Annotated in this window: 42 protein-coding genes (2 of these 42 cut by a window edge); 30 read left to right on the top strand and 12 right to left on the bottom strand. The window is 66.3% G+C overall.

Going from position 1 to position 57671, the window contains the following annotated elements:
* On the bottom strand, positions 1 to 385 hold the 5' portion of the coding sequence (locus AC1DKQ_RS00490) for a DUF4166 domain-containing protein (RefSeq protein ID WP_476917928.1). Its footprint begins 323 nt before the window's first position; 385 of the gene's 708 nt are visible here — the first part of the coding sequence; its start codon is at positions 383 to 385; its stop codon lies off the left edge, out of view.
* A 179-nt stretch (positions 386 to 564) separates the two neighbouring features.
* Here AC1DKQ_RS00490 and mtrA point away from each other — a divergent pair, with 179 nt between their 5' ends.
* The 7 genes from mtrA to secA all read left to right on the top strand — a co-directional run bounded on the left by mtrA (position 565) and on the right by secA (position 11192).
* Positions 565 to 1239: an MtrAB system response regulator MtrA gene (gene mtrA, locus AC1DKQ_RS00485; RefSeq protein WP_277522792.1), complete on the top strand. Its 675-nt coding sequence runs from the start codon at positions 565 to 567 to the stop codon at positions 1237 to 1239.
* A gap of 280 nt (positions 1240 to 1519) precedes the next feature.
* Positions 1520 to 3337: an MtrAB system histidine kinase MtrB gene (gene mtrB, locus AC1DKQ_RS00480; RefSeq protein ID WP_476918167.1), complete on the top strand. Its 1818-nt coding sequence runs from the start codon at positions 1520 to 1522 to the stop codon at positions 3335 to 3337.
* Complete coding sequence (locus AC1DKQ_RS00475) at positions 3334 to 5052, top strand: LpqB family beta-propeller domain-containing protein (protein WP_476917927.1); 1719 nt, start codon at positions 3334 to 3336, stop codon at positions 5050 to 5052. Before mtrB ends, AC1DKQ_RS00475 begins: the two co-directional genes overlap by 4 nt.
* A 186-nt stretch (positions 5053 to 5238) precedes the next feature.
* Positions 5239 to 6219, top strand: a complete 981-nt coding sequence (locus AC1DKQ_RS00470) for a ComF family protein (protein ID WP_476917926.1) — start codon at positions 5239 to 5241, stop codon at positions 6217 to 6219.
* Between the two features lie 155 nt (positions 6220 to 6374).
* Positions 6375 to 7100 (top strand): ribosome hibernation-promoting factor, HPF/YfiA family, encoded by a 726-nt coding sequence (gene hpf, locus AC1DKQ_RS00465; protein ID WP_476882827.1) that lies wholly within the window; start codon positions 6375 to 6377, stop codon positions 7098 to 7100.
* Positions 7101 to 7133: 33 nt separating this feature from the next.
* On the top strand, positions 7134 to 8369 hold the full coding sequence (locus AC1DKQ_RS00460) for a winged helix-turn-helix domain-containing protein (RefSeq protein ID WP_476917925.1): 1236 nt from the start codon (positions 7134 to 7136) through the stop codon (positions 8367 to 8369).
* A gap of 84 nt (positions 8370 to 8453) precedes the next feature.
* Positions 8454 to 11192, top strand: a complete 2739-nt coding sequence (secA, locus tag AC1DKQ_RS00455; protein WP_476917924.1) for a preprotein translocase subunit SecA — start codon at positions 8454 to 8456, stop codon at positions 11190 to 11192.
* A gap of 175 nt (positions 11193 to 11367) precedes the next feature.
* Here secA and AC1DKQ_RS00450 read toward each other — a convergent pair whose 3' ends face one another.
* The gene (locus AC1DKQ_RS00450; RefSeq protein ID WP_476882830.1) at positions 11368 to 11850 is read right to left on the bottom strand and encodes an Rv3235 family protein; all 483 of its coding nucleotides are present in this window, start codon (positions 11848 to 11850) and stop codon (positions 11368 to 11370) included.
* A gap of 162 nt (positions 11851 to 12012) precedes the next feature.
* Complete coding sequence (locus AC1DKQ_RS00445; RefSeq protein WP_476917923.1) at positions 12013 to 12738, bottom strand: LysM peptidoglycan-binding domain-containing protein; 726 nt, start codon at positions 12736 to 12738, stop codon at positions 12013 to 12015.
* Positions 12739 to 13019: 281 nt separating this feature from the next.
* Here AC1DKQ_RS00445 and AC1DKQ_RS00440 point away from each other — a divergent pair, with 281 nt between their 5' ends.
* Entirely contained in the window at positions 13020 to 13589 is a 570-nt protein-coding gene (locus AC1DKQ_RS00440) for a hypothetical protein (RefSeq protein WP_476917922.1), read from the top strand.
* A 14-nt stretch (positions 13590 to 13603) separates the two neighbouring features.
* Here the strand turns inward: AC1DKQ_RS00440 and AC1DKQ_RS00435 are convergent, their stop codons facing one another.
* Complete coding sequence (locus AC1DKQ_RS00435) at positions 13604 to 13825, bottom strand: helix-turn-helix domain-containing protein (protein WP_277522814.1); 222 nt, start codon at positions 13823 to 13825, stop codon at positions 13604 to 13606.
* 152 nt (positions 13826 to 13977) lie between these two features.
* Here AC1DKQ_RS00435 and AC1DKQ_RS00430 point away from each other — a divergent pair, with 152 nt between their 5' ends.
* From AC1DKQ_RS00430 to AC1DKQ_RS00415, 4 genes are read left to right on the top strand one after another with little or no spacing between them, the layout of a single operon-like run.
* Positions 13978 to 14622, top strand: a complete 645-nt coding sequence (locus tag AC1DKQ_RS00430) for a CpaB family protein (RefSeq protein WP_476917921.1) — start codon at positions 13978 to 13980, stop codon at positions 14620 to 14622.
* Positions 14619 to 15944: a CpaE/TadZ family protein gene (locus AC1DKQ_RS00425; protein WP_476917920.1), complete on the top strand. Its 1326-nt coding sequence runs from the start codon at positions 14619 to 14621 to the stop codon at positions 15942 to 15944. Before AC1DKQ_RS00430 ends, AC1DKQ_RS00425 begins: the two co-directional genes overlap by 4 nt.
* A 57-nt stretch (positions 15945 to 16001) precedes the next feature.
* Positions 16002 to 20876, top strand: coding sequence for an NAD-glutamate dehydrogenase (locus tag AC1DKQ_RS00420; RefSeq protein WP_476917919.1), 4875 nt, complete (start codon positions 16002 to 16004; stop codon positions 20874 to 20876).
* Positions 20877 to 20912: 36 nt separating this feature from the next.
* Entirely contained in the window at positions 20913 to 22382 is a 1470-nt protein-coding gene (locus AC1DKQ_RS00415) for a sensor histidine kinase (RefSeq protein ID WP_476882836.1), read from the top strand.
* 116 nt (positions 22383 to 22498) lie between these two features.
* Here the strand turns inward: AC1DKQ_RS00415 and AC1DKQ_RS00410 are convergent, their stop codons facing one another.
* Positions 22499 to 22747, bottom strand: a complete 249-nt coding sequence (locus AC1DKQ_RS00410; RefSeq protein WP_003804966.1) for a WhiB family transcriptional regulator — start codon at positions 22745 to 22747, stop codon at positions 22499 to 22501.
* A gap of 392 nt (positions 22748 to 23139) precedes the next feature.
* On the opposite strand from AC1DKQ_RS00410, the gene AC1DKQ_RS00405 reads away from it, so the two are divergent.
* Positions 23140 to 23535: a hypothetical protein gene (locus AC1DKQ_RS00405; RefSeq protein ID WP_476882837.1), complete on the top strand. Its 396-nt coding sequence runs from the start codon at positions 23140 to 23142 to the stop codon at positions 23533 to 23535.
* Here AC1DKQ_RS00405 and AC1DKQ_RS00400 read toward each other — a convergent pair.
* Positions 23503 to 27918, bottom strand: a complete 4416-nt coding sequence (locus AC1DKQ_RS00400) for an FtsK/SpoIIIE domain-containing protein (RefSeq protein WP_476917918.1) — start codon at positions 27916 to 27918, stop codon at positions 23503 to 23505. The genes AC1DKQ_RS00405 and AC1DKQ_RS00400 overlap by 33 nt on opposite strands.
* Positions 27919 to 28180: 262 nt before the next feature.
* On the opposite strand from AC1DKQ_RS00400, the gene glf reads away from it, so the two are divergent.
* The 11 genes from glf (at position 28181) to AC1DKQ_RS00345 (ending at position 40462) form a co-directional block, all read left to right on the top strand.
* Positions 28181 to 29368 carry a UDP-galactopyranose mutase gene (gene glf, locus AC1DKQ_RS00395; RefSeq protein ID WP_476882839.1) on the top strand — a complete coding sequence of 396 codons (1188 nt, stop codon included), beginning with the start codon at positions 28181 to 28183 and terminating at the stop codon, positions 29366 to 29368.
* Positions 29365 to 31362 carry a glycosyltransferase gene (locus AC1DKQ_RS00390; RefSeq protein WP_476917917.1) on the top strand — a complete coding sequence of 666 codons (1998 nt, stop codon included), beginning with the start codon at positions 29365 to 29367 and terminating at the stop codon, positions 31360 to 31362. The genes glf and AC1DKQ_RS00390 overlap by 4 nt, the downstream gene beginning before the upstream one ends.
* A 1-nt stretch (position 31363) precedes the next feature.
* Positions 31364 to 32245: an ABC transporter permease gene (locus AC1DKQ_RS00385; RefSeq protein ID WP_476882841.1), complete on the top strand. Its 882-nt coding sequence runs from the start codon at positions 31364 to 31366 to the stop codon at positions 32243 to 32245.
* Positions 32246 to 32971 (top strand): ABC transporter ATP-binding protein, encoded by a 726-nt coding sequence (locus tag AC1DKQ_RS00380; protein WP_277522924.1) that lies wholly within the window; start codon positions 32246 to 32248, stop codon positions 32969 to 32971. It abuts the gene before it with no gap.
* A gap of 100 nt (positions 32972 to 33071) precedes the next feature.
* On the top strand, positions 33072 to 34361 hold the full coding sequence (locus AC1DKQ_RS00375; protein WP_476882842.1) for a nucleotide sugar dehydrogenase: 1290 nt from the start codon (positions 33072 to 33074) through the stop codon (positions 34359 to 34361).
* A 48-nt stretch (positions 34362 to 34409) separates the two neighbouring features.
* Positions 34410 to 35006 (top strand): acyltransferase, encoded by a 597-nt coding sequence (locus AC1DKQ_RS00370; protein WP_377985485.1) that lies wholly within the window; start codon positions 34410 to 34412, stop codon positions 35004 to 35006.
* Positions 35003 to 36094 (top strand): DegT/DnrJ/EryC1/StrS family aminotransferase, encoded by a 1092-nt coding sequence (locus tag AC1DKQ_RS00365; protein ID WP_476882843.1) that lies wholly within the window; start codon positions 35003 to 35005, stop codon positions 36092 to 36094. Before AC1DKQ_RS00370 ends, AC1DKQ_RS00365 begins: the two co-directional genes overlap by 4 nt.
* Before the next feature lies 1 nt (position 36095).
* On the top strand, positions 36096 to 37091 hold the full coding sequence (locus AC1DKQ_RS00360; protein WP_476882844.1) for a Gfo/Idh/MocA family oxidoreductase: 996 nt from the start codon (positions 36096 to 36098) through the stop codon (positions 37089 to 37091).
* Positions 37088 to 38251, top strand: a complete 1164-nt coding sequence (locus tag AC1DKQ_RS00355; RefSeq protein ID WP_476882845.1) for a glycosyltransferase family 4 protein — start codon at positions 37088 to 37090, stop codon at positions 38249 to 38251. The genes AC1DKQ_RS00360 and AC1DKQ_RS00355 overlap by 4 nt, the downstream gene beginning before the upstream one ends.
* Complete coding sequence (locus AC1DKQ_RS00350) at positions 38248 to 39369, top strand: glycosyltransferase family 4 protein (RefSeq protein WP_476917916.1); 1122 nt, start codon at positions 38248 to 38250, stop codon at positions 39367 to 39369. The genes AC1DKQ_RS00355 and AC1DKQ_RS00350 overlap by 4 nt, the downstream gene beginning before the upstream one ends.
* Positions 39362 to 40462 carry a glycosyltransferase family 2 protein gene (locus tag AC1DKQ_RS00345; protein ID WP_476917915.1) on the top strand — a complete coding sequence of 367 codons (1101 nt, stop codon included), beginning with the start codon at positions 39362 to 39364 and terminating at the stop codon, positions 40460 to 40462. Before AC1DKQ_RS00350 ends, AC1DKQ_RS00345 begins: the two co-directional genes overlap by 8 nt.
* 115 nt (positions 40463 to 40577) lie before the next feature.
* On the opposite strand, the gene wecB is transcribed toward AC1DKQ_RS00345, so the two are convergent.
* The 3 genes from wecB to AC1DKQ_RS00330 all read right to left on the bottom strand — a co-directional run bounded on the left by wecB (position 40578) and on the right by AC1DKQ_RS00330 (position 44996).
* A complete protein-coding gene (gene wecB / locus AC1DKQ_RS00340; RefSeq protein WP_476917914.1) occupies positions 40578 to 41654 on the bottom strand; it encodes a non-hydrolyzing UDP-N-acetylglucosamine 2-epimerase in 1077 nt (358 codons plus the stop codon).
* A gap of 80 nt (positions 41655 to 41734) precedes the next feature.
* Positions 41735 to 43741 (bottom strand): DUF6541 family protein, encoded by a 2007-nt coding sequence (locus AC1DKQ_RS00335; protein ID WP_476917913.1) that lies wholly within the window; start codon positions 43739 to 43741, stop codon positions 41735 to 41737.
* A gap of 109 nt (positions 43742 to 43850) precedes the next feature.
* Positions 43851 to 44996 (bottom strand): glycosyltransferase, encoded by a 1146-nt coding sequence (locus tag AC1DKQ_RS00330; protein WP_476882850.1) that lies wholly within the window; start codon positions 44994 to 44996, stop codon positions 43851 to 43853.
* Positions 44997 to 45137: 141 nt separating this feature from the next.
* Between AC1DKQ_RS00330 and AC1DKQ_RS00325 the strand changes: the two genes are divergently transcribed.
* Positions 45138 to 46136 (top strand): glycosyltransferase, encoded by a 999-nt coding sequence (locus AC1DKQ_RS00325; protein WP_476882851.1) that lies wholly within the window; start codon positions 45138 to 45140, stop codon positions 46134 to 46136.
* Positions 46137 to 46224: 88 nt separating this feature from the next.
* Here AC1DKQ_RS00325 and AC1DKQ_RS00320 read toward each other — a convergent pair whose 3' ends face one another.
* The gene (locus AC1DKQ_RS00320) at positions 46225 to 48063 is read right to left on the bottom strand and encodes an ABC transporter ATP-binding protein (RefSeq protein ID WP_476917912.1); all 1839 of its coding nucleotides are present in this window, start codon (positions 48061 to 48063) and stop codon (positions 46225 to 46227) included.
* A 161-nt stretch (positions 48064 to 48224) separates the two neighbouring features.
* Here AC1DKQ_RS00320 and AC1DKQ_RS00315 point away from each other — a divergent pair, with 161 nt between their 5' ends.
* The 4 genes from AC1DKQ_RS00315 to AC1DKQ_RS00300 all read left to right on the top strand — a co-directional run bounded on the left by AC1DKQ_RS00315 (position 48225) and on the right by AC1DKQ_RS00300 (position 51581).
* Entirely contained in the window at positions 48225 to 48863 is a 639-nt protein-coding gene (locus AC1DKQ_RS00315; RefSeq protein ID WP_476917911.1) for a glycosyltransferase family 2 protein, read from the top strand.
* Positions 48864 to 48867: 4 nt separating this feature from the next.
* Complete coding sequence (locus tag AC1DKQ_RS00310; RefSeq protein ID WP_476917910.1) at positions 48868 to 49266, top strand: DUF2304 family protein; 399 nt, start codon at positions 48868 to 48870, stop codon at positions 49264 to 49266.
* Complete coding sequence (locus AC1DKQ_RS00305) at positions 49263 to 50354, top strand: acyltransferase (RefSeq protein ID WP_476917909.1); 1092 nt, start codon at positions 49263 to 49265, stop codon at positions 50352 to 50354. The genes AC1DKQ_RS00310 and AC1DKQ_RS00305 overlap by 4 nt, the downstream gene beginning before the upstream one ends.
* Before the next feature lie 81 nt (positions 50355 to 50435).
* Positions 50436 to 51581 carry a glycosyltransferase family protein gene (locus AC1DKQ_RS00300; RefSeq protein WP_476917908.1) on the top strand — a complete coding sequence of 382 codons (1146 nt, stop codon included), beginning with the start codon at positions 50436 to 50438 and terminating at the stop codon, positions 51579 to 51581.
* A 107-nt stretch (positions 51582 to 51688) separates the two neighbouring features.
* On the opposite strand, the gene AC1DKQ_RS00295 is transcribed toward AC1DKQ_RS00300, so the two are convergent.
* Both AC1DKQ_RS00295 and AC1DKQ_RS00290 read right to left on the bottom strand, forming a co-directional pair.
* Positions 51689 to 54313 carry a GH25 family lysozyme gene (locus tag AC1DKQ_RS00295; protein ID WP_476917907.1) on the bottom strand — a complete coding sequence of 875 codons (2625 nt, stop codon included), beginning with the start codon at positions 54311 to 54313 and terminating at the stop codon, positions 51689 to 51691.
* Between the two features lie 248 nt (positions 54314 to 54561).
* Complete coding sequence (locus AC1DKQ_RS00290; protein ID WP_476917906.1) at positions 54562 to 57024, bottom strand: GH25 family lysozyme; 2463 nt, start codon at positions 57022 to 57024, stop codon at positions 54562 to 54564.
* Between the two features lie 277 nt (positions 57025 to 57301).
* Here AC1DKQ_RS00290 and galE point away from each other — a divergent pair, with 277 nt between their 5' ends.
* On the top strand, positions 57302 to 57671 hold the 5' portion of the coding sequence (galE, locus tag AC1DKQ_RS00285) for a UDP-glucose 4-epimerase GalE (protein ID WP_476917905.1). The gene runs 674 nt beyond the window's last position; only the first 370 of its 1044 coding nucleotides appear in the window; its start codon is at positions 57302 to 57304; its stop codon lies off the right edge, out of view.

Genomic DNA, 57671 nt, shown 5'->3' with positions numbered 1-57671 from the left:
GCCGGAACCTGCCCACGTAGTCCACCAGCCCCTGCCTGCTCCCGGAGTCGTCAAAACTGGTGGTGTCGTGGAACAGCCGGGTGGTTCCGGGGAAGAAGATTTCCCGTCGGGCCGTCAGGCTTGACCTGCCGAACGGGTCCAGGTGGGCGTGGTTCTCGATCCGGAAGCGGATGCCCTCACCGTATTCGGGGAAGAAGGCCTGCTCGCCGGTGGTGAGCCGGAGCAGGGGACGCAGCCACGCCTGCCTGCAGCCGACGACGTCGAAGACCCCCTCGCCGACGCCGTAGTGGCCGGACCCCGGTGCCAAGGCGAAGTATTCTTGAAGCTCCGGCTGCAACCGGTCAAAGTCGCGGCCCAGGGCACGCTCGTAGATGGGGATGTTCACGGGTTCCTCCTGCGGTCCGGGCCGGTTCACGGGGCCTGTCCACAGCATGCAGGACAACGCGGCAATTGTCACAGCGTCCTGTGCATCGGCGGGGCTCAGACGGCGGTGGCAGGCCCGTCTGCGCCATGCCGGGGGCCGCCCGATACGACAAAGCCAATTCAATGGGGGAATATATAACTATGAAGGCACGCATTCTGGTAGTGGACGATGACGAGGCGCTCGCCGAGATGATCGGTATTGTGCTGCGCAATGATGGCTTCGAACCCGTCTTCTGCGCGGACGGCGGACAGGCGCTGGACGTCTTCCGCGCCTCCAAACCGGACCTCGTCCTGCTCGACCTCATGCTTCCGGGAATGGACGGCATTGAAGTCTGCCGCCAGGTCCGTGCCGAGTCTGACGTCCCCATCGTGATGCTCACCGCCAAGTCGGATACTTCCGACGTCGTCCGTGGTCTCGAGTCCGGGGCCGATGATTATGTGCCCAAGCCGTTCAAGCCCGCCGAGCTCGTCGCCCGGGTCCGGGCCCGGCTCCGTCCGGGTGACCAGAAAGCCCCGGAGACCCTGCGGATCGCGGACGTCACGATCGATGTGGCCGGCCACCTGGTCAGCCGGGGCAACGACCGGATCTCCTTGACGCCGCTGGAGTTCGACCTCCTGGTCGCACTGGCCCGCAAGCCGTGGCAGGTGTTCACGCGCGAACTGCTCCTGGAGCAGGTCTGGGGCTACCGGCACGCCGCCGACACGCGGCTGGTAAATGTCCATGTCCAGCGGCTGAGGTCCAAGATCGAACGTGACCCCGAAGCCCCCGAAGTTGTATTGACGGTCCGTGGTGTCGGCTATAAAGCAGGTTCCTGAGCCTGCGGACCGCGGCGTCCGGCAGGCCATAGCCACGGACACCGCGCCTGAGACGGTGCCGGACACCGCGCCTGAGACGGTGCCGGACACGGCGCCGGCAGAGTCATCCGCGGCGTCAACCGCAAAGTCAACGGCAGAGCCCGCCGCGCCGCGCGGGTCCGGACAGCCGCCAGCCGGCGGCGCGCCGGGCCTTTGGCGCGGATACGCCTTCCGGACCAGATTGTGGGCAAAACGCGCGAGGATCGTCGGCGTCCGGGTGGCGCGGCTGGTCCGCACCGGCATGCATCGTCTCCTGCCCGGCATCCGGTACCTGCTCCGGGCGGTGCACCGGAAGTGGCGGCGTTCGCTGCAGTTCCGGACCGTCCTGACCACGCTGCTTCTGGCCATCGGTTCGTTCGCGGTGGTCGGCGCTTACCTGTCCAACCAGATCGCCAACAACCTGTTCCAGGAACGGCTTGCCCAGGCCGAATCGGAGACGCGCTACAACGTCAAGCAGGTCCAGGACACGTTCGACGGCGCCCAAGTCACCGACCAGTCCAGCGTCATCACCCTGGTCTACGACACCCTGAACGCGGTCGAAGGCCGCGGATCCGTGATCCAGCGGCGCTACGTCTTCGAGGCTATGCCGGAGCAGACCAAGCCGCGCAACCGTTGGGTTGAATCCCGGGCCTCGGACCAACTCACCATCGGCGTCATCCCCCCGGATCTGCGCAAGGCCGTGCAGAACTCGGGCAAGGACCAGTACTGGGCGTCCACGCAGTTCCCCGTGGGGACCGAGGACCGGCCCGGCATCGCCGTCGGCAACAAGGTGACCTTCAACGGCACCGTCTACGAGCTCTACCTCATCTATGACCTCAACACGGCGCAGAAGACCCTGGACGAGATCCAGAATGTCCTGCTGGCCGGCGGTGCCCTGCTGGTGCTCATGATCGGCGGCGTCGCCTGGTATGTGACCCGCAACGTGGTCAGCCCGGTCAGCCACGCCGCCGTCGTCTCGGAGAAGCTCGCGGCCGGCCAGCTGCAGGAGCGCATGGTGGTCAAAGGCGAGGACGAGGTCGCCCGGCTTGGTGCCTCGTTCAACCACATGGCCGCAAGCCTGCAGGAACAAATCACCCAGCTGGCCACGCTCTCGCAAATGCAGCAGCGGTTCGTCTCGGATGTGTCCCACGAGCTCCGCACCCCGCTCACCACCGTGCGCATGGCCGCTGAAGTCCTCTATGACGCCCGCGAGGACTTCGATCCCATCAACAAGCGGTCCGCGGAGCTGCTCTACAACCAGGTGGAACGCTTCCAGTCGCTTCTGGCCGACCTGCTGGAAATCTCCCGCTTTGACGCCGGCGCAGCCACGCTCGACGCCGAACCCACGGACATTGTGCAGCTCGTCGCACACGTCATTGATGGAGTGGCGCCCGTCGCCGCCGAATACGGGTCCGCCGTCACCCTCAACGCCCCGGCCGGCAGCGTCATTGTCGACATGGACGACCGCAGGATCGACCGAATCCTGCGCAACCTGATCCTGAACGCCCTCGAACACGGCGAGGGCCGGCCGGTGAACGTCTCAGTGGCCGCCAGCGACACCGCGGTGGCCGTAGCCGTGCGGGATCACGGCATCGGCATGACACCGGCTGAGGCGGCGCGCGTCTTCGACCGGTTCTGGCGCGCCGATCCAGCCCGTGCCCGTACCACCGGCGGCAGCGGACTGGGACTGTCCATCGCCGCCGAAGACACCAAGCTCCACGACGGCTGGCTGCAGGCCTGGGGGAACAAGGGCCACGGGTCCAACTTCCTCCTGACCCTTCCGCTGCGCCGGGACGAGGCGATCACCAAGTCCCCGCTCCAGCTTGAGCCGGTCAACGTCGGGCTCCCCGTGGCAGGCAGCCAGCGGACCGTGGTGCTGCTGGACCCGCCGCGGACCGGGGAAGCGCCGGCGGGTGCATCCGGGGCCCGCAGGACCATGGCCGACGGTTTCACGGACGGCTTCACTGAGGACTTAACAGAGGGCTTTACTGGCGACGGCGGCAATGGCGCCGTCGGCGGGGCAACCGCGACGGACGGCCCGGCGGGCCACCGGGAAACCGGGATGGAGGGCAGGGCATGAGTGGGGTTTCGGGCAAGTTCACCCGGGTGGGGGCAGCGCTGCTGGCACTCCTCCTGCTACTGCTGACCTCCTGCGCCCAGATTCCGCGCTCGGGGCCGGTGGGCAAGAGCACCGACGAGAGCGCGGGAAACCCCAACGCCCCGGTCTTCTTCCCGGCCGCACCGCGTCCCGGAGCTGGACCCGAAGCGGTGATCGAGGACTTCTACCTGGCTGGCAGCGGCTACGAGGACGACTACGCCGTGGCCCGGCAGTACCTCACCCAGGCCTCATCGGTGACGTGGAAGCCGGACCAGCGGGCGCTCGTCTTCCGGAAGGCCGCAGTGGTGGCCACCGGCGTCGAAAACGTCTTCAACTACCAGCTCGACGTCGCCTACTCGGTGGACGCCGACGGCGTGGCCACGCAGCTTCCGGAGGGCACTACCGAAAACATCCCCGTCACCCTGACCCAGGTGGACGGCGAGTGGCGAATCTCCGATCTTCCGGACGGCACGGCCATTCCGGAAGAGACGTTCAAGGTCATCTACGGCGCGTACCCGATCTACTTCTACGACCCCACTTTCACGTACGCCGTCCCCGATGTCCGGTGGTTCATCCGGAAGAAGACCGTCAAGGCCATGACGAGCGCCCTCCTGGGCGGCCCCGCCCCCTACCTCAAGGGCGCCGTCGTCAGCGCGTTCCCCTCGGGCATCAAGCTGGCCCGCGAGTCCGTGCCCGTGGTCTCGGGAGCCGCCCAGGTGGATCTCACCGCCAAGGACCTGGTGGACGCCTCCAACGAGGACCGGCTCAGGATGCAGACGCAGCTGGCCCTGACGTTCCGCAGCCAGCCGGATGTCATCAATGTCGAGCTCCGGGCCAATCAGGATCTGGTGCGCGTCGAGGACAACGGCACGGTCCTGCCTCCCGTCCGGGACGAGAGCGTCCCCGCCTACCAGATCGCCGTCAGCAACCATGACCTGGTCCGGTACGAGAACAACAGGCTGTCGCCCCTGCCGGACATCCGGTCCGTGGCGGCCCTGTCACCGCGGGCACCGGCGGAGTCGACCGAATCGCAGGCCGCCGCGTTCCTCAACGCCGCCCGCACCACGATGTACTCGATCGTTCCGGGCCAGCCCGCCAGGGCACTGACCACGCGGGCTACGCTGTCCCGGCCCTCGTTCGGCCGCTACGACTGGGTCTGGACCGCCGGGCCGGGTGCCAGCGGCGCCACCGAGGTGTTGGCCTACCGGCCGGTCGGTGTGGCCGAGAAAGCCAGCGTACCCACCGTGACCCTGTCGCCGGCCTGGCTCGCCGGCCGGACCGTCAAGGAGTTCCGGATTTCCCGGGACGGCACGCGTGCCCTTGTCATTTCGGAGCAGAAAGGCAACAGCAAGGTCCAGATCACCGGGATCATCCGGAACGCGGACGGCACCCCGAGGGACCTCACCCCGCCCCTGACCCTCCTGACTCCGCGGAATCCGGACCAAGGGGTCTGGGTGGATGACACCACGGTGGCGGTCATGAAGGCTTCCGCCAGCGATGCCGTTACACCCGAGTTGTTGTCCCTGGGCTCGGCGCAGCCGCAGCAGCTGGCCCCGTGGCCCGGGCTGACGGCCCTCAGCGCAGGCAACGGGACATCCGAGATCTACGGCCAGTCCGCCGAAGGAATCTTCCAGCGGCTGGGCAACGGGTGGTCACCGCAGCTCAAGGGCCCCACAGACCCGTCCTTCCCGGGCTGACCCACGGGCCTTCGGGCGACGGCTGTGGGTCGGTTTCGGCGGCCGCTATCCGTCAGCGCCGGACCGTCCGGGCCGGTGAGGGTGCGGCCGGTGAGCGTGCCGGAGGTGAGCTTTCCACATGGCGGCTTGTCCACATAGCCGCCCATGGGACTGCCACCGGGGGCGCCCCCGGTCCAGGATCGAAGAATGAACAGCCACACGGATCAGGACGCCGGCCCGGCGCGGCCGGCCGCGGATCCGGACCTTGCGCCGGCCGCAGCGTCAGCGGCGCGGCACCGCGGCAGCTACGCGCGGCCTCTGGCGAGACTGTGCGAGCTGACGGCCGAGTCCGCGGCTGAGGTGCTCGCCCTGGCCATTCCGGTGGACTGCGCCTGTTGCGGGGCCGAGGACTTGGCTCTCTGCGGCGCTTGCGCCCGGAAGCTCCGCCTGCTGACGCTGAGGCCGTTCCGTGCGGAGGCCCAGGCACCTGCCCTGATGGACATGGACGGGTCCGTGCTGTTGCCCGTAGTGGCCGCCGGGGCATACCGGGCCGAACTGGCGCAGTGCCTGCTATCCTTCAAAAGCCATGGGCAGGCCCGGCTGGGCGCCGAGCTTGCGCGGGCCCTGGTGCGAGCCCTCCACGCCGCGGCCGGCCCGGCGCAGGGACTAGTCCTCGTCCCCGTTCCCACGAGCGCCGCCGCGTTCCGCAAGCGGGGTTTCAGTCCCGTCCACCTCCTGCTCCGTCGGCTCGCCCGCGGCGATGCGCTCCCAGGGTTCACCATTGCGGACGCTTTGCGGAAAACTGTGCCGTCCGCGCGGCGCCGCATGCCCCCGGCGTTGCCCCTGTTGGACCGGTTGCGGGCCGGTCCGCAAGGGGACCACTACCTGTCCGGCGGCCAGAAGGGACTGGGCCGGGGTGCCCGCGCCAGGCGTGTCCGCGGATCCATGCGGGCCAGGTCCGGCCCGTGGGCTGTTCGAGTCGAAGGACGTCCCTGCATCATCATCGACGACGTGCTGACCACCGGTGCCACCCTGGCGGAGGCGGCCCGCGCGCTTCGGGCCGCAGGGGCGCTTGTCGGTGGCGCCGTGGTGGTGGCCGCGACACGCCCGCCGGCCACCTCCGACGTCGACGCCGCCAGCCCCGCTGTGGCACGGGGGAACGCCGGAACCCAAAAAAATAAACCGTAAAAGGATGAATAACAGGTGTCTATGAACTAACGTCGAAGATGGGTACCAAGAACAGATGTACCTGTCGATAGCGGCTCGGAAAGGGGCTCGACTGTCAGTCAGATCGGCCCCGGGAAGTACCGCCGTCGTGTCACCGAAGTCATTTGGAGGGCACCATGGAGTTCATGATCAGCGGACGCAACTTGACGGTCTCAGACCGGTTCCGCGAGTATGCCGACGACAAGATCTCAAAGATCGCGTCGTTGGGAGACAAGGTCCAGAGGGTAGACGCGAAGGTCACCAAAGAGACCAAAGCCCGCCAGACCGCCGAATCGCTCACGGTTGAGTTGACAGTCCTGGGGCGCGGTCCCGTAATCCGCGCAGAAGCGAGTGCCGCCGACAAGTTCGCTGCGTTCGATCTCGCTTACAACAAGCTTCTTGAACGCCTGCGCAGGGCTAGGGACCGCAGAAAGGTCCATCACGGTCGGCACACCCCGAAGTCCGTGACCGAGGCGACGGCAGCCTTGGAGCCGGCCAGCCCCAGCGAACCTCTTTACGTGGAGGCGGCGCAGCAGCAGGAGACCCAAGTGTCGGCGGCAGCCAAGTCGCCGTACGATGTCGAGAACGATATTCCGGCCGGCGATTCGCCTGTGCTGATCCGCCGGAAGGTTTTCCCCGCGGCACAGCTCACGCTCGATGACGCCGTCGACAACATGGAACTTGTGGGTCACGACTTCTACCTTTTCGTTGACAAGGAGACCAAGGCGCCGTCGGTCGTGTACCGCCGTGAAGGCTGGACCTACGGGGTCATCTCCCTTGACCAGACGTGCGAGCCCGGACATTCGAGTCTGGAAGAGAAAATCCTGGCCTACCGTTCAGAGGATGAGCCCGCCAGCGCATAAGCTGGTGCAGACTTTTCCGACGAAGGGACTAACGTGCAAGCATCGCTGAGCCTGGCACAGGCACGGCGGATCGCGTTGGCAGCCCAGGGATTGGACAAGGAACGGCCCGCCGGACCCGTGAGCGCACGGGCGGTGGGCCGTACCTTTGCCCGGCTGCACCTGGTTCAGATCGACTCTGTCAATGTGGTCTCCCGCAGCCACTTCCTGCCGTTCTTCTCGCGGCTCGGCAACTACGACCGGGCAATCCTCCAACGCATGGCGGGTACCCACCCGCGCCGGATGATGGAGTACTGGGCCCACGAAGCCTGCTTCATCCGGCCGGACCACTTCTACGACCTCGTGCAGTGGCAGAGCCGCAAATGGGTGGGCGCGCACGGCATGGACCCCGAACTGCGCAACGGGGTGGCGGCCAAGGTGCTGGAAACCCTGGCCGCCGGGAAACCGATGACCGCCGCCGAACTGACAGCCCGGCTCGGCCACGTGGAAGATCAGCAGCGGGAGAACTGGGGCTGGAACTGGAACGCCGTCAAAAGGGTGCTGGAACATCTCTTCGAGGAGGGACTTGTCACGGCATCCTCGCGGACCGAATCCTTCGAACGGCGTTACACCCTCACTTCCAAGGTGCTCCCCGGACCGGCCGCGGAAGCGCCGGCACCCGAAGCGGACGCGGCCGCCGCGATGGATCGGCTGATCGACGCCGCCGCCCAGGCCCACGGCATTGGGACCGTGCGGTGCTTCGCGGACTACTTCCGGACACCGCAGAAAGCTGCCGCGGTGTCAGTCCAGAACCTGGTGGACAGCGGCCGGCTGGAACCGGTCACGGTGGCCGGCTGGGACCGGCCCGTGTACCGTCACACGGAGGCGAAACTTCCGCGCTCAGCCAGCGGCCGGGCAATCCTGAGCCCTTTCGACTCCATGGTGTTCGAACGCCGGCGGCTCGAGGAACTCTTCGGGTTCCATTACCGGATCGAGATCTACACGCCAGAGCCGAAGCGGAGGTACGGCTACTACGTCCTGCCGTTCCTGCTCCGCGACGCGATTGTTGCCCGCGTGGACCTCAAGGCGGACCGGGCCGGCGGCCGGCTCCTGGCAAGGGCCGCCCATGCGGAAGCCGGCGCCCCGGGGGACACCGCCGTTGAACTCGCCGCGGAACTCCAGCTCATGGCAGAGTGGCTGGGACTGGACGGGGTAGTTGTCTCGCCAACGGGGAACCTCGCGCCGGCGCTCGCCGAAGCCGTGGCTGCCCGGCAATTTCACTATCCGCTGTGAGGGAACAGGCGCCACCGGCCCTGCGTCTCTCCCGTAGACTAAACAGGCCAGAATTCGGCAGCTTGAGACTGGGAGCAACTTCACGTGGCAACACTTATCGAAAAACTTCTCCGCACGGGTGACAAAAAAACCCTGAGGCAACTGCGGAACTATGCCGATTCCATTAATGCCCTGGAGAGCTCCTTCCAGACCTTCACGGATGCCGAGCTCCGTGAAGAAACTGACCGTCTGCGCGCCCGCCACCAGGACGGCGAGAAACTGGACGATCTGCTGCCGGAGGCCTTTGCGGCCGTCCGCGAAGCCTCCTCCCGGACCCTGGGCATGCGCCACTTCGACGTCCAGCTCATGGGCGGCGCAGCCCTGCACCTGGGCAACATCGCCGAGATGAAGACCGGTGAAGGCAAGACCCTGGTGGCCACCGCTCCGGCCTACCTCAATGCCCTGGCCGGCAAGGGCGTCCATGTGGTCACAGTGAACGACTACCTCGCCGAGTACCAGTCTGACCTGATGGGCCGCGTTTACCGCTTTCTCGGCCTGAGCAGCGGCTGCATCCTGTCAAACCAAGACCCGGCCCTGCGCCGCGAGCAGTACGCGGCGGACATCACCTACGGAACCAACAATGAGTTCGGTTTCGATTACCTGCGCGACAACATGGCGTGGGACAGCTCGGAACTCGTCCAGCGCGGCCACCACTTCGCCATCGTCGACGAAGTGGACTCGATCCTCATCGACGAGGCCCGCACCCCGCTCATCATCTCCGGTCCGGCCCAGGGGGACACCAACCGCTGGTACAGCGAATTCGCCAAGGTGGTCACGCGCCTGCAGCCGGAGACCGACTATGAGGTCGATGAGAAGAAGCGCACCGTCGGCGTCCTCGAGGCCGGCATTGAAAAGGTCGAGGACTACCTCGGCATCCACAACCTTTACGAGTCCGCCAACACCCCGCTGATCGGCTTCCTGAACAACGCCATCAAGGCCAAGGAATTGTTCAAGCGGGACAAGGACTACGTCATCCTCGACGGCGAGGCGCTGATCGTCGATGAGCACACCGGCCGCATCCTCGCCGGGCGCCGCTACAACGAGGGCATGCACCAGGCCATCGAAGCCAAGGAAGGCGTCGAGATCAAGGCCGAGAACCAGACGCTCGCCACCGTCACGCTACAGAACTACTTCCGCATGTATGACAAGCTCGCGGGCATGACCGGCACGGCCGAGACCGAGGCCGCGGAGTTCATGAGCACTTACAAGCTTGGCGTCGTGGCCATCCCCACCAACCGCGACATGCAGCGGCTCGACCAGGCCGACCTCGTCTATAAGAATGAGACCGTCAAGTTCGAGGCCGTCGTCAAGGACATAGCCGAACGTCACGAAAAGGGCCAGCCCGTCCTCGTCGGCACCACCAGCGTCGAGAAGAGCGAATACCTCTCCCGGCTGCTGGCCAAGGAAGGCGTCCGGCACGAGGTCCTGAACGCCAAGAACCATGCCCGGGAAGCATCGATCGTGGCCCAGGCCGGCCGCAAGGGCGCCGTCACCGTCGCGACCAATATGGCCGGCCGCGGTACCGACATCATGCTCGGCGGCAACGCAGAGTTCACCGCCGTCGCCGAACTGGCCAAGCGGGGCTTGGACCCGGAAGAAAACTCCGAGGAGTACGAGGCCGCCTGGCCCGAGGCGTTCGAGTCTGCCAAGCAGGCGGTCAAGGACGAGCACGAGGAAGTCCTCAACCTGGGCGGCCTCTACGTGCTCGGCACCGAGCGGCACGAGTCGCGGCGCATCGACAACCAGCTGCGCGGCCGTTCCGGTCGCCAGGGTGACCCCGGCGAGTCCCGGTTCTACCTCTCGCTCACCGATGACCTGATGCGCCTGTTCAACTCCGGCGCGGCTGAACGGCTCATGAACAGCTCGGTGCCGGACGACGTGGCACTCGAATCCAAGCTCGTCTCGCGGGCCATCGCCTCGGCCCAGGGCCAGGTGGAAGGCCGCAATGCCGAGCAGCGCAAGAACGTGTTGAAGTACGACGACGTCCTGAACCGCCAGCGCGAGGCAATCTACGGTGACCGGCGCCGCATCCTCGAAGGCGATGACCTCCACGAGAAGGTCCAGTACTTCCTGGAAGACACCATCAACGCCTTCATCGACGTGGCCACGGCCGAGGGCACCGGCGACGACTGGGACTTCAACCTCCTGTGGTCCAACCTCAAGACCCTGTACCCGGTGAGCTTCTCGCCGCGCGATGTCATTGACGAGGCCGGCGGCAAGTCCCGGGTGACGGTCGACTTCCTGAGGGAAGAGATCCTCTCCGACGCCCGGCTGGTCTATCAGGCCAGGGAGCAGGCGATTGGCTCGGAAAGCATGCGCGAGCTTGAGCGCCGAGTGGTCCTGTCCGTGATCGGGCGGAAGTGGCAGGAACACCTCTACGAGATGGACTACCTCAAGGAGGGCATCGGGCTGCGTGCCATGGCCCAGCGCGACCCCCTGGTGGAGTACCAGCGCGAGGGCTTCATCATGTTCCAGGCCATGATGGAGGCCATCCGCGAGGAGAGCGTCGGCTTCCTCTTCAACCTGGACGTGGAAGTGACACCGGCCGAGGACGTTGTGGTGGCCGACGCCGCGGGCCAGCACACGGAACACCACGAGCCGCAGATCCATGCTGCCGGTCTCGAAGCCCCGGAGAAGCCTGCACAGCTGCAGTACACCGCCCCCGGCGAGGACGGCGCTGCCGAGACCCGGATCGAGGCGAAGGGCTCCGGCCGTTCGGGGAACCCGGCCAAGGCTGCGGCGCAGGACATTGGCCGCCGCGCGGCGAAGAAGAAGCGGCGCTAGGCACCACGCCAACGTACGGGAGGACCGGAGCAACCGCTCCGGTCCTCCCGTGTTTGCGCCTCCTTTCAATAACAGGCTGGCTTTCCCTGACAGGCCTCCTTTCCCTGACAGGCCGGGCGCGGTTTTCTGCCCCTTCCTGCCTGTCTCTGCTCGTTTCCCCCTGAGGCCCCGCGGTTCAGCCGATCTCCAGCACCGTGACGCGCCAGGCCGCTGTGCCGCGCTCCAACCGCAGCGCGACCGCGCGGACCCGTGATTCCTCCACCACGACCGCGCTGGCCTCGTAGACGTCATCCGAAACGCGGCAGGCCCGGACAGACCGGACCGACGGGTTGCGGTGCAGCCGCCCCGCCGTTGGCGAGCTGCCGGACGCAACCCGGCGGGTCAGTGCGGCACGGTGCTGCAGTGCAGCCAGGCAACGAGGGTCCAGGCGGCGGGAGAGCTGCTGTGCGGGCCGCGTGCCGGCCAACACTTCGATGGCGGCTTGCACTATGCTGCGGGAAATCGCACAAATCTCGCGGGCTTCGTCAACAACGCGCAGTGGCGGCGGGACCGCGGCGGCCTTCGTGGCCGGTGTTGCCGTGCCGGACACAACCCGGAGGGCGGGGGAGCGCGGGGCTGGGGTTGCCGCGGCTGAGCGGATCCCGGTGACTGCATTCATGACGGTTCCTTTGCTGATGGCTGATGACTGATGGCTGGTTTGCGGGGGTGCTGGCGGGGCTGGTGCTGGCTGACTTCCCGTTGGCTGAACTTCCGACGGGCCCTGGCCGTGGTTCTGCCCTGTCCGTGATTCTGGCCTGGACCCTGGTGTGGCGGGGGTCCGCTAGGTTGGCGGCGGGAGGATGAGGACCTGGCCGGGCCGCAGGAAGTGCGGGTTGGCTCCGATGGTGTCGCGGTTCCCCGCATACAGCCTGGGCCACTCTCTGGCGATGTCGGCGTCGGACGCGAACGGCCCCAGCGTCGCCGCGGCGATGCTCCACAGCGAATCACCGGACCGGACCGTGACCTCCTGGCGGGCGCCTGGCGCGTCCTGAGCGCGTGCCTGGCGTGCGGCCAGTGGTCCGGCATCCACGACCGGGCTCACGGGCTTCCAGCGCGGATCTACCGCGGAACCGGTGGCCGGATCCTCCGGCCCTGGCGCCGGGGCCTGCCCGGGCGGCGGTGTCCACGATGCCGACACCGCTGCCTGGCCAGACCGGCCCGCACCGTGCCCGTCGGGCACAGTCGCCGCGGAGGCCAGCGGCGCTGTCAGCAGCTGCATGCCCACGGCGGCGAGAACCAGCCGGCGCATGAACGCCGGACTGAACCGGCCTGTGGAGGCCGCCGCGCGGGTCCTGCCAAGACGGTCAAGCAGCGCTGCCGCGACGGCGATGGCGAGGGACATCACCCACCAGGTGATGACGATCAGTCCTGCGGTATTTGCCACGATCCCCAGCTGGTCCTCGAAGGAAAGTGACTGCCGGCGCGCCGAGCCTGACTGCCAGCGCTGGACGAGGAAACCACCCGTGGTGGCGAGGAAGATCCCCAGCAGCAGGATGGCAGTGGCCATGGCTGCATCGGTCCGAACCGTCAGCCTGGGCGTCGGCAATGTCGAGGGCTGGGTCCTGGGTTGCTGTGCCGCTGTCCGGTCCATTGCTCATTCCTCCGTTTCGCGCGCAATGCTGTTTGATACTGTTTGATGTCATTTGATGACGTTTAAGCCTGTTGAATGAAGTCTGTGTCCACGGGCCCGGTTTGTCTAGATGCAATCCGGGCCTGTGGATAGGCGTCCCCCCAAAGAGCCGCCGTCTGCGGATTGACCCGTCCGGGAGGCGCGCTTACGCTGGCGCCATGCGGTGGGACGCCCTGTTTGATGACATGGAGACGCAGCTGGCTGCGCGCCAGCAGCTGGATTTTGAGGCAGAAATAGCGGAGCGTGCACTGGTGGATTCTGCGGGCATAGAGCTCGCGGACAGGCTCCGCGGCTCCCTCGGGCTCAGCATCCGCGTGCACCTGGCCTCAGGGTCGGCGTTCGAGGGGGTGCTGAGCCACGCGGGCAGCGAAGCCCTTGTCCTTGATGAACCCCAACACCAGGTCCTGATTCCCTATGCCGCGGCCGCTCAGTATGTGGGTCTTTCGCGGGTGGCGGTCTCCGAACCGTCAACCGTCCGCCGGCGGCTGGGATTGGGCAGTGCACTGCGGGGACTGGCCAGGAACCGGGCGCGGGTGTTGATACTTCTCTCGCACGGGAGGGCAGAGACCGCGCTCCACGGCGTCATTGACACTGTCGGCCGGGATTTCCTGGATCTGCTCATGGCGGCTGAAGGCGAGGAGTGGCGTCCAGCCAGCGCGCGGCAAGTAGTGTCAATTCCTTTTCGCGCCCTTGCTGGCATCAGATCCGTTGGTGCCGCGGGAGGTTAGTCAGAACGCCCAGATCAACGTTCGGCAGACTTCGACTTGGCCTCTTCGATCATGCGGCTGGCCTCGGCGTAGCGTTCCTGGATGTACTGCTCAAGCATCTTCTCCTCGACCCGCCACTGGCCGCGCCCGCCCACCTGGATCGCCTTGAGCTCGCCGCTGCGAACCAGTGCGTAGGCTGCCGGAGAGTTGATCTGGAGCTGCTCGGCAACGTCAGCGAGAGTCAGGAATCGAGGCATGAAGTCCATTTTGCCACCGTTGATGCCGACTGGGGCGGTTATCCACAGTTTGCACCTGTTTGGCCCTGGATCTTCCACCTGGGCGGCCCGGGCGCAACAATAGGGGTGCCCGGCATACCGGGAAGGACGGCGACGACAGGGGGAGCGGACGCATGAGTGGAAGCGCGGCAGCCGAAGGGGCCCGTTTGAAAAAGCCGTCCTGGAAAGACCCCCGGCTCCTCGTCGGAATCCTGCTTGTCCTGGCATCCGTGGTGGGGGTGGTCTCGCTGGTCGGTGCCGCGGACCAGACCACCGAAGCGTACGCGGCGCGCGAGCCGATCGCCGTCGGCGAGACGCTGACCGTCGAGAAGCTGCACCGGGTCAAGGTACGTCTCGGCGAGGTGGAACAGCACTACCTGACCCCGGAGGCCGGCTTGGACGCCGGCCTGGTGGCCGTGCAGAGAATCGGCAAGGACCAATTGGTGCCGCGCGAGAGTGTCGGCCAGTTCGATGGGCTGGACCGCAGGCCCGTAGCCGTAACTGTCGAGGAAACCCTTCCCGCTCAAGCCGTGGCGGGCTCCCGCGTGGACGTTTGGGTGGCCTTGCCGGATACCCGCAACGGCTTCAGCGAACCGACGCTGCTCCTCTCCGGCGCCGAAATTGCCCAGATCACCCCGGGCAGCACTGCCCTTGGATCCTCACGGTCGATGGTGGTCATGGTGCTCGTCCCTGATGCCCAGATGCCGAAGCTGTTGGGAGCCCAGGCCAACAAGGCAAAGATCGCGGTCGTGTGGAACCCGGGGGGTGCCGCACGATGAGCATTCCCGTGGTGACGGTGGGGGACTCCCACGATGACCTGGTGGGCGGCCTGGAGCGGTTGCACGGACCTGTGTCCGTTGTCCGGCGGTGCGGCGAGCTGGCGGAACTGCTGGCCGCCTGCCAGAGCGGGCTGGCCCGCGCCGCTGTCATCGCGGCTGGTAGCGAGGAGCTGACGGCCTCGCTGGTGGACCGCCTGTCCGCCGTCGGCGTCGTTGTCATCGCCCTGACTGACAATCCGGAGGAAACGGCCCGTCTGCGGACCATTGGCGTGGCAGCAGAAGCCCGGGCTGTCGATGCCGCCGCCCTTGCGGCGCGGATTTCCGCAGCCGTAGCGCAGCTCAGTGGCGCCGGACACCGGCCGCGGCTCGCAAGGTCCGACGACGCCTCCTCCGTGGCTGGCACGGCCGGTGGCGACGCCCCCCGGCCTTCCGGGGCGCCACCAGTCACCCTGGGCAATGCCGCGAGGGGCCGGATCATTGCGGTCTGGGGCCCGGCTGGCGCGCCGGGCCGGACCCTGGTGGCCGCCAACATCGCGGGGGAGCTGGCCGCTGAAGGGCAATCGGTGCTGCTGGTCGACGCCGACAGTTACGGTGCCAGCGTGGCCGCCCTCCTGGGTCTGCTCGACGAGGCTGCCGGGCTGGCCCAGGCCTGTCGGCTGGCAGACCAGGGACTTCTCGACGCCGAGGCCCTACTCAGGATCGCCACGACGGTGGCGACCAAGGCAGGGACGTTTCGCGTGCTTACCGGGATCACGCGGGCGGACCGCTGGACGGAACTGCGTGCCGCGGCGCTCACGCTGGTGCTGGAGCGGGCGCGGGAGATCGCAGATGTCACTGTGGTGGACACCGGCTTCTGCCTCGAAGCCGATGACGAGCTTGGCTTTGACAGCGGCGCGCCGCGCCGCAACGCCGCGACCCTGAGAAGCCTGGAGCTGGCCGACACGGTCTTTGCCGTCGGGGCGGCCGACTCCATCGGCGTGCCGAGGCTGGTCCGCGGCCTGGCCGAGCTCCAGACGGCCGTCCCGCAGGCAGCGCCCCAAGTGGTCATGAACAAAGTCAGGACCTCCGCGGTGGGGCGGTCGCCCGAACGTCAGCTCCGGGCTGCGTGGGAGCGGTACGGCCCCTCGGTGCCGTTGACGGCGTTCCTGCCGTCGGACCCCGCGGCCAGCGACGCCGCCCTGCTGGCTGGGGCGCTTTTGCTCGAATCCGCGCCGGACTCTGAGCTGCGGCGTGCGATCGCCGCTTTGGTTTGTGCACCTGCCCAGCGAAACAAGAAATCCTTTGTATTTTCTTCCACAGCAGAGCGCCGGGCAAAGAGCTAGGGTCAACATAAGGGCCGCAATGAGGCGGCTGTGAACTTCTTTTATGGAGGCGTTTCGATGTCGTCTGGGTCCAGCGTGGAGGATCAGCCCGTTTCGATCGGGAGTAGCGAAAGCTACCTCGGGGATTACTACGAGCACCTCGCGGAGGAGGATCTCCGGGCCTACCCCAAGGAAGTCCTGACGGCCAGGGCGGATACGCACCGCCAGATCGCGGCGATGCGGCAGCCTGGCACCGCGAACGTCGCCCTCCGTGACGAGGCCGATTGCAGCGTCCTGTACATCGTCACCGATGACATGCCCTTCCTCGTGGACTCCGTCAACGCCGAACTGGTCCGCCAGAATGCACCCATCCACCTCGTACTGCACCCGCTGTTCGTGGTGACCCGCAACCGCGAGACCGGCGACTTGGTCAAGGTGGCGCGTGTACCCTCCCACCTGGGCATCTCCAGCGGCGACACGGCGGCCATGCCGAACCTCTCCCACCTGATCGCCGAGGGCGACAACGCCTCGCACATGGAATCCTGGATCGCCGTCGAAATCGACCTCGTCGACGAGAGCAAGCGCGCCGAGCTGGTCAAGGGAATCACCCGCGTGCTCGGCGACGTCCGCGCCGCCGTCGAAGACTGGCCGAAGATGCGCACGAAGGCCCTTGAGATCTCCGCGGACTTGGACCGGGTGGCCAACCGGGCGCAGATTGCCGAGCTGCGCCAGGCCCAGGACCTGCTCCGCTGGCTCGATGACGGCAACTTCACTTTCCTCGGCTACCGCGAATACGACCTCGTGAACGTATCCGGTGAGGATGTGCTGGAACTGCGCGAGGAAAGCGGCCTCGGCCTTCTCCGCGCCGGCGCGGACAGCCGCCAGGTCCAGCACCTCACCGAGGCCGGCAGGAAGAAGGCACGCGAGAAGCGCGCCCTGGTGATCACCAAGGCGAACTCGCGCTCCACCGTGCACCGCCCGGCGTACCTGGACTACATCGGCGTCAAGAGCTTCGACGCGGCCGGCAACGTCAACGGGGAGCGCCGCTTCATCGGCCTTTTCGCCACGACCGCCTACGCCGGCTCCGTCCGTGATATCCCCGTGGTCCGGGAAAAAGTGGCCGCTGTCCTCCACGACGCCGGTTTCCCGCCGGACTCGCACTCGGGCAAGGACCTGTTGGGCATCCTCGAGACCTACCCCCGCGATGAGATGTTCCAGATCGAAATCCCGGACCTCGCCGCCATCGCCACCGGCATCCAGCGGCTGCAGGAACGCCGCCGGACGAGGCTCTTCCTCCGCCCCGACATTTACGGCCGGTTCATGTCCGCCGTCGTCTACTTGCCGCGCGACCGCTACACCACCAACGTCCGCCTCCGCATTGAGCAGGAACTGCGGGAGACCTTCGACGCCGTGTCCATCGACTACGAGGCGCGCATGACGGAGTCCGCCCTGGCCCGCCTCTTCTTCCGGATCCGGCTGCCCAAGGACGCCGACGTCAGTAACGTCAACAGCGACGAGCTGGAGAAGCGCCTGGTCCGGGCCGCCCGCTCGTGGGGCGAAGGCATTTCTGAAGTTCTGCGCGCCCGCGGCAACGGCGGGGGCGCGGGCCTCAGGGAGAACGGCGCCAAGGAACTGGCAGCCGTCTGGGCGGAAGCGTTCCCCGCCAGCTACCGCGTGGACTATGAGATCGAAGACGCGCTGCAGGACATCGACCGCTTCGAAAAGTACGGAGCCGCGGCCGAACGGGCCGGCGAAGGGGTCAAGGAGCAGCCAGGCGTTCACGTCTACCTCCCCGAAGGCGCCGGCGCCACGCTGGAAGAGGACGCCCGCGTCAAGCTCTACATGCTGGAGCCGAAGAGCCTAAGCCAGATCCTGCCGTACTTCCATAACCTCGGCCTCGAGGTCCTGGACGAGCGCCCGTTCGAGATTGAGACCGCGGATCAGCGGGACTTCTTCCTCTACGACCTCGGCCTCAAGTACCCCGCCGGCGTGGATCCCCAGGCCACCGGCCAGCTGCTCGGCGAGTCCTTCGGCGCTGCCGTGACCGGCGCCGTCGAGTCCGACAGCTTCGACCGGCTGGTGCTGCGGGAGGGCATGCACTGGCGCCAGGTGGTCGTGCTGCGCGCTTACGCCAAGTACATGCGGCAAATGGGCAACACCAACTCCTTCGGATTCCTGGCGGACACCCTGCTGGCGAACCCGGAGGTCACGCGGGGACTCAGCGCCCTGTTCACGGCACGCTTTGACCCGACACTCAGCGACGCGGAGCGCGCGCTCAGGGAAGTCGAGGTCCTCGCCGGACTGGATGCAGCGATCGAGCAGGTCGCGACCCTCGACGCCGACCGGCTGCTGCGCACGTTCAAGAACCTGATCGAGGCCACGCTCCGGACAAACTTCTACCAGAACAAGCCCCACCTGAGCTTCAAGCTGGATCCGTCCCGCATCGCGGGCCTGCCGTTCCCGCGGCCCATGTTCGAAATCTGGGTCTACTCGCCCCGGGTCGAGGGCGTGCACCTCCGCTTCGGCAAGGTGGCCCGCGGCGGCCTGCGCTGGTCGGACCGGCGCGAGGACTTCCGCACCGAAATCCTGGGCCTCGTCAAGGCCCAGACCGTCAAGAACGCCGTCATCGTCCCAACGGGCGCCAAGGGCGGCTTCTACGCCAAGCAGCTCCCGGACCCCGCAGCAGACCGCAGCGCCTGGATGGCCGAGGGCGTCGAGAGCTACAAGACGTTCATCCGCGGACTCCTGGACATCACGGACAACCTGATCGTGACGGCCGATGGCGAAACCGTCCGGCCGCCGGCCGACGTCGTGCGCCACGACGACGACGACTCCTACCTGGTGGTCGCGGCCGACAAGGGCACGGCGTCCTTCTCCGACATCGCCAACGGGCTGGCGGGCGAATACGGCTTCTGGCTCGGCGACGCCTTCGCCTCCGGCGGCTCCGTCGGCTATGACCACAAGGCCATGGGCATCACCGCCCGCGGTGCCTGGGAATCGGTCAAGCGCCACTTCAGCGAGCTGGACCTCGACACCCAGGCCGAGCCCTTCACCGTGGTGGGCGTCGGTGACATGTCCGGTGACGTGTTCGGCAACGGCATGCTGCTCTCCAAGCACATCCGCCTGCTGGCGGCCTTCGATCACCGGCACATCTTCCTCGACCCCACCCCGGACGAGTCAACGTCCTACGCCGAGCGCCAGCGGCTCTTCGAACTGCCCCGGTCCTCCTGGGACGATTACAACAAGTCGCTCATCAGCGAAGGCGGCGGCGTCTTTGCCCGGCAGGCCAAGTCGATCCCCGTGTCCGCACAGGTCCGCGCAGCGCTCGGCCTCCCCGAGGGCACCACGGAACTGAGCCCGCCGGACCTCCTGCGCGCCATCCTCCTCGCCCCGGCGGACCTGCTCTACAACGGCGGCATCGGGACCTACGTCAAGGCCAGCACCGAAACGAATGCCGAGGTTGGCGACAAGGCCAACGACGCCATCCGCGTGGACGGCCGCGAACTGCGGGTCAAGGTGGTCGGCGAAGGCGGAAACCTGGGGATGACCCAGCGCGGACGCATCGAGGCCGCGCTGCAGGGCGTCATCCTCAACACGGATGCGATCGACAACTCGGCCGGTGTGGACTGCTCGGACCACGAGGTCAACATCAAGATCTTCGTGGACCGGATGGTCGCGGCCGGCAAGCTTGAGCCCGCCGAGCGGGCGGACTTCCTGGCCTCGATGACTGACGAGGTCGGCCGGCTGGTGCTCGAGGACAACATCGACCAGAACATCCTGCTCCTCAACGACCGGATGCGGGTCTCCGAATGGAGCCCCAGCTACGAACGGCTCATGGACTGGCTGGAAAAGTCGGCGGACCTCAAGCGGGACCTCGAGGCCCTGCCCACCACGGCCACGCTGCAGGAGCGGCTGGAACAGGGCCAGGGGCTGACCTCCCCGGAGCTTTCGGTCCTGGCCGCCTACGCCAAGATCGAACTTGCCAGCGCGCTGCGCGACAGCGACCTCGCCGATGACCCGTGGTTCCGCACGACGCTGCGGAAGTACTTCCCGGAGCAGCTGCGGGAGAGGTTCGACGCCGAACTGGACACCCACCCGCTGCGCCGCGAGATCATCGCGACCGTGGTTGCCAACGACATGATCAACCTCGGCGGCATCACCTTCGCGTTCCGCGCCATTGAGGAAACCTCGGCCACGGAAGCGGCCCTCGCCAAGGCGTTCGTGGCGCTCCGGGAGGTCTACGAGCTGGACATCATGGTCAAGGAACTCAACGAACTGCCGGCGTCGTTCCCGACCGAACACTGGAGCACCGTCCACCTGGACATCCGGCGGCTGCTGGACCGCGCCGTCCGGTGGCTCCTGGGCCAGGGCTCCGCGTCCCGTCCCATCGCCGAGGTCGTGGCCGAATTCAAGCCGCTCATGGATCCCATGCGGGCCCGGCTGCTGGACTACCTCCGGGGCGACGACCGCGCCCGGGTGGCCGAATGGCTGGAGAAGGCGCGCAGCTGGGACCTTCCGGAAGACCTGGCACACCGCTGGGCGGAACTGTTCGAGAGCTTCGTGCTCCTGGATATCGCCAAGATCGTCCACGGCAGCAAGGAGTCCGTGGCCGATATCGCCCACGTCTACTACACGGTCTTCAACCGCTTCCATGCAGATTCCCTCCTCGAACGCATCACCAAGCTGCCGAGGGCGGACCGCTGGCAGGCGCTGGCCCGCGCAGCACTGCGCGATGACCTCTACTCCACCGTCTCGGATATGACGACGGCGGTGCTGGAGACCACTCCGGCCGGGACTCCGGCTGAAGAGCGGCTGGCGGCCTGGGAGGACCAGAACGCGGAGCAGTTGGGCCGGGCGAAGTCCATGTTTGACGAGGTCAATGCGCTCGAGGCCGATGACATGGCTTCCCTGTCGGTAGCATTGAGGCTCTTGAGGTCAATCGTCCGACGCTAAGGGGCTGCCGTCCCTGGTGTCGCAAATGGAGGTGCTGTGGCAATCTTTACGGACCCAATCAGGGAACATGCTGATTTTGGCCCGGGGGACGCCGAATGGCTGCACCTCCTGGTCGGCGACTGGCAGATGGTCGCCGACCTCGCGTTCGCCGACCTCGCCCTGTGGTTTCCGCATCCTGAGTTCGGCTACGTGGCACTCGCCCACGTCCGCCCCTCCACCACCCATACGGTGTTCCATGCCGACTTCGTGGGGGAGGGGATCAGGTCGGACCTGCAGCCGCTGGTCGATAAGGCGTGGGAGAGCCGCGCGATCGAGCGCTCCAACGAGACCAACTGGAGCAGCGATATGGCGCTGCGGGTTGAGGCGGTCCCGATGGTCCGCAACGGCCGCACCCTGGCGATCGTGACGTCCCACATGGACCTTTCCAGTTCACGGATGCCCTCCCGGCTCGAGCTCACTTACCGGCAATGCGCCTACGATTTGCTGCGCATGGGAACACTGGGCCTGTGGCCGGACTTCGCGTCGCCCACAGGCTCACGCCGCGGCGCTCCGCGTGTGGGTGACGGCCTGATCAGGCTCGACGCCGAGGGGATCGTTCAGTACGCCAGCCCCAACGGGGTCTCCGCGTTCCGCCGCCTCGGCGACGGCGAGTCCCTCGAGGGACGGTCCCTCGCCGAGGTGACGGCGGGACTTTTGCGGGACCGGCGCATGGTCGATGAAACATTGCCGCTCGTCGTCACGGGCCGCATGCCGTGGCGCAGTGAAATCGAGTCACGCGGCGTCAGTCTGTCGCTGCGAGCGATCCCGCTGCGCGACGAGCAACAGCGGTTCGGTGCCTTGGTCCTGTGCCGGGACGTCTCGGAGCTGCGTCGCCGGGAGATGGAGCTGGTCAGCAAAGACGCCACCATCCGCGAGATCCATCACCGTGTGAAGAACAACCTGCAGACCGTCGCGGCCCTTTTGCGGATGCAGTCTCGGCGCATGGTCAGCGACGAGGCCAAGCAGGGGCTCGAGCAGGCCATGCGGCGGGTGGCGACCATTGCGCTGGTGCACGAGACGCTCTCGCAGGGCCTGACCCAGAGCGTTGACTTTGACGAACTCATCGGCCGCCAGTTCCGCCTTTCGGCCGAGGTCGCCTCACCCTCACAGCAGGTCAAGACCCAGCGGTCGGGCCTCTTCGGGGACCTGCCGAGCGATTTCGCCACCCCGCTGGCCCTCGTCATCAACGAACTGGTCACCAACGCCGTCGAGCACGGGCTGGAGGGGCGGACCGGTACTGTCTGGCTGCTCGCCGACCGCTCGGAGACCGAGGACGGGGATGAACTTCTCACCGTGACGGTGGAGGACGACGGCGTCGGGTTGCCGGACACGCCCTATGTCGAGGGTCTTGGCCTGCAGATTGTCCGCACACTGGTCACCAGTGAACTGGGCGGCACCATTCGCTGGCAGGCCAGGGACGGCGGGGGAACCGCCGTCCAGATTGTCCTAAGCCTCTCGACCCGCTGACGATGCGCCGGGAGGCTTAAAAGGGCAATGGCCGCGGACCTGAGGGTCCGCGGCCATTGCTGCAGGGTCGTGAGGTGGCTGCCGGCACTGTAGCTGCCGGTGCCTGGGCAGCAGAATCAGGAAGCGCGCCGTGCCCGTGCAGCGCGGCGCTTCAAGGCGCGGCGCTCGTCCTCGCTCATGCCGCCCCACACCCCGGCGTCCTGGCCGGACTCCAAAGCCCATTGCAGGCAGGTGTCCACAACGGGACAGCGGCGGCAAACACTTTTCGCTTCCTCGATCTGCAGGAGGGCAGGGCCCGTGTTTCCAACGGGGAAGAACAGCTCCGGGTCCTTGTCAAGGCAGGCTGCGCGGTTACGCCAATCCATGCTGATCAGTCACTCCATTCCTGGGAACTCGTTAAATGCCTTTGTGAATTTATTCACTAGAGGCTTCATAAGAAAAGGGCCCATTGGGGCCCCCTCGGTCATCTGGATTAAGCGTGTCATGTTAACGCTGTGTAAACAAGGGGTAATAGAGGGCGAGATGCCCAGAGACCGTGAGCGATGCATCACATTCAGTGGCGGCGTCCTCACATCTAGACGACTATGTCCGGTAGTGTGCCAGTGTGTCAAGGCCCCCTGTGAACCCTGAAGAACCCAATGAAAACCCCAGTAAAAACTCCAGTGAAAACCCCGCTGAAAATCCCCGCGCGAATGACGGCGGGCGTCCCGGCGAAAACTCGCTCCGGAATGCGGACGGAGCCGCGGCCGGAAGCCCTGTGAGGCCAAAGGGGATTATTGTCATCGCAGTCGTTGTCGCGCTGGAGGCCGCAGCGCTGCTCGTGGCTGCCGGCTGGTACGGGACGCAGCTCCTGACCGGAGCGCCGGTGCTCTCCTTCTGGGGCGCCGTCTTCACGCTTTGCCTGTTGCTGGCGTTCTCCGCATGGCTCTTTGCCGTGGCCCGCTTCCTGCTCCGGGGGTTCCGCTGGCCGCGGGCCGGTGCCCTGGTGGCCCAGCTCTTCGTGCTGACCATTGGCTTCCCGACCCTGACCGGTGGCTATCCGCTGGCCGGCCTGGCCATGCTGATCCCCGCCGTAACGGCGATCGTGCTCTTATTCGACAAGCGGGTCATAGCGTTCGCCTCACGGGCAGCCGGAGCCCCGCCCGCCCTGTAAAGGGCCGTCCCGGGCGGGATGCTGCGCGGGCAAGTTCCGGACCCGACCGCCGGCAGCCCGGACCGGAGGGGTCGGGGCGGCAGGGCCCACTTGAACAAGAGAGCAGGGCGCCGCCAGCTGGACCGGCCTCGCACGGCCTTCGGAAATGACGACGGCGCGCCCCGGCGGAGGACTGTGCTCCGCTTCGAACCGGACACCGAACGGCTCGCCGTCCATGAGTCCCCGCGGGCAAATCAGGACCGCACGCCCCTGGCTGCGCGCGATGGCAGCCAGATCCACCCGTAGCCCAAAGGCCGGCCCAAATCCCGCGGTGAGGATCACCCTCCAGCCACGACTGTGCAGGGCCGCCAGGGCGCTGTTGGCTTCGGGGGCGAGCAGGTCAGCGTCGTCTGCGAGCGCTATCGCTGTCCGGTCCAGCGTGCCCGCGAGCGCGCTGGCGTGCAGCCCGGACCAGTACTCGCCGGGATCGGTTCCCGGCCGCGGCGAGAGCCAGGCAACGGTTGGGTTCAGTTCCGGGAGCGCAGCCAAAAGCGTGCTCTTGCCGGAACCGGGGCCGCCGAGGACCGCGAGGACGCCGCCGGCCGGAAGCCGGATCCCGTGCGGCCGGAGTTCGTCTCCGCCGACGCCGAGAAGCAGGGCGGCCGCCGGGACCGGGAGGTACTCGGCGGTCGGCATGCCTGCGGGCACGGGCGCGGGCAGGGGAGCGGGCGGCGGAATCCTTTGCCCCGTCCCGGGGTTGCCGCATTGAGCCAGCACCTGGTCCACGGTCACGAATGCAGGCAGCGCTTCCACCCGGAAGGGCCTCATCGAGACGGCTTCGCCTGCGGGATCCCGCCCGCCCGCGGCCGGCGGTTCGAACAGCTGGGCCGCGTGCCCGGTGGCCACCAACGGGGCGGGGACAAAGGCGCCGAACACGGCCACGCGCCCGGCCACCGGCTCCAACGCCGGAAGCCGTGGCCACGCCAGCCGGCCCTCGTCGGTGGACCCTGCCGGAAAGAAGATGCGGTTGGGCAGGGCGGCGAAAAACCTCGCGGTCACGAGCTCACGTTCGCCAGAGACGATGACCGTAATCCCTGCCCGGGAACCGTCCCGCACAATGTCCTGGACCAGGTCTTCAGCCCAGGCCAGCGGCCCGGAACGGAAGGCCGAAACCCAGGCGCCCCAGCCGCTGAGCACCAGGACCCGGGGCTTCGGCCCGGCCGCGGGCCCGCTCAGCCGCGATGTGGCTTCTTCGGCGATCCGGCGCAGCACCCTGGCGGCCCGGCGCACTTCATCCAGGCCCGCCACCGTGCCGACGCGGGGCGCCGCCGCGGCGGCGCTGAACACGCCGGCGGCGTCGAGTATGTACAGGTGCGACTCCTCCGTGAGCGTCAGGAGCTGATCGACAGCCAGTACCAAGGCGGCCTCGCGGGCGCCGGCCTCGGCGCCGACGAGGCCCAGATGCCCGTGTCCGGCAGGACTCCAGCCCAGCTCCGAGACGCGTTGGAGTTCGGGCAGATCCACCCTGCCCAGCCGGACCGTGTCCCGGTCCGCATGCCCGGAATCCGGATAGGGCAGCAGCTCCTGCAGGGGATCTGCCACCGGCCGGCGTGGCGGCCGGCCGCCGCCGTCCTGCCACAGGCCCACGGTGGCCCCGATGAGCTGGGCTGCCCCCTGTGCCGGAGTCAGGGCGGCGCCGCCGTCGTGAGCCCCACGGTTGGGGGAACCATCGGCCCGGACACCGGGTACTGCAGGACCCCGCGTCAGAGAGTCCGTGAAGGTGCGCACTGTGACCGCTCCAACACCTGTCTGCGCAGGGGTCCGGGGCGTTAGGGCGGCCGTCTGGAACTCTTCCGGGGCCTGGGCCCCGCGGATCAGGAACGCCCGCCCCGGACGTTCGATGGGGATGGCGGCCGCGAGCCCGGAGCCCATGATGTCGAACGATTCCGGACCGGACTGGACGCGGAGGGCGATGCAGGTGGTGACGTTGGCCCTGATATCGGCGTTCAGGGCTCCCTGCGGGCGCTGCGTGGCCATGATGAGATGAATCCCCAGTGACCGGCCGATGGCGGCAATCCTCATGAGTTCGGAGAGTGCGCCGGGCACTTCGTCCACCAGGATCCTGAACTCGTCAACGACGATGACCAGATAGGGGACAGGCGGTCTGGCCGTCGCCGACGACTCGTAGGCCGCGAGGTCAGGCGCATCGACCCGGGCGAGCAGTTCCTCCCTCCGCCGGACCTCGGCCCGCAACGAAACAAGCGTGCGCTCCACCTGGGCGGCGCCCAGATCCGTGAGCATGCCGACGCAGTGCGGGAGTCCGGTCAGTGGGCCCAGGCCCGAGCCGCCCTTGAAGTCTATGAACAGCAGGGTGACCCGGTCCGGCGGATGGCTGGCCGCGAGGCCGGCGGCAAGAGTCCGCAAAAACTCCGACTTCCCGGAGCCGGTGGTCCCTGCGACCAGGAAGTGCGGGCCGTCGGCCTTCAAATCGATCCGCAGGGTCCCCGTGCGCCCCGTCCCGACTGGCGTACCCAGTCCGGCCTCCGCGCCGGTCCGTGACCAGCGCCGGGAGATGTCCGCCGCCGCTAGGGAAAGGACGTCGGCCAGGCTGCAGTGCTGGGGGATCGCCGGCGGGGGATTCGCCGCCATGGGCCGTGCGGCATTGAAGCCCCGGCAAAAACGGTCAAAGACCACCGCCGGGACCAGATCCGGGACGAAGTCCATCGGCGGGACCCCGGGTGTGATGAGGGTGCTGCACCGGCCGAGGACAATGCGGGGATGGTCTGCGGGACCCTGTGCCTGCGTGCACTCGATCACCCTCCACCCGCATGCCGTGGCCAGGGACCTGATCGCCGGCCCTGCACCGGCGGTGTCCGGCGCGGGCGCGGCCCCTGGCTGCCCGGGAGTGCTCCAAAGGATAAGGACTCCGCGGTCGAATCGCTCCCCCTGACCGCTCGGGCCGTCCGGACTGCCCGTCGACCCGCCCGGAGCGCCGGAATTACCCGGACCGCCGGAACTGCCCGTCGACCCGCCCGGAGCGCCCGGCTCGCTGGAATCACCCGGACCAGCGGAGCTGCCGGGACCGGCAGCCAACAGGGCCTCGGTGGTGGCGCTATTGGCGGACAGTGTGACCCCGGGCAGGAAGCGCGCTGAGAACGGGACTGTGTCCGCCGGGCCATGCAGCAGCAGGCGGGTGCTGCCGCCAAGGGGATAGGACGCCAGCTGAAGGATGAACGAGCGCACCAGTCCGGCCACGGCCGGCGCCGGGCCGTGGATAGTCACCACCGCCGGCGCCGGGTCCAAGGTCAGCGGGACCTGGCCGAGCGGCGGTGGCCGGAAGCCGGAGTCGGGTGGTTCCAGCCGGATATTCGCCCTCTGATCCGCCAGCCCGAGCCGCAGGCAGATCTCCGTTGGCTCCGCGTGGGGTGCACCGGCGGCCGGGCATGCCCTGGCCGCGCAACCGATGGCCAGGTCCGCCGCGGAAGGAGCGGCCCGCCGGCGTCGTTCCCTGTCCTGCCGGGCGGCCTCCGCCACAGCGGCTTTAAGCTCGCGGCGCTGCCGACGGCCTGTTAAGTACGGGACGATAACGGACACTCCAGAGACTGCCGTGAAGGCCAGGAACATCCACATTCCGGTGAGAAGCGCCAGGCCGACGCCGGCCAGCAGCGGCAGCACCGCGGCCAGTGCCACGGCGGCCCGGTGGCTGGGGGCGGCCGTGCCGCGGACGACCAGCGGCGCGGCGACGCTGGAGCCTGCAAGCGCCGTCACCGAGTCCGCGGCACCGTTGGCCACCGGCAGCCCAAGCCGGAGCGAGATGGTGGAGTCGCCGCAGCGGATCGAGGACGCCGTGGTCACCGGGAGCATTCGCACATTCCGGCCGTCGACGCTGGTTCCGTTCGCACTGCCGAGGTCCACGATGGTGACGTCCGAGTCCGAAACGTCCAGGCGCGCGTGCTCCCGGGAAAGTGCGGCATCCGGGATCACGATCTCGGTACCGCTGCGTCCGATCCGGAACTGCCCCCTCCGCAGCGCGACAAGCGTGCCCGCGCCAGGACCGCTGTCCACTGCGAGCAGCAGCGTGGCAGTTTCCGGGCCGCCGGTCACGGCACTCTCAACCAATACGGCACCCTCAACCAATACGGCACCCTCAACCAATACGGCACCCTGCACCAGGGGAGGCTCGCCCACGGTCATGGCGGCGAGCGGTACTCCCCGGACGGACAGCCCACCGGTCCCGTAGCGCCGGGCGACGGCGGCCTCCAAGTCCGCGCCCGGGCAGGGTTCGGGGACCTCGACGGCGAGCTCAATGAGCTGCCCCGCCGGCGTCGGTCCTGATCTGGGGGCACCCTGCACCAGCGTGCTGGTTGCGAGAGTGCCGGGTACCAAAGTGCAGTGGAAAATCATCCGGGGCATCCTTTCCTGCGTGGCGGCCCGGTTCCACGTTAGGGGCGCATCTGCCCGGCTGCCCCCGGGAAACCGGGCCATGTGGAAAACGCTTCGGAGCGGCGTGGAAACCCCCGCCACGTAAGGCTTCCGGGCCGGTGCCGGGGGCGGCTTCGGACGGTGGGACTGGCCGCGATTCGCCGATACCAGCCGCGTCTCAGGTAGGCTAGACCAGCAGACAATGCACAACATTGCGCTGCCCGCATTCGAACCAGGAGAGTTTGTGACCGCTGACCTCGTCATCGTAGGGTCGGGCTTTTTCGGCCTGACAATCGCAGAACAGGCCGCCACTGAGCTGGGCTTGAAGGTAGTCGTCATCGACCGCCGGCACCACATTGGCGGCAACGCCTACAGCGAAAAGGAAGAGCAGACCGGCATTGAGGTGCACCGCTACGGTGCCCACCTCTTCCACACGTCAAACGACCGGGTGTGGGAGTACGTGAACCGCTTCACGACGTTCACGAACTACGTCCACAAGGTCTACGGCGTCCACAAGGGCGAGGTCTACTCCCTGCCCATCAACCTGGCCACAATCAACCAGTTCTTCCGGGCCAACCTCACCCCCGGGCAGGCACAGGAGCTGATCAAGGACCAGGCCGGCGAACTGGCCGGCACCGATCCGCAGAACCTGAACGACAAGGGCATCCAGCTGATCGGCCGCCCGCTCTACGAGGCGTTCATCAAGCACTACACCGGCAAGCAGTGGCAGACGGATCCGAAGGACCTGCCCGCGAGCATCATCTCCCGCCTTCCGGTGCGCTACAACTACGACAACCGGTACTTCAACGACAAGTACGAGGGCCTTCCGACCAACGGCTACACCGCGTGGATCGAAAAGATGGCCGAGCACCCCAACATCGAGGTCCGGCTCAACACGGACTTCTTCGACGAGTCGCATGAGTACAGCAAGGACAAGGTCGTCAGCAACATCCCGGTGGTGTACACCGGACCCGTCGACCGCTACTTCGACTACGCCGAAGGAGATCTGTCCTGGCGCACCATCGACTTCGAAGAAGAGGTGCTCGACGTCGGGGACTTCCAGGGCACGTCAGTGGTGAACTACAACGACGAAGACGTCGCGTACACCCGCATTATCGAGCCGCGCCACTTCCACCCGGAACGCGACTACCAGACGGAGAAAACCGTCATCATGCGCGAGTTCTCCCGCGCCGCGGAGAAGGGCGACGAGCCCTACTACCCGATCAACACGCCCACGGACCGCGATCGGCTCCTCAAATACCGCGACCTGGCCGCAGCCGAGCAGGATGTCCTCTTCGGCGGCCGTCTCGGCACGTACAAGTACCTGGACATGCACATGGCGATCGGCTCGGCCCTGACCATGTTCGAGAACAAGATCCGCCCGCACTTCGAAGGCGGCGCCAAGATTGAAAGCGGGGGAGTGGACGCATGAGCGCCGCAACCGATACCCAGGTAGAGTCCGCCCAGCAGTGGGACACCCTGCAGCGGGTCATCCTGCCCAACGCCAGCCAGATGGACACGGTCCCCCTGTACATGGACATGGGCACAGCGACCGGCATTCAGCTCCCCACGGTCGGTGACCGCGGAGGCAAAAAGACCAAGCCGCAGACGATCAGCAGCGCCGCCAAGGAAGCCCACGTTGAGGACTTCCTGTCGCGAAGCTCCACCAAGGTCAGGTCCGGGGAACGCGTTTCCTTCGGCAGCTATTTCAACGCCTTCCCGGCCAGCTACTGGCGCCGCTGGACGACTGTAGAGTCTGTCCGGCTTCAGGTGCGCACCGAGGGCGCAGGATCCGTCATCGTCTACAAGTCGAACGCCCGCGGGTCCCTGCAGCGCGTCGACACCCGGCGTGTCGAGGGTTCGGCGGAGAACACCTTCGAGCTGTCCCTGGCGCCCTTCGGCGACGGCGGCTGGTACTGGTTCGATCTCGTGGCAGGCTCCGAACCGCTGGTGATGGTCGACGCCGAGTGGCAGGGCGTCGCGACTGACAAGACGCCCGGTTCGGTCACCTTGCAGATCACGACACTGAACAAGACCGACTTCTGCCTCAACAATCTCCGGCTTCTGGCGGAGAACCCGGATGCCCTAAAGCATGTCCAGGAGATCCTGCTGGTCGACCAGGGCACACAAAAGGTCGAGGACGCAGAGGGCTTCGCCGACGTCAAGGCTTCCCTTGGCGGCAAGCTACGGATCATCAACCAGTCGAACCTCGGCGGATCCGGCGGCTTTGCCCGCGGCATGTTCGAAGCCGTCGAAAACGGCAGTGACTACGTCCTGCTAATGGACGACGACATCGTAGTTGAGCCTGAAAGCATCATCCGCCTGCTCACCTTTGCTGACCGCTGCAAGACGCCGACGATCGTCGGCGGCCACATGTTCGACCTCTACAACCGGACGGTCCTCCACACGTTCGGCGAGGTAGTCAACCCTTACCGCTTCCAGCCATCCTTGCCGAGTGACGAAATGGTCCTCGGACACGATTTCCTGTCCTCGAACCTGCGCCAGACCTCCTGGCTGCACCGCCGCTGCGACGTGGACTACAACGGCTGGTGGATGTGCCTGATCCCCACTTCGGCGATTCGGGAAATCGGCCTCTCGCTGCCCCTCTTCATCAAGTGGGACGATTCGGAATACGGACTGCGCGCTAAGGCGCACGGCATCCCGACAGTCTCCCTGCCTGGTTCGGCAGTGTGGCACGTGTCCTGGATCGACAAGGATGACCTCGTCGGCTGGCAGGCTTACTTCCACGCACGCAACCGGATCGTGGCGGCACTGCTCCACAGCCCCTACGAATACGGCGGCCGCGTTGTGCGCGAATCACAGTACGCGGACATCAAGCACCTCGTGTCAATGCAGTACGCGACCGCCCACGGCCGCGGCTGGGCGCTCGAAGACGTTCTCAAGGGGCCGTCAGGCCTGCCGGAGCTGCTGCCGTCGAAGCTGCCCGAAATCCGGAAGATGATGGCCGGCTACTCCGACTCGATTTTCCGCACGAATCCGGACGAGTTCCCGACACCCAAGATGGACAAGCCGCCGCGCCGTGGACACGGTGTGTCCCAGCCGTCCAGGATCACCCTCCTGCCTTGGGCGGCTAAGACAGTCGCACGGCAGCTTTTCCGCCCCGTGGGCCACACGAGCGCGGAACGTCCGCAAACCAGCATTGCGCACCAGGACAACCGTTGGTGGCGGATCGCGCAGTTCGACAGCGCCATCGTCTCCAACGCCGAGGGAACCGGCGCCTCCTGGTACAAGCGGGACCCCAAGCGCGTGCGGGAAATGCTCACCGAGAGCACTCGCCTGCACGCCGCCCTGCTCAAGGACTGGCACTCGCTCAGCAGGCAATACAAGGCAGCGATGCCGGAGCTCACATCCCTGGATTCCTGGAAGAAAATCTTCGAAGAGCACACCCAGAGTGAAGTGAAATAGCGTGACAACCACGATTTCCGGGGAATTGACCCGCCCGGGTCTCGGCGGTGGATTTCGGGATCTTCGCCAGTCCAGTTTTTTGCTTAAGCTTTTGGTTCGCAAGGAACTGAAGGTCCGCTACCGCGGCTCCGTCCTGGGCCTCCTCTGGTCCTATGTGAAGCCCGGTGTGCAGTTCATCGTGTTCTATGTGGCCTTGGGCGTCTTTCTCGGCCTGGAACGCAGCGCACGAAACCCGGACGGCCTCTCGAACTACGCCGTATATCTCTTCTCCGGAATCGTGCTGATCAACTTCTTCTCCGAAGCCCTCGGGAACGCCGCACGGTCGATCGTAAATAACGGCAACCTGATCAAGAAGATCTATCTTCCCCGGGAGCTGTTTCCGGTGGCGTCGGTCTGGGTGTCGGCGGTCCATTTCTTCCCCCAGCTCGTTGTCCTCGTGATCGGTTGCATCTTTGCAGGGTGGCATCCGGACATGTTCCAACTGCTGGCCGCGATCGGCGGATTCGCCATTGTGGGCTTCCTCGCCACCGGGCTCGGGCTCCTTTTCGGCGCCGCCAACGTATATTTCCGTGATTCGGAAAACCTCGTTGACATGTTGTTGATGGTGGCCACCTGGGCATCGCCGGTCATGTACTCGTGGACGATGGTGCAATCCAAGCTGGGTCCGGGACTCTTCGCCCTCTACCAGGCCAACCCGATCACGGTGGGCGTCGAGTTGTTCCACTACGCATTCTGGTACCCCACAACGGACGGCTCTGCCGCGATGCCGCCGAACCTGTTCAGCCTGTGGCTGCCAATCGGCCTCGCCATTTCGCTCGTGGTCCTGGCACTGGGCCAGCTAACTTTCCGGCGGCTTGAGGGCCGCTTCGCTCAGGAGCTGTAAATGGCAAACGCGATCGAAGTTTCCAATATCAGCAAGGAGTTCGTGCTCCGCCACACCCGTTCCATCAAGGAGGCCGTGGTGTGGCTGGTCAAGGGCCGCAAAGGCGACCTTTCCAAGAAGTTCCACGCCCTGAAAGACGTCTCCCTGATGGTGGAGACGGGGGAGACCGTGGCCCTCCTGGGCCTCAACGGGTCCGGCAAATCCACCCTGTTGAAGCACATCTCCGGCGTCATGCTCCCGGATTCCGGCAGTGTGTACACGCGCGGCCGGGTGGCTGGCCTGATCGAGGTCGGAGCGGGCTTTCATCCTGACCTGTCCGGCCGCGACAACGTGTACCTCAATGGGGCCATCCTGGGGATGACCGAGAAGCAGATCAACGAGCGGTTCGACGCGATCGTGGAATTCTCCGAGATTGGCGAATTCATCGACACGGAGGTCAAGTTCTATTCATCCGGCATGTACCTGCGCCTGGCTTTCTCCGTAGCGGTTCACACCGACCCCGAGGTCTTCCTGATCGACGAAATCCTCGCCGTCGGAGATGAACCGTTCCAGCGCAAGTGCATCGCCAAGATCCAGGAACTGGCGGAAAAGGGCAAGACGCTCGTCGTCGTCAGCCACGACCTGGACCTGGTCTCCCGGATCTGTGCCCGCGGGGTCCTGCTGGAGCACGGAAATGTATTGTTCGATGGGCCGATCAGCGATGCGGTGAGCAGGCTCCGCAGCTAGTCGGCAGACCTCGCTGCCGCCGTCGCGGCGCGGCAGCCGCTAGTGTGGAGGCAGGTCCTTCGGCCCTGCCATCAGGCATGAGAGAAAAGGCACGAGAATCGTGAAGATTGCTGTAATTGCGTTGGGTAAGATCGGCCTGCCCTTGGCCGTCCAGTTTGCATCCAAGGGTCATGAGGTCGTCGGCGTCGACGTCAACCGACAGGTTGTCGACCTCATCAACGCCGGTACGGAGCCATTCCCTGGCGAAGCCCGGCTGCAGGAACAACTGTCTGAGCTGGTGCCGGCAGGCAAGCTGCGGGCGACCACCGAATACGCGGATGCGGTCCCCGAAGCGGACGTTGTAGTCCTCGTCGTGCCGCTCTTTGTCGACGCGGACGCGAATCCCGACTTCGGCTGGATGGACGCGGCGACCGCCGAACTGGCCAAGCACCTGACGCCCGGCACCTTGGTGTCCTACGAAACCACCCTGCCGGTCGGCACCACCCGGACCCGGTGGAAGCCGGCCCTGGAATCGGCCTCGGGCCTGGTCGAGGGGCAGGACTTCCACCTGGTGTTCTCCCCGGAGCGCGTGCTCACCGGCCGCGTGTTTGAGGACCTGCGCAAGTACCCCAAGCTGGTGGGCGGCCTGTCCGAAGAAGGGGCAGCCAAAGCCGTCGAGTTCTATCAGGCCGTGCTCGATTTCGATGAGCGCACGGATCTGGTGCGTCCGAATGGCGTCTGGGACCTGGGGTCCGCCGAGGCATCGGAGATGGCGAAACTGGCGGAAACCACCTACCGCGACGTCAACATTGGCCTCGCCAACCAGTTTGCCCGCTATGCCGCCACGGCCGGGATCGACATCTACCAGGTCATTGAGGCCGCCAACTCCCAGCCCTACAGCCACATCCACACACCGGGAATCGCCGTCGGCGGACACTGCATCCCCGTGTACCCGCGGCTGTACCTCTGGAACGATCCGGAGGCCACCGTGGTGCGGGCAGCCCGCGCGGCCAACGCCGACATGCCGGCCTACACCATCGGGCTGCTCGAGGGAGCCTATGGCGACCTGACCGACGCCCGCGTGGTGGTACTCGGCGCTGCGTACCGCGGCGGCGTCAAGGAGACTGCGTTTTCCGGTGTGTTCGACGCCGTCAAGGCACTCGAACTGCGCGGCGCCAACGCGCTGGTCCACGACCCGCTGTACACCGACGAGGAACTCCAGAAGCTGGGCTTCCAGCCCTACCACCTGGGTGAGCCGGCGGACGCGGCCGTGGTCCAGGCAGACCACGCCGAGTACCGCACGCTGGGGCCGCGGGACCTCCCGGGCGTCCGGGTGTTCATCGACGGCCGGAGGGTAAGCAGCCCCGAGGCGTGGGACGGCGTCCAGTACCGTGTCATCGGCAAGGCATGACCCCGGTAGATTCGCCGATCGCTTCTTCCCTTTGACAGGAGATCCACGATGAACAACATTGCCCCGAGCGCTGATGTTTCGGACCGCGCCGTGCTGGGAGCCGGCACCAAGATCTGGCACCTGGCCCAGGTGCGCGAGGACGCCATCCTGGGAGAAAACTGCATCGTCGGCCGTGGTGCCTACGTAGGCACCGGTGTCCAGATCGGCGACAACACCAAGATCCAGAACTACGCTCTGGTCTATGAGCCCGCCAAGCTCGGAAAGGGCGTCTTCATCGGACCCGCAGTGGTCCTCACGAACGACACCTACCCCCGCTCCGTCAGTCCCGACGGATCGTTGAAGAGCGCGCACGACTGGACCCCCGTGGGCGTCACCATCGAGGATGGGGCGTCCATCGGCGCCCGAGCCGTCTGCGTGGCGCCGGTGACGATCGGCCGCTGGGCGACCATCGCCGCAGGCGCTGTCGTCACGAAAGACGTACCCGCCTTCGCCTTGATGGCCGGGGTGCCGGCCAAACGGCTGGGCTGGGTCGGAAAAGCCGGCTTCCCGCTGCGTGAGGCGGACGGGTTCTGGGTGTGCCCCGAGACCGGCGCCAAATATGTTGAAGAAGAAAATTTCCTGAAAGAGGCAGAGGACAACGCATGAGCCTGGACTTTATCCCCGCAGCAAAGCCGATCATCGGCGATGAAGAGCGGGCGGCCGTAGATGCCGTACTCGCCTCCGGAATGTTGGCCCAAGGCAAGCAGGTAGCCGAGTTCGAAACCGAGTTCTCTTCGGTGCTCGTCGACGGCCGCGCGGCCGTCGCCGTGAACTCCGGCACCTCCGGCCTCCACCTGGGTCTCCTCGCCGCCGGCGTCGGCCCTGGCGACGAAGTTATCGTGCCGTCCTTCACCTTTGCCGCCACCGGCAACGCGGTGGCACTGACCGGCGCCACGCCGGTCTTCGCTGACATCGAGCTGGACCACTACACCCTGGACACAGACCACGTCGCTTCGCTGATCACGGAGAAGACCAAGGGCATCATGCCGGTCCACCTGTACGGCCACCCCTTCGACGTCGAGGGCCTCGGCAGGCTCGCCGCGGAGAGGGGCCTCGACATTTACGAGGACGCAGCCCAGGCGCACGGAGCAAGCTTCAACGGGAAAAAGGTGGGCAGCTTCGGCACCTTCGCCATGTTCAGCCTGTACCCGACGAAGAACATGACCTCCGGTGAGGGCGGCATGGTCACGACGTCGGACGCCGACGTCGAGCACAAGCTTCGGCTGCTGCGCAACCAGGGAATGCAGAAGCAGTACGAGAACGAGATCGTCGGTTTCAACGCCCGCATGACTGACCTGCACGCCGCCATCGGCCGCGTCCAGCTCACCAAGGTGCTCGGCTGGACCGCGCAGCGGCAGCAGAACGCCGCATTCCTCGACGCCAACCTCGAGAACGTCGGGACCCCGGCGGTCAAGGCGGGGGCTGGCCACGTCTACCACCAGTACACAATCCGGGTGACCGAGGACCGCGACGGGCTGGCCAAGGCGCTGCGCGATGAATACAACATCGGAACCGGCGTGTACTACCCGGTCCCGAACCACCGGCTTCCGTCCTTCAACCGGACCGAAGACCTGCCCAACACGGAGACGGCCGCCAAGGAAGTGCTCTCCCTGCCGGTGCACCCGTCCCTGAGCCAGGACGACCTCGAGCGGATCGTCGCTGCTGTCAACGCCGTGGCCAAGGCCGGTGCCTGAGATGGCGAATCTGCGCGTAGGCCTGATCGGGCTGGGCATGATGGGCCGGCACCATGCCCGGGTTCTTCGCGAGCTGCCCGGCGTCGATCTGGTGGCTGTGGCGGACGCCTACGGCGATCCGCACGGCGTGGCCGGTGGCCTGACGGTGCTGTCCTCGGTGGAGGAACTCATTGCCCAGGGCCTGGACATGGCGGTCGTCGCCGTCCCCACGGGGATGCATGAGGAAGTCGGCCTGGCCCTGGCCGAAGCCGGCGTCCACACCCTCGTGGAGAAGCCGATTGCCGAAAGCGCCGCGGCAGGCCAACGCCTGGTGGACGCTTTCGAGTCCAGGAACCTCGTAGGGGCCGTGGGCCACATCGAGCGCTTCAATCCTGCGCTGCAGTCGCTGCGGAAGCGGATTGAGGCGGGCGAACTCGGCGAGGTTTACCAGATCGCCACCCGCCGGCAGGGTCCCTTCCCGTCGCGCATCGCCGACGTCGGGGTCGTGAAGGACCTCGGCACGCACGATATCGACCTCACCGCCTGGCTCGCCCAGAGCCGCTTCGAATCGATCTTTGCCCACGTCACCACCCGCAGCGGCCGTCCGCATGAAGACATGGTGGCGGCCACCGGGCAGCTGGAAAACGGCGTCATCACCAACCACCTGGTGAACTGGCTCTCGCCCATGAAAGAGCGCCTGACAATCGTCACCGGTGAAAAGGGCGCCTTCGTGGCCGACACGGTCACGGCGGACCTGACGTTCTTCGAAAACGGCACCGTGGCCACGGAGTGGGAGTCCATGGCGGCTTTCCGGGGCGTCTCCGAGGGCAACATGACCCGGCTTGCAATCGCCAAACCAGAACCGCTGCGCACCGAGCACGAGGCCTTCCGCGACGCCGTCTTGGGGCTCCGCAACGACGTCGTGACCATGCGCGAAGGCCTGGACACGCTCGCCGTCGCCGAGGCCGTGCTGGAGTCCGCGCGTACCGGGCAGATGGTCAAAGTCGCGGCCTCGTGACGGCACCTCCCCGCCTGAGGGTCGCTGTCGCTACCCGGCTTTTCACGCCCGAAGTGGGAGCCGCTGCCTTTCGTCTCCAGGCCCTCGTAGACGGGCTGGTGGCCGCGGGGGCTGACGTGCAGGTGGTAACCACCCGCGCCCCCGGTGGAGCCTCCGCCGGCAGCGTCCCGTTCGGAATCAGCCGCTGGCCCGTATTGCGGGACCCGGGCGGCAACGTCCGCGGCTATATCCAGTACCTGAGCTTCGACATACCGGCCTTCTTCCGCCTGCTGGTTCAGGGCGCCGACATCGTCGTCTCCGAACCACCGCCCACCACCGGGCTGATGGTGGCCCTCAGCAGCTGGCTGCGTCGCCGGCCGTTCGTGTACTACGCCGCCGACGTGTGGAGTGAGGCGCTGTCCGCAACCGACGTGCCCGCCGTCGTCGTCAGCATGATGCGGCGCGTCGAAGGCTTCGTGCTGCGACGTGCCGCCTGCGTCATCGCCATTTCTGATGCCGTCGCCGAGCAAGTCGCGAAGTTTGGCGTGCCGGCGGAGCGGCTCCGGGTGGTCGCCAACGGGGTCGACACCTCAGTCTTCAACCCCCAGGGCGAGGCTGCGGCCAGTGAGCGGCCGTATTTCGCCTACACCGGAACCATTTCGGAATGGCAGGGAGCCGATGTTTTTGTCCGCGCGCTGCCGATCGTGCAGCTGAAATATCCGGACGCGGAGATCCGCTTTTTCGGGCAGGGCACGGATGAGCCGGCCCTCCGAGCGCTGGCGGCCGAGGTCGCCCCCGGGAGCGTGGTTTTCGGCGGAGTGGTTCCACCCCGGCAGGCTGCTGCCTGGCTGCGGGGAGCCGCGGCCGCACTCGTCAGCATCAAACCAGGTCAAGGCTATGACTTCGCCAAACCGACCAAAATCTATGCCGCCGCAGGATGCGGGACCCCGGTGATATTTGCCGGGACCGGCGAGGGCGCGACAGTCGTAGCTGCCAACGGACTCGGCGATGCCGTGGACCACGACCCCCAGGCCGTGGCGGCGGCAATGATCGCCGCGCTCGAAACCGACGACACCGGCCGCGGACTCCGCTCCCAGTGGGTGGCGGACCACGCTTCCCTCGCGGCAGCAGGCCAGGCAGCGGCGGCCGTCATTGCCACGGTGGCGAGGATCTCCCGATGAAGATTCTGGTGGTCACCACGTGGTTCCCCAGTCAGGGCTCGCCCGCCCAGGCGCCCTTCAACCTGGAGCACGCGAAGGCAATCCAGCTCCGGCACGACGTCCGGGTGCTGCACGTGAGGCTGGGCAGCGGGCTGCCCGCGGCCACGGAGTCATATGCCGGCCTGCCCGTGCGCCGGGTCTCCCTGAACCCCCGCCGGCCGTGGACGGCACTGTCGGTGCTCCGCCTGCTGCTGCGGGAATGCTCGACGGCGGATGTGCTGCACACGATGGCGTTTTCCTCGGCTCTCGTAGCGGCCCTGCCAGCTGTTCTGCGTCGGACCCCCTGGGTGCACTCTGAGCACTGGAGCGGTGTCACTAACCCGCGGAATGTCGCGGGGCTGTGGCCGCGTTTCGCCTGGTTGCGGTGGGTTCTGCGGCTTCCGCATGCCGTGACGGGAGTGACGACAGAACTCGTGGAGAAACTGCAGGCGTTCGCACGGCCCCAGACTGCGATGCTGGTTCCCTGCGTCGTCGCCAACGACCGTCCCCTGCAGCCGCTGCCCGCGCGTGAACGGCTGCGGCTGGCCGCTGTTGGTGGCTTGGTGCCGGGAAAGAGGCCGCTGCTGGCCATCCGGACCATCGCAGCGCTCAGGGAATCAGGCCACGACGTGCACCTCAGCTGGGTGGGGGACGGACCCCTTCGCCGCGAGGCCGAGGAACTGATCGCCGAGTTGAAGCTCGGCGGGAACGTCACACTGGTCGGCGCCGTCCCACCAGCCGAAGTCTTCGCGTTTTTCGAACAGGCCCATCTGTTCTTCCTCCCGACGGCGCACGAGAACTTCTTCACGTCCGCGGCCGAGGCGCTCTCCGCCGGACGGCCCGTGGTGGTTCCGCGGGTCGGGGGATTCACCGACTACGTGACCGAAGCGAACGGCGTCCTCGTGGACGACGCTTCGCCGGAGTCCCTGGCCGAGGCGATCGTGGCGGCCCGCCGGACCTTCGCGGGCGTCGACCCCTCCACCATTGCTGAACCCATCCGGGCCAGGTTCAGCCGAACCACTGTCGGCCGGCTCTTCGAAGACGTCTACGGCCCGGTGCTCGCCGGCACTGGACCAACAGGGCGGGGCCGACGTGGATAGCGGGGCAACGGAGGCGGTCCCGGCCGTTGACGTCGTCATCGCAGTGCACAGCAGCACCCGGCCCGTGGCAAGGGCGCTCTCCTCGATTGCGTCGGCCGGCCTGGAGCTGAACGCCCCCGACGGCGTCCGGGTCACGGTGGTGTGCCACAACATTTCCAGGGACGAGATTTCGAGGAACGTTCCACCCGGGCTGGCTGCAGCCACCAGGTTCCTGGAACTCCGCGACGGGATTCCCAGCCCGGCCGGGCCCTTCAACTATGCGCTGCAGCAGGCTACGGCCGAGTTCGTCTGCGTCCTTGGCAGCGATGATCATCTTGAGCCCGGCGCCCTCCGCCAGTGGCTGGAGCTCGCCCGCAGCCACTCTTCCGCGATGGTCATCGCCCCGCAGCGCCATGCCGGCGGGGCGCCGGTCCGGACTCCGCCGGTCCGGGTGGGCAGGCGGTTCAGCCTGGATCCGCTCAAGGACCGCCTGAGCTATCGCACGGCGCCCCTGGGCCTGCTGCGACGCAGCGAAATTCAACGGCTCGGCCTCGAATTCAGCGCTGATCTGCGGACGGGGGAGGACCAGATATTCTCCGCCAAACTGTGGTTCGGTGGCGGGCGGATCGATTACGCCCGGGGGGCCGGCAAATACGTCGTCGGCGCCGACGCCGAGGATCGGGTCACGGGTCAGCGGCGCGAGATGGGCGAGCTGTTCGCCTTTGCCTTGGAACTCGTCGCGGACCCCTGGTTCGTGGCGCTTCCCCTGGCCCAGCGTCAGGCCCTGGTCACCAAGCTTTTGCGGGTCCACGTCTTTGGCGTGGTCCTCCCTCGCATGGACCAGGGCGGCTGGACGGATGCGGAGCGCGAAGACCTCGCGGGCGTGGCCCGCACACTTCTGGCCGCGGCACCGGGGGCGGATGGGCCCTTGTCCCTGGCGGACGCCCGGCTGCTCCGCAGCATTCTTACCCCTGGCCCGTTGGCTGAGATGCTGGCGGCAGCCGCAGCGCGCCGCAAGTTCGGGCGGCCGCAAACCCTGATCGCGTCGACCCTGGCGGCACAGCTGCATCCAGAAGCGCCGCTGCGGTTCATGACGGCGTCCGCGCTGCTCTAGCCCCTGCTGCTCTAGCGATGCCGGAAAGCAGCAGGGGCGGCAACGTCTTAAAGCAGCAGGGGCGGCAACAGGCTATTTGTCGCCCATTCCCGCCCCGCATAGGCGCCTGCGCCTCTTACTGTCGGCCGGACTCCGCGTTGAAGGTCAGCAGCGCGTCCACGATCTTCTCGGCAGCGTGCCCGTCGCCGTACGGTGCCGCGTCCGTGGGTTCTGGTGCTGGCCGCTTCACTGTGTCGGCCAGGATGGAGAGGTCCTCGCTCACCAGGACGTTCCACCGCGATTCGAGGGTCTCAACCCACTCCGTCTCGGGACGGATCGTCGTGCACGGCACCCGCAGCAGGAAGGCCTCCTTCTGCAGGCCTCCCGAGTCGGTGATGACGCCCGCACTGTTGAGGACGGCGTTGACCAGCTGCGGATAGGCCAGCGGCGGGCAGACCCGAATGCTTCCCTGTTCCAGCGTCAGTCCGTGACGGTCTGCGAAACTGACCAGGCGCGGGTGGGCGAGCAGCAGGACAGGGCGGTCCAGGGAGGCCAGGGACGCAAGGATGGATCCGAGGCGCGACGGCGAGTCAGTGTTGTCCGGCCGGTGGACCGTGCTGACGTAGTATCCCTGCGGGGCCACGTCGAGGGGGAGCGGCTCTTTCCGGCTCTCCAGCAGGGTACGGACCTGGTACAGGACGTCGGTCATGACGTCGCCGACGAGGACCGTCTTGGCCGCGAGGCCCTCGTTGGCCAAGTGGTCAACGGCCACGTGGGTGGGGGCCAGCAACAGGTCCGCGGCGTGGTCGGTCAGGACGCGGTTATGTTCTTCGGGCATGCGCCGGTTGAAGGAACGCAGCCCCGCCTCAAGGTGAGCCAGGGGTATGTGCATCTTGACCGCGGCTATCGCAGCGGCCAAGGTGGAGTTCGTGTCGCCGTACACCAGTACGCAGTCTGGTTTGGCCTCTTCCATGATCTCCTCGAGGCCTCCGAGCATGGCCCCGGTCTGTGCGCCGTGCTTGCCGGATCCCACGCCGAGGTTGAAATCGGGCGCGGGGATACCCAGGTCGCGGAAGAAGACATCGCTCATGAGTTCGTCATAGTGCTGGCCGGTGTGGGCAATCAGGTGCTCGGCCCGGCCGGAGATGGCTGAAGCGATCGGTGCGAGCTTTACAAACTGTGGTCTTGCGCCGACGACGCTGAGAATACGCATGTTCCCAGCTTAGGCGATGGCGGTGCCTGGCCACGGCGGGCTGTGATCGAGCGCACCGGTCAAGACCGGGCGCAGCATGGTCAGCAGGCGTTGACCTTGTACAGTTTGGCCGCGCCCTGATGGTCCACGAGTTCGACCTTTGCTCCCGGGGTTGCCAGCACGTTGTCGAACGCGGGGTAGGCCTGGGCCTCCACGAAGTTGAGGATGTAGAAGCGGCCGAAGTCGAGAATGTAGCGGACATGCTCTTTCTCTGCGAGCCGGCAGGTTTCAGCTCCAGGCTGCGACGTCGTGAGGTCCATCGCAATCTTGCTGAGATCGGCGTCGGGCCCCGGTGAAATATGGTACTGGGTGACGTGACGGCCGGAAATGGCGTAGGCCAGCGGTCCGCCGTTGAACGGGTTGACGCCGATAACGGCGTCGTTGGGAACGGTCGAATCGAGCCGGGACATCAGGGCGAATTCATCACTGGAGACCGCCCAGCCCGGGACAAAGGAATACGAGTTCTTGATCTTGGTGGATATTGCGTCAAGCCCGGGGCTGTGGACGCGATCCACCAGGGTGGAGAGCGCGAGCGCAAGAATCGCGGCTGCTGCGACGGCGTACAGGGCCCCAGATCCCCTGAACTCAGGAAGGCCGGGCTGCCGGCGGGCGGAGCGTTTCGCGGCGATGCGGTGAAGCCATCCCCTGACCGCGGACACGAGGCCGTCCGCGCCCACGCTGGCAAGGACAATCATGAACAGCGGCACCAAGGCCGCGAGCCGGTAGGGGTCCTGGTACCAGCTGCCGATCGTGAAGTGCCGGAAGCGGCCCTGGTACATGACGACGGCGACGGTGTAGAGGGCAGCCGCAATGAGTGCGCAGGCAATAATCCAGCCACCCCTCCGCCGCCAGATGATGGTGATGATGCCGACCAGGGCCGCCACCGAGGCGACCATGGTGTCGCCGCCGCCCAGGAGTGTGCCCGTGGCGACGTCGCCCACAGCCTGCTCCAGGGTCCGGCTCGGTTGCCAGCTGTCAAAGTTCAGGAGCAACGCCTGCCAGACGACAAGGAAGGCAGCCGCCGAGGCCACACCCCAAAGAACTGTGAGCGCGATGGACCTCTTGCCGGCTTTGGCGCGGATGCGGGCACGCATCTGGGAGAACCACGCGGCGGCAATAAGCGGAACGGAGAACGCCAAGAGCGCCGTGACACCGTTGGGCTGCGAAAGGAAGAGCGCCGCAACCGCGATGAGCAGGAAGGACCAGAGGCTGACGTCGTCCAGGAATCTTTCGCGGCCGGCCCTGAACAGCCCCACCAGGACGAGCAGCGCCAGGGGCAGCAAGCTGTAGGCAAGGGTGTTGGGGTAGAGCGGGCCCCACTGCAGCAGCTGGAAGGGGAACATCCAGAAGCCGCCGCTCAGGGCACCGGCAACCACCAGCGGCAGGATGCGGGGTCCGACGATGCCCCGGACCAGCATGATGCAGGCGAAGGGCCACAGGAGCGCGCTGACGGCTACCACCACCGCGTTTTCGCTGACAAAGACGTCGTTGTTGGTCAGCTGGGCAACGAGGGCCGCCAGCGAATGCCATACGGACGGGTAGATGGCAATCCCGGATTCCGGGCTGAGCATCCGGCCCAGCGTCAGGGACGAGGCGTTGCCGGTTTCGAGGATGTACCGGATTGCATTGAGGTGAAAAATGTTGTCGTACACCTGGGCGAAGTTTCCGGGCTGGCCGATGGCCGGCAGCAGGCGGTTGAAGATGAGGGCGGAGCCCGCCACCATACCGCCCAGGATTGCCGCCCATTGGACGGCGGGCGCCGCCGAGGCCGGCGCGACAGGGGAAACCCGTTCGCTAAGGAATCGCCGTAGCAGGAACGCCAAACCGGTGCAGATGGCTGTCACGAGCAGATAGCTGAAGAGTCCCCAGCCCAGCCGGAACAGTCCTCCCACTACGCCCGCGAGCCCGATGAGTCCGCAGGAGGCTAAGGGGGACATTGCCGCGGAGGCGAAGCCCTTGGCGCCCAGTGCCCTCGCGAGCACAAACCCGGGGAGAAACATCAAGAGTGCGGCCACGGCGATAGCGGGAAACGCCTGCCACCAGTTCATTAATGCTCCTGCTCGTCCGAATTATCGACTCGAGTCTAGCAAGCCAGGCTGATGATCTTGCGCCGGGGGGCCTCCGGCAGCGGCCCCGATGGTGGCGCGGGCTCCGTTATCAAGGCCCTCCGGGCGGTGCCGTGAAAACGCCGGCCGCCGCCCGCAGTCTCTCGCCGAGGTAGTGGCGGAGCGTCGAGTCGCGGGACAGTGAATTCTGCAGCCGTGGAGTGAGCAATGCCCCCCGGCGTCCGGACCCCCGGTACTTAGCCGCCAGGGCGCGCAGCTGCCGAAGCTCCCCGGCCGTTCCCGCGGCCCCGATGAGTTCGGCGTCACGGCGGCTGATACTTGGAATGGAACCGCCGGCAAGAGCCAGGACCCTGCCGGCCACTCCGCGCCAGTACAGGCTCTCCTCGGGATCCCACAGCGGGGCCTGGCCGGGGGAGTCGGGGGCGTCAGCGCGTCTGAGCAGGGCTCCGATGCCGTGCACTCTCAAAACCTTGTGCGCGATGGCGCGCCTTTCCGGCGTCGACGCCTGCCGCAGCCAGTCCGTGTCAAGCAGGTGTTCCAGCCACGCGAACTCCTGCCGTAGCGGCCGGACGGAGCTCGTCACGCGGGCCGGCCCGGAGTCATCCGTTTGACGGTACGCAGGCGCGCCATACGGATAGCAGATGGCACCGGAACGGAACCACAGCCGCAGCGTCGGCTCGATGTCTTCGCCGGTCAGGATGCCCTCGGTGTAGCCAAACCCAAGGGCGAGCAGGCTCTCCCGTCGCAACAGTCCGTAGGGCACACTGCGGTACGCCAGCCCGTCCCGGAGGGGGTGGAGGACCCGGGGCTTTAACGGTCGAATTCGTGGGGACGGAAGAATGCTGCCCGACGGCGTCCGAAGCGGTGCGATCACCGCCGCGGCCGCATGCTTCTCGGCCACTTGCCACCACGACAGCAGCGAGCCGGGTTCCAGATAATCGTCCGAGTCAAGAAAGCTCAGGTAGGTCGCACTGCTGCGGCCCAGAGCGTAGTTGCGGGGGCCGGCCGGTGACGCCACGCCGTCGGTGTGTGCGAGATAGGTGACACCGGCGAGGCCGGAAGGGAACCCTGGCTGGGTCAGGCTGTCCGCTGGAAGGTTGTGCAGCACCACTGTCACGTGCAGGTCGACGCCGCGGGTGCCCAGCGCGGAGCGCTGCTCGGTGACGGACGCGATCCCGCGCGCTACCGGCCGCGCGGGATCATGGACCGGGATGACGACTTCGATGCTTTGGCGCATGGACTAAGCACTCCTGAACGAGGTTATTTGGGGAGTCCCGCGATAACCTTACTGGGTGCAAAACGAAACTCGGGATTCCCCCCGCGGTGGCTCATTTCTCCACGGGACGTCCCCCGCAGCCGCAGCACCAAGGCGGCAGGGATGAGCGCCGATCCCCATGTCCTTCAATTCAACGACTGCGCTTTCGTGGCCCGGACCATGGTCCGGGCCGCCGGCCGGGCAGGCAAGACGTGGGACTATTTGCCGCCCGAACTCGTCCGCCCCCTGACCCCTGCGCCGGCAAACCCGGTCCTGGCCCGGGCGCGCTTTGTTCCGTATGTCACCCGAAGGGCCGCAAGATTATGGAAGGCCGACGTCGTCCATGTCCACTACGCCACCAGCGCGCGGTTGCTCCGGGAACGCGGCATGCCGCGGCGCCCCTACGCCCTGACCCTGCACGGTACAGACATTCGCAAACAATGGACCGATCCTGCCTTCCACGATGAGATCCAGCGTGCCATCGACGGTGCCGCGCACGTCTTCTACGCAAACAATGACACCGCCGAAAACGCCCTGGCGGCACGGCCCGACGCCGAATTCCTTCCGGCCCTGGTTGACGCTGCCAGCCTCCCCGCCTGGCGGCCGGACGCCCGGCCCACCATTCTCTTTGTCTCGCGCTGGGACGAGGACAAGGGGGTGGAGCGGCAGTTGAGCCTGGCTCGCCGGCTCCGGAGCGCAGCCGGTCAGGAAGTGCGGATTCTCGGACTGAACTGGGGGCCCGGGGCCGGACGGGCGGCTGAGGCCGGCGTGACGTTGCTGGAGCGCATGTCGCAAGAGGAATACCATCGCATCATGTCCGGCGCCCATGTCGGCGTCGGTCAGGCCACCAACAATTTCGCCACCAGCGAGTTCGAAGCCCTGTGCATGGGCGTGCCGCTGGCCGCCCTCGGGACGCGCCTGGCGCGGCCGGACGACGGCTCGACGCCCCCGGTTCTGGAGGGAACAGAGGACGAAGTGGTGGCGCAGGTCCTCGAAGCGCTCAAGGACCCGGAGGCTGCCGCGCGCACGCTGGGCGGGTCAACGTGGGCGCTGCCCCGCTACGACGCGGCGGCGTACGTGGACCGTCTGGAGGATCTGTACCGGGGGATCGCTACCCGGTAGGGAACTGCCGGGTAGGAAACCGCCCGCAACCTGGTGGCGGACGAACCGCCGGGGAATGCGGGCGGCCGGGAATGCGGACCCGGGTTGCCTACAGCGCGCGTGCCTCCGGGCGCGCCGCCTCGCCTGCGGCGGGGGCGCCGCCGTCGAGGGTGTGAAGACCCGCGAGAGCAGCCTGCTGGGCGAAGTCTGGATTGATGCGGATGACCTCGTCGAAAATGCCCTGCGACACGATGGTGCCGTCCTTCATGAAGCAGATCTGGTCATTGTGCCGGATCGTGGAGAGACGGTGAGCCACGGAGATTACCGTGATCTCCCCGTGCAGTTCGCTGATCGCATTCGCGACTGCAGCCTCCGTGGACGTGTCCAGCGCACTGGTGGCCTCGTCGAGCACCAGGATCAGGGGGTCCATGTACAGGGCACGTGCGATGCCCAGCCGCTGGCGTTGTCCGCCCGACAGGGCCAGACCCCGCTCGCCGACCCGGCCATTGATCCCGCCAGCGCGGGTATTGACGGTGTCGAGGAGTTGGGCGCGTTCCAGCGCGCCTCGGACCTTGTCCTCGTCAATGTCGCCGCCCCAGCTCAGGGCCACATTCTGGGCGACTGTGCCGTCGAAGATCGCCACGTCCTGGGGCACGTAGCCCACACGCTTGCGCCAATCGGCCAGCACATCCTCGAGCGGTACGCCGTCGAGGGTCATGGTGCCTTTCGACGGGGTCAACAACCCCAGGAAGATATCAATGAGGGTGGACTTGCCGGCACCCGATTGACCCACGATTCCCACAGACGAGCCGATGGGCAGCCTGAGGCTGATATTGGTGACCGCCGGACCCTCTGCCCCCGGATAGGTGAATTCAACGTTCTTCAGTTCGAGCATTCTCGGCTCGCTGGTGATGGGGGTCTTACCCAGCTTCTCGGCGTTTTCCCGGAAGACGGCCGCTTCCTTGATGTCCCGCATCACGATCTCGGTGTAGGGAAGAGTCGACTGGATCAGGGTTATCTGGCCTTGGACCGTGGTCAGTGCCGGCACCAGCTTGAAGCCAGCCAGGCCGAAGATCGCGACCGATGACATCGCAGTTTCCATGCCGCCGATCATGTAGCCCACCGCACCAATCAGCAGGAAGCCGCCGATCAGGGCCATGTCGATCACAAACTTGGGGACCGAACTGATGAACCTAATATTTGACCGTGAACGGGCGGCACGTTCCCGGCTGTGCAGGACGATGCCGCCCACTTCTTCCGCCTTGTCGCGGAGAGTGATTTCCTTGAGCGCCCCGAGCATTTCAGACACCAGCGTCGACATGCGCTGTGCGGCGTCGCGGTTCACCTTTCCTGCCTCATACGACTTCTTTGAGAGCCACAAGTAAAGGAACGCCGCGATGATCCCGAGGTAGAGGACAGTGGACAAAGCGGTCTGCCAAGATGCAGCCACCAGCACCACGAGGACCGATGCGAACGTCAGCGCCTGGGCCGGCAGCGTGACGGCCGGGAACAGCACACCCGATACGGTGTTGGCGATTCCGACGTCGATCATCCGGACGAGCTCGGTGGTGGACCGCTTCATCCGCTCCGTCCACGGAGCACGGATGTAGCTCTGGAAGAGAATGGAGCCAATCTCAAGTTCATAGTCGGCAAACCTGCGGGTGGACACCCACTGAAGCCAGATGCTGAGCACGGACTTCAGGATCATGACCAACGCCGAGGAGACGAGGATCAAGAGACTGAACTCCTGGGTGACGGTTCCAATAACCGGCAGGGTCATCGTCCCGCCCTTGAGGATTTGGTTCAGGACCAAAGCAAAGACGCCCAGCGCCGCCGAATCGAGGAGCGAAAGGACCGCCGAGAGCACGCCAAAGAGGGTAAGGAACCGCCTGGCGTTATCGGGCAGAAGCGGCAGCAGCTCGCGCATCGTGCGGCGCAGTTGTTTCAAGGAGTACTCCAAAGCGGCGGGGAAGAATCCTTTCCATACTACGCGGGGTGCTGCCTGGGCTCCTTTTGCCGAGCCCGGTAGGCGGAACGCCGAGGGGCCCAATTCGGCGGTGGCGACTGTGGAATACTTGATGGGTGAGTCGCACTTGGATAGTCATACCTATGTACAACGAGGCCTCCGTCGTTGGCGGGGTTATCGACGGAATCCGCCAAGAATTTCCGAATGTCGTATGCGTCGATGACGGAAGCAGCGATGGCTCGCAGGATGTGGCCAGGCAGGCCGGCGCGGTGGTGGTCCAGCACCCGGTCAACTTGGGCCAGGGTGCCGCACTGCAGACAGGCTTCGAGTATGCGCTGCAGGATCCTGAACTTGACTGCATCGTAACGTTCGACGCCGACGGCCAGCACCGGGTTGAGGACGCCAAAGCAATGGTTGACCGCGTGCGGACAGGCGAAGCCGACCTGGTCCTCGGCTCACGGTTCCTGGATGGCCGGACGAAACTTTCCCCGGCAAAGCGCCTGGTGTTGCGGACCGCCGCGGTCCAGTCCCGGCTGGCGACCGGAATGGCCCTGACCGACGCGCACAACGGGCTGCGCGCCATTGGGCCGGACGTCGCCCGCAAGATCCACCTCACCCAGAACAGGATGGCGCACGCCTCGGAGTTGATCCACCAGGTGTCCGAGATCAAACCGCGCTGGGTGGAGCACCCTGTCGAGATCATCTACACCGATTACTCAAAAGCAAAAGGCCAGTCCTTGCTGAACTCCGTCAACATCATCGCTGACCTTCTGTTTAGGTGAGAAATTGCAGATCATAGTCCAAATAGTTCTCGTACTGGCCGTCATTGTTGTCTCCCTCGCGCTCATGCGGGGCGGGTCAAATGCCAGGCACCTGGCCATCCGCCGTATCATGCTGGTGATTTTCGCGGTTGTGGCCGCGTTGTCGATTTTCTTCCCGGAACTGCTGACCATGCTCGCCCGTTCCCTGGGTATTGGCCGGGGCACAGATCTGGTCCTCTACGGGCTGATCGTCAGCTTCATGGTTTTCATGGCCACGACCTACCAGCGCTTCCGGCATATGGAGACAACGCTCACCCAACTTTCCCGGCGGATCGCCATTGACGAAACCCCCCGCCCATGGCTCAAAGAAATGCCGCAGTCCACGTCCACCTTGTTCTCGGAACGGATGCGGGAGACCGAATGACGGTTCTCAGGTCACGCCCGGAAGACAGCGCGGCGGTCGCTTCGACCCGCGACTACTCTCTGGACATCCTGAGGATTCTCAGTATTTGTGGCGTCGTAGCCATCCACCTCTTCGGGTACGTTGTGGGGCACTCCGAACGGGGGTCCCGCAACTGGTGGCTGGGGGCGGCCCTGGACATCCCCTTCATCTGGGTCGTGCCGGTTTTCGTGATGATCTCCGGCGCACTCCTGCTGGCGCCCGAAAACCGGGTCCTGGCGCCACGGTCGTTTTACCGCAAGCGGGCGGTGCGGCTCTTGCCTGCACTTATCGTGTGGCACCTGATCTATCTGGTTGGAGTCCGCTGGCTGATGCGCGGGGAAGACCTGCCGCCGGCCAGGGTGGTCCAGCTGCTGTTTGACGGCTCCGTCTTTACCCAGCTGTATTTCCTTTGGCTGATTCTCGGCCTTTACTTGGTTGCTCCGCTGATCACAGCGTTCCTGCAGGGCGGGGGCCCGCGGCGGGCGCAGGTCCTTGCGGCCGTCCTCTTGGCCGCCACCGCGCTGGCTTTCATGGCTCCCGGAATCGCAGCGTCGCTGGGCTTCGCCCGGCCGATCAACCTGAACATCTTCACCCACTGGCTGCCATACGTTGGCTATTTCGTGGCCGGCCGTGCGCTGAGGGACGCCAAGCTCAGCGGCCGGTCCCTTTTCGCCGCCGTCGTGGTGGCACTTGGTTTGGCAGGGCTCTGTCTGTGGCAGTACGGACACCAGGGGCAGGCAGGGTTGCTGAATGTGGTGGCTCCGGTCAGCTACCTCTCGCTGCCCGTCATGATGTTGGCCGTGGCGGTATTCCTCTCGGCCAAGTCCATTTTCAGCCGCGTCACGCCTTCACCCCGGACCGGGCGGATGCTGGTTACCCTTTCCGGAGCTTCGTTCGGCGTGTTCCTCGTGCACCTGCTGGTCTTCGAGGTCATCAGGCTCAACGTTCCGGCGGTCTTCGACGGCAGGTCGATCGCGGCGGCCTTCGCAAGCTTCGCGGCTACCCTCGCCATAAGCTTTGCCGTCTCCGTCCTTGCGGCGCGGATTCCCCTTCTGCGGAACATTTTTTAGCGGCGGACATTCACGCCCGCTACGCTGGCTGGGCCCGGCCAGCCGTGAAGGCGTGGCCTCCCGGTCTGGAATGATGGAGGCATGACTGCCTTGCCCCGACTTCTCATCGTTTCCTTCTCGCCGATCCGGTCTGACCCGCGCGTGCTCAAGCAGGTGGGTCTCTTCAGCGGCAAGTATCACCTCATCACGTGCGGTTACGGGGCCGCGCCGGAGGGCGTGGATGAGCATTTTGCTTTGTCGTCAGATGCGATCGGCTGGCCCTCGGACAGGATCGGACTGCTGGGCCGTCGCTACCAGCGCGCCTACGACCAGATGTCGGCGGTCCAGCAGGCGCGGAAGCTGCTGGCAGGCGTTAGCGTTGATGTCATTCTTGCCAATGATCTGAACACGCTGCCGTTGGCGCTGGAACTGGAACCGAAGTACGGGGTCCACTCCGATCTCCATGAGTTCGCGCCGAAGGAAAAGGATGACGACCTCAAATGGCGCCTGTTCGTCGCACCCTACATGCGGTGGCTCTGCCGGACGTACCTGCCCAGGGCAAGGTCTCTCACCACGGTGGCACCCGGCATCGCGGCGCAGTACACCCGGGACTTCGGGGTTGCTGCGGACGTGGTCACCAACGCGGCGCCCTTCGCGGAGGGGGCGCCCCGGCCTGTCGGCGAGACAATACGGCTGATCCACAGTGCTGCGGGACAGCGCTACCGGAAGCTGGAGAACCTCGTGGAGGCGATGCGCAGCGCGCCGCCCGGGGTCGAGCTGGACATGATCGTGATGCCCAACGAACCGGATTACGTCGCCGAGCTGAAGCAGGCAGCGGCTGATGTGCCTGCAGTGAAGTTCCGCGACCCAGTGCCTTACGCCGAACTGGTTCAGACGTTGAGCGAATATGACGTCTCGCTGGTATTCCTTCCCCCGACGAATTTCAATATGGAGAACGCCTTGCCCAACAAGTTCTTCGAAGCCGTTCAGGCCCGCCTGGGAGTGATTGTGGGACCCTCACCGTCGATGGTGGAAATCGTCAACCAGTACGGCTTTGGCACGGTCACCCCCGACTTCTCGCCGACGGCGCTGGCCGCAACGATCCGGTCGCTGAACCCGGAGCAGATCATGGAGTGGAAGCGGGCGGCAGACAGCGCCGCCAAGCCGCTCGCAGCGGAATCCCAGCTGGGGATATGGGAAGCAGCGATCCGCGCCTTGCTGCCAGCTTCCGATTCCGCGGTGTCCTGAGTCGTTGCTCCAAAAGAGGAAGCGGTCCACGTTGGGATACAACGTGGACCGCTTCCTGTTTCCCCCGCTATACAAAACCAAGCAAGCAGCCGGCGGCTGGGGCTTCCCTAGTAGGCGGATGTCGCCATAGAGACCGTCGTCGACGTCGGCAGCGTGCCGGCTGTGGTGCGGGTACCCCACGTGCTTGCCGCGGCGATGGGGTAGTAGGCCAGCTGGCCGTTCGTCAGGAGAGCCATGACACCCTTGGATCCGGCGCCCGCAAAGTTTGCCGTACTGGAAAACTGCCTGAAGTACTGCCATGACGAGCCAACGGTCTTTCGCGTCTCGGAGATGAAGCCGCTCTGGCCATTGGAGCGGTAGAGCCGCATGGCGCCGAGAGAATTGACGGCAAGCAGATCCTGGTTACCGTCGGCGTCGAAGTCGGTCATGGCAATCTTCAGGCCACCCCAGCTCACCCCGATTTTCACTGGAGCGCTGAGGGCTCGGCCGGAAACATTGGCCCAGTAGTACAGTGCGCCGTCCGATCCGTAGCCGACGAGTCCCGGATAGCTGCTCGCTTTCACCCATCGGCCGGTGACGAGAGTTGTCTGGGCGAACCCAGTGCTGGCGAGGATGACCGGACCGGTGAATCCGCCGGTTTTGGCGCCGAAGTACACGCTCAAGGCACCCGAGGACCACTGTGCCAGCACGTCGGGAACACCATCCTTGTTCCAGTCGAGGACGTGGAGGGCCTTAGCTGTGGACCAGCCGGTGCCGATCTGGTACGGCGCGTTCAAGCCGCCGGTTCCGTTGGCCGGGTGCGCCCACAGCTTGCCCGCGGCGTCCACCCGGACGATGTCGGACGCGGATTTAATGGAAGGCGTACCCGCCGGTGTCTGGCTTGGCGGGATGGCCGGGACTTGGCTGTTGATGTTTTCGCCCCCGGCGATCAGGTAACTGCCCCACGATGATCCAATGACTGTTGGGGCGCCCCAGCTGGAGTTCCCCGGGACGGGGTAGTACCGAAGATAGCCGTCACGGGTGCGGGCCATGATGCCGGTGGCCGCGTAGCCCTTGAAGGAGAAAGTAACCGTCACGCTGGTCATCTGGTTCCAAGACGTCCCGACGGTCCGGCGCGCTTCCGCGATAAAGGAACCCGCTCCATTGGAACGATACTGGCGCATGGTCCCGGCGGAGTCTTGGGCGAGGATGTCCTGGTTGCCGTCGCCGTCAAAGTCGACCATGGTCAGATTCAGGTTGGTCCAGCCGCCGCTGATCTTGCTGCCCGCGCCTACGCCTCCACCCGAGCTGTTGCGCCAGATGGCGAGGTTGCCGGCGTTGTCCCGGGTGAGGACCTGAGGGAAGTAACTGCTGCTCAGCCAGTAGCCGATGGTCAGCTGGTAGCCGCCCCAGCCGGAGGCCGCCAGCACGGGCCCTGCCGAAAAGCCGCCGGCAGCGACGCCGAGGTAGACGTTGACCCGGCCAGATGTCCATTGAGCGACTACGTCGAGGACCCCGTCGGCGTTCCAGTCGATCACGTTGATCGACCGTAGTCCCGTCCACCCTTGGCCGATCTTCTTCCGGGCACCAAAACTGCCTGTGCCGGTGGCCGGGTAGTCCCACAGGGCGCCGCTGGCGTCAGCGGCTACGACGTCGCCGGTTGACATGACCGAGGGCTTCAGGACGGCCCCGTCAGCGGTGGAGGCGAATTTTTGCAAGTTGGCGTAGGTGCCGTTCCAGGCGTTGGAGTCGCCGGCGAAAGGGCCCGTGCTGCTGTACTGCCAGACGCTGTAGGTTCCCCACCCGTTCGGCACATTGCCGATGTACGTCGAGTAGCGCGCCAGGTGAAGCGGTTGGCTCCCGAAGGCGCCGGAGTTGCCGGTGCACTGGGACCACCAGCCCGCGGTGGTGTAGATCATGGGCAGGCGGCCGGTTCGTGACAGTACGCGGTTGGAGAAGTCCTTGAGCCAGCCGACCATGGCGGCGGCGCTCATGTTGTAGCAGGTGTTGCCGAGAGTGCTGTACGGGTTGTATTCGATATCCAGCAGCGGCGGCAGGGTTTTCCCGTCGGGGCTCCAGCCGCCGCCGCTGTTGACGAAGTAGTCGGCCTGCGCCGCGCCGGTGGAGATGCTGGGAAGCGCGAAGTGGTAGGCGCCGCGGATGAGGCCGGCGTTCAGGGCACCGGCGTACTGGGAAGCGAACGCGGGGCTGCGGTAGGTGAGGCCTTCGGAGGCCTTCACGTACGCGAAACGGGCGCCCATGGAGTACTGGGCCGGCCAATTCACCGTTGGCTGGTAGCCGCTCACGTCCAGGCCTTGAATGCCGGGGGCCCGCCAGGTGCTTTCGATCTGCAGGGACTCCGCGACAGCTGAAGGAGCGGCGGACCGGGGCGACCCGGCCAGCTGGGTTTTCAGACCCTGGCCCATGTAGGCGCCGTTTGCTCCGATGGCGGCGTTGAGCTCCTTCATGTCAATGGTTCCCGGCGCAGTACCCGTTACTGCCGGCGCCTGCGCCGCTGTCGGCGTCGGGACCGGGCTGGGTGCCGGCGTAGATTCAGCCGTCGCGACACTGCTGGCGGCGGGTTTCTGACTGGCGGACACGGAGGCCATTGCAGTCGGTGAAGCCGACGGCGTCGGTTCGAGGGCCCAGGCCTGCGCCGGAAGGCCGAGCGCCGCAACCGCGGTGACCACCACGACTGCCACGGTCTTGAGCCGCGAAGTGCGTCGTACTGACAGGGTCGTGTTCGGCTTCATGTGTCTCTCCGGAGCGCTAACGTGCTCCGGAAAACACGCTGCCTAGTTCACCATGACCGGACATCCGCGAGTCGGAAGCCGATAAGTCAATTCGCTGGGTCCTGACGCCGAAACGATAGCACCGGATCGGCTGTGATACCAGAGTGACCGGTGGTGTCTCTGATCTGAAAGTGACGTGTGGGAATCAGCCGTCGGTGCCCGCTCCGGCGGGTTCGCGGGGAGCGGCGCACCTGGCTCCTGGAACAGATTCACTTGTAGGAAACTTTGATGCCCGCCGCATCTGTACGGCTAATGGTGCCGCCATGGAAATTTTGCACGCAGCCGCCGTTAGCGAGTCCGCAGATCTCGTTGGTGACGGGGTAGCCGAGTTTGCTTTTTTCGTAGCCCAAGGCGCCCCAAGCGGCACGGATGGCGCCCCAGGTGGCGTGGGCGCCGGTGGTGGGCGACCAGTGGATGGTACCGCCCTGGAACCCTTGGTAGCAGCCGCCGCCGGTCAGGCCGCAGATTTCGTTGGTGACGGGGTAGCCTAGCTTGCTTTTTTCGTAGCCCAGGGCACCCCAGGTGGCACGGATGCCGCCCCAGGTGGCGCGGGCGCCGGTGGCGGGCGACCAGTGGATGGTGCCGCCCTGGAAGCCTTGGTAGCAGCCGCCGCCGGTCAGGCCGCAGATTTCGTTGGTGACGGGGTAGCCTAGCTTGCCGTTTTCGTAGCCCAGGGCACCCCAGGTGGCACGGATGCCGCCCCAGGTGGCGAAGGCGCGGGTGGCGGGCGACCAGTGGATGGTGCCGCCCTGGAACGTCTGGTAGCACCCGCCGCCGGTCAGGCCGCAGATTTCCCTACCCGTCGGGTAGCCGAGTTTGCTTTTCTCGGAGCCCAGGCCTGCCCAGGTGGCACGGATGCCGCCCCAAGCAGCGAAGGCGCCGGACGCGGGCGACCAGTGGATGGTGCCGCCTTGGAAGCGCTGGTAGCAGCCGCCGTTGATCAGGCCGCAGGTTTCCTTGCCCGTCGGGTAGCCGAGTTTGCTTTTCTCGGAGCCCAGGCCTGCCCAGGTGGCACGGATGGCGCCCCAGGTGGCCGAGGCGCCGGTGGCAGGCGACCAGTGGATGGTGCCGCCCTGGAAGCGCTGGTAGCAGCCGCCGCCGCTCAGGCCGCAGATCTCGTTGGTGACGGGGTAGCCGAGTTTGCCGTTTTCGTAGCCCAGAATGCCCCAGCTCGCGCGGATGGCGCCACCGGTGGCGCGTGCGCCGGTGCCGGGGGAGTAGTGGATGGTGCCGCCCTGGAAGCGCTGGTAGCAGCCGCCGCCGGTCAGGCCGCAGATCTCGTTGGTGACGGGGTAGCCGAGTTTGCCGTTTTCGTAGCCCAGGGAGCCCCAGGTCGCGCCGATGGCGCCCCAGGTGGCAACCGCGCCGGTGGCCGGCGACCAGTGGACGGTGCCGCCCTGGAAGCGCTGGTAGCAACCGCCGCCGGTCAGGCCGCAGATCTCGTTGCTCGTTGGGTACCCAAGTTTTCCGCCACCACCCCCAAGTGCAGCCCACGTTGACCCGATTCCTCCGGTGACGTCGTATCCAGCCGCGTAACGTTTCAGGCCGGCATAGTCTCCGTTCCAAACATTCGAGTCACCTGTGAAGGGACCCGTGCTGCTGTACTGCCAGATGCTGAAGTTGCTCCAGCTTGAGGGTATGGGTCCGACGTTGTTCGAGGCGGCTAACGGGTAGGCGGCCACCCATAGCGGGTAGTCCCCGAACCCCGGTGCATCCGCCGTGCACTGCTTCCACCACGATGTGTTGGTGTAGATCACCGGCAGGCGGCCCGTTAGCGCACGCATGGTGTTCCCAAAGTCCCGCACCCAGGACGTTAGCTGGGAAGGAGACATGTCATAGCAACTGTTTCCAAAGAAGAAGCCGTTGATGGTGCGGCCGGCATAGGGGTTGAATTCAAAATCGAGTACCGGCGGCAGTGTGTCACCGTCGGCACTCCATCCGCCACCATTGTTGACGAAGTAGCGTGCTTGGTCTGCCCCTGAGGACCAATTGGGAATCGCGAAGTGGTAGGCGCCGCGGACCATCCCAACGCTGCGGGAACCTTGATACTGGGAGGCGAAGGTCTCGCTTGAGTAGTAGTTGCCCTCTGTTGCCTTGACATAGGCGAAACGGGCCCCCATGTCCCACTGCTGCTGCCAGTCGACCGAGGCCTGATGGCCGCTGACATCAAGGCCCTGGATGCCGAACGTCGGCTTCCAGGTGCCTTCCGTTGCCGCAGCCTCGGTGGACAGGGACTTGCTGGCAGTGCCGGGGCCTGCGGCAGCCGTCCCCGTCACGCGGGCCGATCGTTGCCCCATCTCGGCGCCGCCTGGGCCGATCGCCGCGGCCATCGCGGCGTTATCGGGTGTACCTGTGCGTGGGGACGAATCCGGAGTCGGGACAGCGGTGGTCGGTGCGGGAGCCGTCTGCGTCGTTGCCGGGGCGGCCGGCGTCGGCGTCGCCGTCGCCTTCGCCGTTACCTTCGGCGTTGGCGTCGCTGCGGCTGTTGCCGCGGGTGTCGGCGTTGGCGTTGAAGTAGCGGCCGACGTCGGCGTCGCAACAGTTGGGCTCGGTGGCTCGGCGGCTGTGGAGGGCGCTGCCAGTCCGGGACCAGCCAACAGCGAAACGAGCAACAATGCGCTCCCGGCGCGTCTGCCGAAATCAATGCTGTGGGGAAGGTGGATTCGCTTCATGGTCTGCTCCGGAACGATGGTGCGCTTCGCGAGCGCTGCATATTTGTCTCGGGTATGTTCGGATCCGAGAGGGAACCACCGAACGATGAGAATGTCTGACTTATCGCGCTCACCCTAGCACCGTCCTGATGTTGCCCATGTGGCGAGTGGGATCGAAGGTACCACTCGTGGCCTGAAATTAGTAGGCTCTCCGGGAGCCGTTCGGCTATCGGGACTCTGACTCGGCAAGCCCGGGTCGAGTTCGCAGTGGCCGCCCGATCCTTCTAAGCTGTCATGCATGAAGGTATTGGTTACCGGCGGCGCCGGCTACATCGGGTCCCACACAACGCTCTCCCTCCTTGAAGCGGGGCACGAGGTTGTGGTCCTCGACAACCTGATGAATTCAAACCCGGAGTCCCTGCGCCGCGTGGAGCAGCTCACGGGCAAGATCGTGGACTTCAGGAAGGTCGACCTTCTCGACGGTCCCGGCGTGGACGCCGTTTTTGCCGAGGGCGGCTTCGAGGCAGTGATTCACTTCGCCGGGCTCAAGGCAGTGGGGGAGTCCGTCGAGAAGCCCCTGATGTACTACCAGAACAATGTCGTGGGCACCCTCAACCTGTTGCACAGCATGGACGCCGCCGGCGTACGCCGCCTCGTCTTCAGCTCGT

It is taken from the genome of Arthrobacter sp. 05L421, assembly GCF_056397785.1.
Note: the sequence above shows the minus strand (reverse complement) of the source record. Positions and strands in the feature narration are given on the sequence as shown.

What these genes read in the sequence shown, in the direction of transcription:
- AC1DKQ_RS00380 (WP_277522924.1), top strand. Translation starts at nt 32,246, where the DNA reads ATGGCAAACGCGATCGAAGTTTCCAATATCAGCAAGGAGTTCGTGCTC.
- AC1DKQ_RS00430 (WP_476917921.1), top strand. Translation starts at nt 13,978, where the DNA reads ATGAGTGGAAGCGCGGCAGCCGAAGGGGCCCGTTTGAAAAAGCCGTCC.
- AC1DKQ_RS00335 (WP_476917913.1), bottom strand. Translation starts at nt 43,741, where the DNA reads ATGAACTGGTGGCAGGCGTTTCCCGCTATCGCCGTGGCCGCACTCTTG.
- AC1DKQ_RS00425 (WP_476917920.1), top strand. Translation starts at nt 14,619, where the DNA reads ATGAGCATTCCCGTGGTGACGGTGGGGGACTCCCACGATGACCTGGTG.
- AC1DKQ_RS00365 (WP_476882843.1), top strand. Translation starts at nt 35,003, where the DNA reads ATGAGCCTGGACTTTATCCCCGCAGCAAAGCCGATCATCGGCGATGAA.
- AC1DKQ_RS00400 (WP_476917918.1), bottom strand. Translation starts at nt 27,918, where the DNA reads ATGATTTTCCACTGCACTTTGGTACCCGGCACTCTCGCAACCAGCACG.
- AC1DKQ_RS00300 (WP_476917908.1), top strand. Translation starts at nt 50,436, where the DNA reads ATGACTGCCTTGCCCCGACTTCTCATCGTTTCCTTCTCGCCGATCCGG.
- AC1DKQ_RS00330 (WP_476882850.1), bottom strand. Translation starts at nt 44,996, where the DNA reads ATGCGCCAAAGCATCGAAGTCGTCATCCCGGTCCATGATCCCGCGCGG.
- AC1DKQ_RS00420 (WP_476917919.1), top strand. Translation starts at nt 16,002, where the DNA reads ATGTCGTCTGGGTCCAGCGTGGAGGATCAGCCCGTTTCGATCGGGAGT.
- mtrB (WP_476918167.1), top strand. Translation starts at nt 1,520, where the DNA reads ATGCATCGTCTCCTGCCCGGCATCCGGTACCTGCTCCGGGCGGTGCAC.
- AC1DKQ_RS00325 (WP_476882851.1), top strand. Translation starts at nt 45,138, where the DNA reads ATGAGCGCCGATCCCCATGTCCTTCAATTCAACGACTGCGCTTTCGTG.
- hpf (WP_476882827.1), top strand. Translation starts at nt 6,375, where the DNA reads ATGGAGTTCATGATCAGCGGACGCAACTTGACGGTCTCAGACCGGTTC.
- AC1DKQ_RS00410 (WP_003804966.1), bottom strand. Translation starts at nt 22,747, where the DNA reads ATGGATTGGCGTAACCGCGCAGCCTGCCTTGACAAGGACCCGGAGCTG.
- AC1DKQ_RS00440 (WP_476917922.1), top strand. Translation starts at nt 13,020, where the DNA reads ATGCGGTGGGACGCCCTGTTTGATGACATGGAGACGCAGCTGGCTGCG.
- AC1DKQ_RS00350 (WP_476917916.1), top strand. Translation starts at nt 38,248, where the DNA reads ATGAAGATTCTGGTGGTCACCACGTGGTTCCCCAGTCAGGGCTCGCCC.
- AC1DKQ_RS00450 (WP_476882830.1), bottom strand. Translation starts at nt 11,850, where the DNA reads ATGAATGCAGTCACCGGGATCCGCTCAGCCGCGGCAACCCCAGCCCCG.
- AC1DKQ_RS00390 (WP_476917917.1), top strand. Translation starts at nt 29,365, where the DNA reads ATGAGCGCCGCAACCGATACCCAGGTAGAGTCCGCCCAGCAGTGGGAC.
- AC1DKQ_RS00290 (WP_476917906.1), bottom strand. Translation starts at nt 57,024, where the DNA reads ATGAAGCGAATCCACCTTCCCCACAGCATTGATTTCGGCAGACGCGCC.
- AC1DKQ_RS00470 (WP_476917926.1), top strand. Translation starts at nt 5,239, where the DNA reads ATGAACAGCCACACGGATCAGGACGCCGGCCCGGCGCGGCCGGCCGCG.
- AC1DKQ_RS00295 (WP_476917907.1), bottom strand. Translation starts at nt 54,313, where the DNA reads ATGAAGCCGAACACGACCCTGTCAGTACGACGCACTTCGCGGCTCAAG.
- wecB (WP_476917914.1), bottom strand. Translation starts at nt 41,654, where the DNA reads ATGCGTATTCTCAGCGTCGTCGGCGCAAGACCACAGTTTGTAAAGCTC.
- AC1DKQ_RS00370 (WP_377985485.1), top strand. Translation starts at nt 34,410, where the DNA reads ATGAACAACATTGCCCCGAGCGCTGATGTTTCGGACCGCGCCGTGCTG.
- mtrA (WP_277522792.1), top strand. Translation starts at nt 565, where the DNA reads ATGAAGGCACGCATTCTGGTAGTGGACGATGACGAGGCGCTCGCCGAG.
- AC1DKQ_RS00360 (WP_476882844.1), top strand. Translation starts at nt 36,096, where the DNA reads ATGGCGAATCTGCGCGTAGGCCTGATCGGGCTGGGCATGATGGGCCGG.
- AC1DKQ_RS00305 (WP_476917909.1), top strand. Translation starts at nt 49,263, where the DNA reads ATGACGGTTCTCAGGTCACGCCCGGAAGACAGCGCGGCGGTCGCTTCG.
- AC1DKQ_RS00445 (WP_476917923.1), bottom strand. Translation starts at nt 12,738, where the DNA reads ATGGCCACTGCCATCCTGCTGCTGGGGATCTTCCTCGCCACCACGGGT.
- AC1DKQ_RS00435 (WP_277522814.1), bottom strand. Translation starts at nt 13,825, where the DNA reads ATGCCTCGATTCCTGACTCTCGCTGACGTTGCCGAGCAGCTCCAGATC.
- AC1DKQ_RS00475 (WP_476917927.1), top strand. Translation starts at nt 3,334, where the DNA reads ATGAGTGGGGTTTCGGGCAAGTTCACCCGGGTGGGGGCAGCGCTGCTG.
- AC1DKQ_RS00315 (WP_476917911.1), top strand. Translation starts at nt 48,225, where the DNA reads ATGTACAACGAGGCCTCCGTCGTTGGCGGGGTTATCGACGGAATCCGC.